The following is a 56,391-nucleotide window of genomic DNA, read 5'->3' as shown; positions in this document are numbered from 1 at the left end:
TTCCGTAGCGGGTATCTTCTTTGGCGCTCGGGTCGTGCATGGTTTTCGCCAGCACGCCTTTCACCGCCTCAATCCCGGTGGCGCCGGCATCGATGCCGATGGTGCCGTTGTCGTGGAATACCCAGTCAAAGATATAGTCGTAGTTGCCGACGGTGCTGATCCAGCGCACCACCAGCTCCCGGCGCTCGGTACTGACGTTGGGCTTGCCCATCTCCAGGTGCTTATATTCCGGCCCGGCGTAGCGCTCGAATATGGCGACGGCGTGCGGGATGGTGGTCGGCGCGCCGGTGTAGTCGGCGATGGTTTCATCCAGCAGCACCGCATTCGACGGCGCGTCTTTGCCGCGTACAATCGGCGAGGTCAGGGTGCCCATGCCGTAATCGCCGGAGTCCAGATAGGCTTTGAAATACCAGCCGACGTCCGGGTCGCCGTAGGGGACGATCATCCCGCCGAGCGAACCTTCATACATCACCTGGCGTTTTTTGCCGTTATCGTTGTAGGTCACCGTCGAGAGGATTGGCCCGACGCGCGAGTTAAGACGCAGATGGAAATCCCAGTTCCGCCAGTGAATGGTATCCCCGGTAATGGTATAGTTTTTGCCTTCCGGTTCAGTAATATCCAGCGGTTTCACCGCCGGGGCGTTGCGGTCGCGGCCATCGTACGGACGCGGTTCCATCGGCACCGGAATCACCGGGCCTTCCTCGATTTTGATGATTTTCTTTGCTTCCAGGTCGACCACCGCCACCAGGTTTTCAATCGGGTGCGCCCAGTAGTTGCCGTCGCCGGTATCCAGATAACTGACGACTTTCAGCAGACGCGCATCCTGCTGCAGGCCATCTTTGCCATCAAAGTAGCCGACGGTGAGCGGGGTGGTGACCACTTTACTGGGATCGGTAATACCGTGCTTTTTCAGCACCTCAGCGAACTCGCTGCTGGCATTGATAATGTTCTGCACGCTGACGAAGTCATCAAGCAGCACCATCCCGTGGGCGCCTTTAATCGGCGTCCATGAGAGGATTTTTTTGTTTTGCAGATCGACGACGGCTTCAATGACATGTTTGCCATCGAGCATCACCACATCGGCGGTGCGGGGGGCATCAACGGGTGTTCCCTGCAGGGCAAAGGCCCATACCGCCGCTTTATCCGGCTCGTGTAAGGAAATCTCAGTAAAGCGGGTATTCGGCTGGAACTCCGGCGCGGTTTTGACAATGGTCACCGCTTCGCTGATTTCCGCCGCCGAGAGCGAGTTTAACGGGTGAGGGCGTTTTTCCACCTGGAAGGTCTGGTCGAGACCGGACTGGAACACGTCGTTGATAAAGGTATCGGAGACCCAGGCTTTACCTTCCTTCATCACCACCGGCACCGGTAGGTCAAGGGATTTACCGTTGACGATCGCCGTTTTGGCGCCGGGCTTCACTTTGACGTAAGCGCCATCTTTTATCAGGGTAAACATTTGCGCATAGTCATCCCACTGCACGTCAGCGCCGAACGCCTCCAGCGTTTTATCCAGCGGTACCATGTGGGCTTCGCTACCGTGAGCGAAGACCGGTGATTGCCAGGCGCAAACCACCGCCACGGCCAGCGCCAGCGCGGTTTTACGAGGAGAAAATTTCAAGCCGTTTGCCATTGTGCCCTCATCTTATTGTTGTGTTGTCTTATGCCGCTGCGAATGTCGGCTTTGTCACCCTTAAGCTACCAGCCCGCGGCGCCGTAGCGTTTGTTTGCTCTTGCCAGGTTATTTGTCAGTTTTGCCAGAGGGACGTAAAAAATGCCTCCGCAGAGGCATTGAACACGTGCGCCGATTTTTTGCCGGGTGGCGGCTGCGCCTTACCCGGCCTACAGGATCCACTCACAGGCTCACACCCCGTAGGCCCGCGCAAGCGCAGCGCCGCCGGGCAAGATGTCAGGCACGGTACCCGTGATGTCGCCGGGTGGCGGCTGCGCCTTACCCGGCCTACAGGATCCACTCACAGGCTCACACCCCGTAGGCCCGCGCAAGCGCAGCGCCGCCGGGCAAGATACCAGGCACGGTAGCCGTGATTTCGCCGGGTGGCGGCTGCGCCTTACCCGGCCTACAGGATCCACTCACAGGCTCACACCCCGTAGGCCCGCGCAAGCGCAGCGCCGCCGGGCAAGATACCAGGCGCGGTACCCGTGATGTTGCCGGGTGGCGGCTGCGCCTTACCCGGCCTACCTGTCCGGGTCTGACTGTCCGTAGGCCCGCGCAAGCGCAGCGCCGCCGGGCAAGATATCAGGCACGGAACCCGTGATGTCGCCGGGTGGCGGCTGCGCCTTACCCGGCCTACAGGATCCACTCACAGGCTCACACCCCGTAGGCCCGCGCCAGCGCAGCGCCGCCGGGCAAGATATCAGGCACGGTAGCCGTAATGTCGCCGGGTGGCGGCTAACGCCTTACCCGGCCTACAGCCCCAAATCACTGCTGGCGCTAGCGCTGGGGCCGCTGAAACTGCCGGTGCTGGCGGCCTCAAAATCGCTGAGACGTTCCCGGCAGGCCGGGGCAGCCCGCATGGATGCGGGCTGAGGGCCGTGTTTTGCATGGACGCTACCTCGGCCCGACCCGAAGCCTGCAGGGATAAGTCGAAGGGACCGCGCAGCGGCGATTTTGCTGGCCGGAGCCCGGGGGTACAGGGGGCGGCGGCGACTGGCCGCCCCCTGTGCGCTCCCTGCGCCACGGAAAACAGAATGAAGAAAAATTAACCGGGAGCGCAATGTGCGCTGAAGCCACAGATAACATAAAGAACCACACTTCAGTACTTCCCCTCACCCTGACCCTCTACCGGAGGGAGAAGGAACTGTCCGGTAGCTGTTTTCGTCCCCTGCGCCTTGAGATAAATCACACAGAACAAACGTTTTCCCGGGGCGAAACCGTTGCAAACCGATTGCAGAAGCAATAGCTCAAGGACCGGCCAACAGCGCGCCAGCGGTCTATTTTCCTCCATTACGCCGGGAAATCCCCCTGCTGGCGCGCCACCAGGGTGAGAATGGAATACAGCGCCACCGCCTGCTGGTGCTGGTTGAAAATCTCCACCGCCCATTCCACCACGCCGGTGGCTTTCTCCTCAGCGCTGCGCTGCCGCTTGACCGTTTTCCGCTTACAGGTCAGACGCACATGGATGGTGTCTCCCGGCTTGACCGGTTCAATAAAGCGCAGGTTTTCCATCCCGTAGTTGGCGATAACTGGCCCGACGCCGGCATCGACGAACAGACCGGCCGCCGCGGAGATCAGGAAATAACCGTGAACCACCCGCTCGCCGAAAATCGACTCGGCGGCGGCGATTTTGTCCATGTGGGCGTAGAAATGGTCGCCGCTCAGGCAGGCGAAGTTAACGATATCCGCTTCGGTCAGTGTCCGGCGCGGGGTCAGCAAACTGTCGCCGGGCTGGATCTCTTCGAAATATTTGCGAAACGGGTGAATGCGATCTTCGCTCACCTGGGCGCCGCGTACCCACTGCTGGCCGATGGTCGCCAGCATCGTTGGGCTGCCCTGGACGGCGGTGCGCTGCATATAGTGTTTCACCGAACGCAGTCCGCCTAGCTCCTCTCCGCCGCCGGCGCGGCCGGGGCCGCCGTGCACCAGCTGCGGCAGCGGCGAACCGTGGCCGGTTGATTCTGCGGAGGATGCTTCGTTCAGGATCTGAATACGGCCATGCGCGCGGGCGGCGCCGAGGATAAACTCCCGCGCCAGTTCGCCGCTGGCGGTAACCAGCGTCCCCGCCAGGCTGCCGCCGCCGGCGCGTGCCAGCGTCAGCGCATGCTGGCGGTCCTGGTAGGGCATCAGGGTCGCCACCGGGCCAAAGGCTTCAATGGCGTGAACCGCCGGGGTTTCATCCGGCTGCGCGCAGTAGAGCAGCGTCGGCGGGAAAAAGGCTCCGGCCGCGCTGAGGTCCGCCTGTCCGCCAAGCAGCGCTTCGCAGCCGGCGGCAATCAGTTTATTGACGCTCTCCTGTACGTCCCGACGCTGCTCGTGATTAACCAGCGCCCCCATCTTAATCCCTTCCTGCGCCGGGTCGCCGACGGTCACTTTATGCAGGCGGGCGATCAGCGCATCGCTAACCGCATTGATCTGCGCCAGCGGGACGATGATGCGGCGGATAGCGGTACATTTTTGTCCGGCTTTCGCCGTCATCTCGCGGACCACTTCCCGGATAAACAGCGCGAACTCCGGTTGCTCCGGCGTGACGTCTTCGCCTAACACACAGCAGTTGAGCGAATCCGCTTCCATGGTAAAGGGAATCGATTTGGCCACCAGGTTGGGGTGCGACCGCAGCTGCTGGCCGGTGGCGGCAGAGCCGGTAAAGGTCACCACGTCCTGGCTATCGAGGTGGTCGAGCAGATCGCCCGCGCCGCCGCAAATCAGGCTGATGGCGCCCTCCGGCACCAGGCCGCTGTCGACAATCGCTTTCACCATTGCCTGGGTGAGCTGGGCGGTAGCGGTTGCCGGTTTAATGATAGCTGGCATACCGGCCAGCCACGTGGGGGCCAGTTTTTCCAGCATTCCCCAGCAGGGAAAGTTGAAGGCGTTGATATGGACGGCGACGCCTGATTTTGAGGTCAGCACGTGACGGGCGGCAAAACCGCCCTGTTTTGAGAGCGGGATCAGCTCGTCTTCCGGCCACAGGATATCGTCCGGCAGTTCGCGACTGCCCAGCCCGGCATAGGTGAAAAGGGTACCGATACCGCCTTCAATATCCACCCAACTGTCGGCGCGGGTGGCGCCGGTTTGCGCCGAGATGGCGTAGAACTGGTCTTTCTGCTCCAACAGATGTTTCGCTAGTGCTTTCAGCATCGCGCTGCGTTCAATAAAGGTCATGGCTTGCAGCGCCTTACCGCCGCGCTCAATCGCGAAGCGGCGCGCCTGCGCCATATCCAGACCTTCACTGGTCACCTCCCACAGCGCCGCGCCGGTGATGGCGTGATGAATAGTACGGGCGCGGCCCCGGCCGGTCTGCCAGGCGCCGGATAAGTAGCTGGCTAACTGCTGCATCGCAAATCTCCAAATGTGTTACGTGTGATATCTATAAATAGTTCTTTTATGAATCATAAAATGCAAGCCCGTATTTAATAAATTATTAATATTGTGATCGCGATGGCCTTAAACCTTATGCTTAACTTACTGTATTTATTGTGGTTTGCAAAAGGTTTTGCGGAGATCATCACAAAAAGAGCAAACAAAATTTGTGGTTTCATTTAACCAATATGTAACCTTCAATAAACAAAGTGATTCATATAAATGTTTTTGTTGTGAATATCGGAATCATAAAGGTGATGACGTGACAGAAGAACAACGCTTTGACCAGCGCATCGCGCAGGAAACGGCCATCGAACCGCAGGACTGGATGCCGGATGCCTACCGTAAGACCTTGATTCGGCAGATAGGCCAGCACGCGCACTCGGAGATCGTCGGCATGCTGCCGGAAGGCAACTGGATCACCCGCGCGCCGACGCTGCGCCGCAAAGCGATCCTGTTGGCTAAGGTACAGGATGAGGCTGGACACGGGCTGTATCTCTATAGCGCCGCGGAAACCCTTGGCTGCGCGCGGGAAGACCTGTATCAGAAGATGCTCGACGGGCAGATGAAATACTCCTCCATTTTTAACTACCCGACGCTGAGCTGGGCGGATATCGGCGTGATCGGCTGGCTGGTGGATGGCGCGGCTATCGTCAACCAGGTGGCGCTGTGCCGGACCTCCTACGGGCCCTATGCCCGGGCGATGGTCAAAATCTGCAAAGAAGAAAGCTTTCACCAGCGCCAGGGATTCGAAGCCTGCATGGCGCTGGCGCAGGGCAATGACGCGCAGCGGCAAATGCTGCAGGACGCCATCAATCGTTTCTGGTGGCCAGCGCTGATGATGTTTGGCCCCAACGACGACAACTCGCCAAACAGCGCCCGCAGCATGGCGTGGAAAATCAAACTGCACTCCAACGACGAGCTGCGTCAACGCTTCGTCGACAACACCGTGCCGCAGGTGGAGATCCTCGGCATGACCGTCCCGGACCCGGATTTGCAGTTTGATGAAGCCAGCGGCCACTACCGCTTCGGCGAAATCGACTGGCAGGAATTTAACGAGGTGATTAGCGGCCGTGGGATTTGCAATCACGAACGCCTGGCCGCCAAGCGTAAGGCCTGGGAAGAGGGCGAATGGGTGCGCGAAGCCGCGCTGGCCCATGCGCAAAAACAGCAGGCCCGCAGCGCGGCATAAGGAGAGACAACATGAGCAAAGTTTACTGGCCGTTATATGAAGTGTTCGTTCGCAGCAAACAGGGGCTTTCCCATCGTCACGTCGGCAGCCTGCATGCCGCCGACGATCAAATGGCGCTGGAAAACGCCCGCGACGCCTACACCCGCCGCAGCGAAGGCTGCTCAATTTGGGTGGTGAAGGCCAGCGAAATCGTTGCTTCGCAGCCGGAAGATCGCGGCGAATTCTTCGACCCGGCGGAAAGCAAAGTCTACCGCCATCCGACTTTCTATACCGTGCCGGACGGCATGGAACATATGTGAGGCGGCGATGAATAACCCGAATCCCGTCGCCACCTACGCCCTGCGTCTTGGCGACAACGGCCTGGTGCTGGCCCAGCGTTTAGGCGCCTGGTGCGGCCATGCCCCGGAGCTGGAGATCGATCTGGCATTGGCCAACATCGGCCTCGACCTGCTTGGCCAGGCGCGCAACTTTTTAAGCTATGCCGCCGAGCTTAACGGCTGCGGCGACGAAGATACCCTGGCCTTCGGCCGCGATGAGCGCCAGTTCAGCAACCTGCTGCTGGTGGAGCAGCCCAACGGCAATTTTGCTGACACCATCGCCCGCCAGTTCTTTATCGACGTCTGGCACGTCGCCCTGTACAGCCGGCTGGTGAACAGCCGCGATGCGCAGCTGGCGGCCATTGCCGCTAAAGGACTGAAAGAGGTGCGCTACCACCAGCGCTTCAGCCGTGGCTGGCTGGAGCGTCTTGGCAACGGTACCGAGGTATCCCAGCGCAAAATGCAGCAGGCGGTCGACAATCTGTGGCGCTTCACCGGCGAACTGTTCCTTGCCGATGACCTGGAGCTCAGCCTGGTCGGGCAGGGCATTGCGGTTGATCCGCGCGAGCTTCAGGCCGAATGGCAAAGCACCGTGCATACCGCGCTGCTTGACTCAGGCTTATCGATCCCGCAGGAAGCGGCCTTCCGCAGCGGCGGCAAACAGGGGCTGCACAGTGAACATCTCGGCCCGCTACTGGCGGAGATGCAATATCTGCAGCGTTCGCATCCCGGCCTGCAGTGGTAAGGGAGGAGAAGATGCAACGTTTAGATGACATCGCTCCCGCCGAGGTGCGTGCTATCTGGGGATTGTTAAGCGCGATCCCGGACCCGGAAGTACCGGTGCTGACCATCACCGATCTCGGCATGGTGCGCAGCGTCGCGCGCCACGGCGACGGCTGGGTGATTGGCTTTACCCCGACTTATTCGGGCTGTCCGGCGACGGAGCATCTGCTGGGGGAGATCCGCGCAGTGATGAGCGAGCATGGTTATCTGCCGGTCCACATCGTCCTGCAGCTGGATCCGCCGTGGACCACCGACTGGATGAGTCAGGATGCCCGCGAGCGCCTGCGCCAGTACGGCATCAGCCCGCCGCAGGGGCACGCCTGCCATGCGGATATGCCCGCCGAGGTGAGTTGTCCACGCTGCGGCAGCACCCATACCTCGCTGCTTAGCGAATTCGGTTCCACGGCCTGCAAAGCGCTCTATCGCTGCGACAGCTGCCGGGAACCTTTTGATTACTTTAAATGTATTTGAGGTTGCCATGACGACGTTCCATTCGCTTAAGGTGGCGAGAGTCGAGCCGGAAACCCGCGATGCGGTGACCATCACTTTTGCGATCCCGCAAGCCCTGCAGGCGGAATACTGTTTTCGCCCGGGCCAGCATCTGACGCTAAAAGCCCGTCTGGGCGGTGAAGAGCTGCGCCGCTGTTACTCCATCTGCCGCAGCCGCACGCCGGGAGAGATCAGCGTCGCGATCAAAGCCATCGACGGCGGACGCTTCTCGCGCTACGCCCAGCACGATATCCAGCAGGGGATGGAGCTGGAGGTGATGGTGCCGCAGGGGCATTTCGGCTATCAGCCGCAGGCCGAGCGGCAGGGCGACTATCTGGCGATTGCCGCCGGCTCCGGGATCACGCCGATGATGGCGATCGTTAGCGCCACCCTGGCCACCGAGCCGTACAGTCGCTTCACGCTGATCTACGGTAACCGCAGCAGCCACAGCATGATGTTCCGCCAGGCGCTGGCCGATTTAAAAGACCGCTATCCGCAGCGCCTGCAGGTGATACATCTGTTCAGCCAGGAGTCGATGGACAGCGATCTGCTGCAGGGGCGCATCGACGGCGACAAACTGCGCCAGCTCGCTGACCATCTGCTGGATTTCAGCCGTTTCGACGAGGCCTTTATCTGCGGTCCGGCGACGATGATGGACGAGGCGGAAGCAACGTTACGTGAACTTGGCGTAGCGGAGAAATCGATTCATCTCGAACGCTTCAATACGCCGGGCGTCAGCGTTAAGCGCGCCGCCGGGGTGCAGGCGGAGGGACGCACGGTCACCATCCGCCAGGACGGGCGCGATCGGCTGATCGCCCTCAGCGCCGAAGACGACAGCATCCTGGATGCCGCATTGCGTCAGGGGGCAGACCTGCCGTTTGCCTGCAAGGGCGGGGTGTGCGCCACCTGTAAATGCAAAGTGCTGCGCGGCGAAGTGGCGATGGCCGCCAACTATAGCCTCGAAGCGGATGAGCTGGCGGCGGGTTATGTGCTGAGCTGCCAGGCGCTGCCCACCAGCGGCGACGTGGTGGTCGACTTTGACGCGCGGGGGATGGCATGAGCGAGCTGCTGATCCACCGCCATGGCCGTGTGCTGCAGCTGACGCTCAACCGTCCGCAGGCCCGCAATGCACTGAACAATGCCTTATTAACCCAGATTGCCGAGGCGCTGGAGGCCGCGGCCGCTGATAACCACGTCAGCGTCTGCGTCATCAGCGGTAACCCGCGCTTCTTTGCCGCCGGGGCCGATCTGAATGAGATGGCGGAGAAAGATCTCCCGGCGACCCTGGACGATATCCGCCCGCGGCTGTGGGCGCGTATCGATGCCTTCCCCAAACCGCTGATCGCCTCGGTCAACGGTTACGCCCTCGGCGCCGGCTGCGAGCTGGCCCTGCTATGCGATCTGATTGTCGCCGGGGACAACGCCCGCTTTGGCCTGCCGGAAATTACCCTCGGCATAATGCCGGGCGCTGGCGGCACCCAGCGGCTGATCCGCAGCGTTGGCAAGGCGCTGGCCAGCCGGATGGTGCTGAGCGGCGAGAGTATTGACGCCCGTCAGGCGCAGCAGGCCGGGCTGGTGAGCGATGTCCATCCGGCGGCGTTAACCGATGAATATGCCCTGCAACTGGCGACCACCATCGCCCGCCATGCGCCGCTGGCGCTGCGGGCGGCGAAACAGTCGCTGCGCCTGTCGCAGGAAGTGAGCCTGCAGGCCGGTCTCCAGCAGGAGCGCCAGCTGTTCAGCCTGCTGAGCGCCACCGAAGACCGCCGCGAAGGCATCGACGCCTTCTTACAAAAACGTAACCCGGACTTTACAGGACGCTAATCGTGGAAGCTTTCATTCTCAGCGCAGTGGAACAGGGCGTCATGACCATCACTCTCAATCGCCCGGACCGCCTCAACAGTTTTAACGATCGGATGCATCAGCAGCTGGCGGAATGTCTGAAGCAGGCCGAGCGCGACGACGGCGTGCGTTGCCTGCTGATCACCGGCGCCGGCCGCGGATTTTGCGCCGGCCAGGATCTGAATGACCGCAACGTCGACCCCAGTGGGCCGCCGCCGGATCTCGGCCTGTCGGTGGAACGCTTTTACAACCCGTTAGTGCGCCGTCTGGCGGCGCTGCCGAAACCGGTTATCTGCGCGGTCAACGGCGTAGCCGCTGGCGCAGGCGCCACCCTGGCGCTGGGCTGCGATATCGTGCTGGCCGCGCGTTCGGCCAAGTTTGTGATGGCGTTCAGCAAGCTCGGGCTGGTGCCGGACTGCGGCGGCAGCTGGTTCCTGCCGCGGGTGGCTGGCCGCGCGCGCGCGATGGGGCTGGCGCTGCTGGGCGACAGCCTCAGCGCGGAACAGGCCGCGCAGTGGGGGATTATCTGGCAACTGGTGGACGATGCCGAACTGGCGGATACCAGTCTGCAGCTGGCGCGCCATCTGGCGGCCCAGCCGACGTTTGGTCTTGGGCTGATTAAAAAGGCGCTGCTGGCGGCGGAAACCAACAGTCTCGACGCGCAGCTGGATCTGGAGCGCGATTATCAGCGCCTCGCCGGGCGCAGCGATGATTACCGCGAAGGGGTCAGCGCGTTTCTGGCCAAACGGCCACCACAGTTCAGCGGGAAATAGATGATGACGACATCCTTAGCCAACGTGGCGGTGATCGGCAGCGGCACCATGGGGGCTGGTATTGCCGAAGTGGCTGCTGCCGCCGGGCACCCGGTACTGATTTACGACATCGATCATCAGGCCATCGTCCGGGCGATCGATGGCATTGCGAGGCGTCTTGCCTCTCGGGTCGAGCGCGGCAAACTGGCCTCAGAGCAGGCCGACGCGCTGCTGGCGCGGCTGCATCCGGCCCACGATTTAGCCGCGCTGGCCGACGCAGATTTAGTGATCGAAGCGGCCTCTGAACGCCTGGAGGTGAAAGCGGCGCTGTTCGCGCAGCTGGCGGCGATCTGCTCGCCGTCAACATTGCTGACCAGCAACACTTCGTCGATTTCGATTACCGCCATCGCCGCCGGGGTCAAAAACCCGGAGCGGGTGGCCGGGCTGCACTTTTTTAATCCGGCGCCGGTGATGCAGCTGGTGGAGGTTGTCAGCGGCCTGGCGACGTCTGCGGAAGTGGTGGAGCAGCTGTGCCAGTGCGTGAGCGGCTGGGGGAAACGGCCGGTTCGCTGCCGCTCGACGCCCGGCTTTATCGTTAACCGCGTGGCGCGTCCGTTCTATGCTGAAGCCTGGCGGGCGCTGGAGGAGCAGGTGGCCGCCCCGGAAGTTATCGATGCCGCTTTGCGTGACGGCGGCGGCTTCCCGATGGGGCCCCTGGCGCTGACGGACCTGATTGGCCAGGACGTCAACTTCGCCGTGACCTGCTCGGTATTTAACGCCTTCTGGCAGGACCGGCGTTACCTGCCATCGCTCCTGCAGCAGGAGCTGGCGCAGGCCGGGCGATTGGGGAAAAAGAGCGGTCACGGCGTCTATCGCTGGCCTGCGGAGACGCAGCCGGAGGTGACGCTGCCGCCGGTCGCCACTGGCGCGCAATCCGTGATGACGGTAAGTGACAGTGTCACCGAGCTGGACGAGCTTTTGTTGCTGGAGACCGAAGGCGAAACCGCCCTGGCGCTGAGCGTTAAGCATCGTCGTCCGGTGGTGGTGTATGACCTGTGCGCCAGCGATACGGTGGTGCTGGCCGCCGCGGCGACCAACGCGCCGGCGGCGACGGACAAAGCGGTGCACTATTTCCAGCAGCAGGGCAAGAAAGTGCTGCGCATCGCCGATTATCCCGGCCTGCTGGTGTGGCGCACGGTGGCGATGCTGGTTAACGAAGCGCTGGACGCACTGCAGAAAGGGGTGGCCAGCGCGCAGGATATCGATACCGCCATGCGTCTTGGCGTCAACTACCCGCAGGGCCCGCTGGCGTGGGGGGAAAGCCTCGGCTGGCGCCGCGTGCTGCGCCTGCTGGAGAACCTGCATCACCATTATGGCGAGGAGCGCTATCGCCCCGGTTCCCTGTTGCGCCAGAAGGCGCTAATGGAGAAGCACCATGAGCAATGATCCGTGGCGCAACGCGCGCGCGATGTACGAAAAAGATACCTGCGCCAGAACGATGGGGATCGAACTTATCGAAATGGACGATGGTTTTGCGCAGATGACCATGACCGTCTCGCCGGACATGCTTAACGGCCATCAAACCTGTCACGGCGGTCAGCTATTTACCCTTGCCGATACCGCTTTCGCCTACGCCTGTAACAGCCAGGGGCTGGCGGCGGTGGCTTCGGCGGCCAGCATTGATTTCCTTCGCCCGGCGTTTGCCGGGGACCGGCTGGTCGCCACCGCCCGAGTCAAACAGCAGGGCAAGCTGACCGGGGTCTACGACATTGAAATTGTTAATCAACAGCAAAAAATTGTGGCCCTGTTTCGCGGCAAATCGCACCGCATCGGCGGCACAATCACAGGAGAAGTCTAATGCGCGAGGCCTTTATTTGTGACGGGATCCGCACGCCGATTGGCCGCTACGGCGGCGCGCTGGCCAGCGTGCGCGCCGACGACCTGGCGGCGATCCCGCTGCGTGAGCTGCTGAGCCGTAACCCCAGGCTTGACCCGACCGCGATCGATGACGTGATTTACGGCTGCGCGAATCAGGCGGGTGAAGATAACCGCAATGTGGCGCATATGGCGACTCTGTTGGCAGGTTTCCCGCATACCGTACCGGGCACCACGATTAACCGTTTATGTGGGTCTGGTCTGGATGCGATCGGCTTTGCCGCCAGAGCGATCAAAGCCGGCGATGCCGATCTGCTGATTGCCGGCGGCGTAGAGTCGATGTCGCGCGCGCCGTTTGTGATGGGGAAGGCCAGCGCGCCGTATCAGCGTCAGGCGGAGCTGTTTGACACCACCATTGGCTGGCGTTTTGTGAACCCGCTCATGGCGCAACACTTCGGAACTGACAGCATGCCGGAAACGGCCGAGAATGTAGCTGAATTGTTAAATATTAGCCGCGCCGATCAGGATGCTTTCGCCTGGCGCAGCCAGCAGCGCACGGCGCAGGCCCAGCGCGATGGCATTCTGGCGCAGGAGATCGTGCCGGTGCAGATTGTCGGACGGAAAGGGGTGGTCAGCGACGTGCGCGAGGACGAGCATCCGCGCCCGGAAACCACGCTTGAGCAGCTGGCGCAACTGAAAGCGCCGTTCCGCCAGGGCGGCGTCATTACCGCGGGCAATGCTTCCGGCGTCAACGATGGCGCCGCGGCGCTGATCGTCGCCAGCGAACAGCAGGCCGCTATCCAGGGGCTCACGCCGCGCGCGCGTATCGTGGCGATGGCGACGGCAGGGGTCGAACCGCGGCTGATGGGGCTGGGGCCGGTACCGGCGGTGCGTAAAGTGCTGGAGCGGGCGGGACTCAATATCCACGATATGGATCTGATTGAGCTGAATGAGGCCTTCGCCGCCCAGGCCCTGGGCGTGCTCAGACAGCTTGGCGTGCCGGACGATGCGGCGCATGTGAATCCCAACGGCGGCGCCATCGCGTTAGGCCATCCGCTGGGCATGAGCGGCGCGCGTCTGGCGCTGAGCGCCAGCCTTGAGCTGCAGCGCCGCGGCGGGCGCTATGCGTTGTGTACGATGTGTATTGGCGTGGGTCAGGGCATCGCCATGATCCTCGAGCGAGTGTGAGCTAATTTACCTGCGAGTACCCTACAATGATAACTACTACAAAATTAGATCCGATTGAAACCGCCTCGCGTGATGAGCTGCAGGCCCTGCAAACCCAACGGCTGAAGTGGACCCTGAATCATGCGTATAACAGTGTGCCGATGTATCGTCGCAAATTCGACGCCGCCGGCGTGCACCCTGACGACTTTCGCGAACTGAGCGACCTGACCAAATTCCCGTGCACCACCAAACAGGATCTGCGCGACAACTATCCCTTCGATACCTTCGCGGTGCCGATGGAGCAGGTGGTGCGCATTCACGCCTCTTCCGGGACCACCGGCAAACCGACGGTGGTGGGCTACACGCAGAACGATATTGATAACTGGGCCAATATCGTCGCCCGTTCGCTGCGCGCCGCCGGCGGCACGGCGAAAGATAAAATTCACGTCGCCTACGGCTATGGCCTGTTCACCGGCGGCCTTGGCGCGCACTACGGCGCGGAACGCTTAGGCGCGACGGTGATCCCGATGTCCGGCGGACAGACCGAAAAACAGGCGCAGCTGATCCGTGATTTCAAGCCGGATATGATCATGGTGACGCCGTCCTACTGTCTGAATCTGATTGAAGAGCTGGAGCGCCAGATGGACGGCGATGCCCGCGGCTGTTCATTACGCGTCGGCGTCTTTGGCGCCGAGCCGTGGACCCTGGCGATGCGCGCGGAGATCGAGCGCCGGCTGGGGATCACCGCCCTGGACATATACGGTCTGTCGGAGGTGATGGGCCCGGGGGTGGCGATGGAGTGTCTGGAGACTGTTGACGGCCCGACCATCTGGGAAGACCACTTCTTCCCGGAAATCGTTAACCCGGACGACGGCACGCCGCTGGCCGATGGCGAACACGGCGAACTGCTGTTCACCACGTTGACCAAAGAGGCGCTGCCGGTGATCCGCTATCGTACCCGCGATCTGACGCGCCTGCTGCCGGGCACCGCCCGCACCATGCGCCGTATGGACCGCATCAGCGGACGCAGCGACGATATGCTGATCATCCGCGGGGTTAACGTCTTCCCGTCGCAGCTGGAAGAGGAGATCCTTAAGTTTGAACATCTGGCGCCGCACTACCAGCTGGAGGTCAATCGCCGCGGCCATCTTGATTCGCTGGCGGTGCGCGTGGAGCTGAAAGAGAGCGGGCTGGCGCTGAGTCACGAGCAGCGCTGCCAGATTTGTCACCAGTTGCGCCACCGCATCAAGTCGATGGTCGGGATCTCCACCGATATCACTATCGTCAACTGCGGCAGCATTCCGCGCTCTGAAGGCAAAGCCTGTCGGGTATTTGATCTGCGTAAAGCGGTGGTCAGCGGTTAAACCTCTCCCCGGTGGCGCTGCGCTGACCGGGGCTACGCGGTTAGCCCGGCTGAGGCCTTTACGCCCTCAGCCGGGGGAATTCCTGTGCTATGATTCATAAAGGAAAAATATAACAACAGCATGAATCAGATGAGTAAACTCGACGCCTTTATTCAACAAGCCGTGACGGCGACGCCGATCAGCGGCACGTCATTGATCGCCTCGCTGTATGGCGACGCCTTATTACAACGCGGTGGGGAAGTGTGGCTGGGCAGCGTCGCGGCGCTGCTGGAAGGATTAGGCTTCGGCGAGCGCTTCGTCCGCACCGCGCTGTTTCGCCTCAATAAAGAAGAGTGGCTTGATGTCGTCCGTATCGGCCGCCGCAGCTTCTATCGTCTGAGTGACAAAGGGCTGCGCCTGACCCGTCGTGCGGAACATAAAATTTATCGGGCGAACGCCCCGGAATGGGATGGTACCTGGCTGCTGTTGCTCTCGGAAGGCCTGGAAAAAAATGTGCTGGCCGACGTCAAAAAGCAGCTGCTGTGGCAGGGATTTGGCGCGCTGGCCCCGAGCCTGTTAGCCTCGCCGTCGCAAAAGCTGGCGGATGTCCAGTCGCTGCTCCACGAAGCAGGCGTCGCCGAAAACGTCATCTGTTTTGAAGCCCACTCGCCGCTGGCGCTCTCCCGGGCGGCGCTGCGCAGCCGGGTAGAGGAGTGCTGGCATCTCACCGAACAAAACGAGATGTATGAATCGTTCATCTCGCTATTCCGGCCGATACTGCCGCTGCTCCGTGACTGCGACCCCGCGGAGTTAACGTCGGAGCGCAGCTTTCAGATCCAGCTCCTGCTGATTCATTTCTATCGCCGGGTGGTGCTCAAAGATCCGCTGCTGCCGGAAGAGCTGCTGCCGGCGCACTGGGCGGGGCAAACCGCCCGCCAGCTGTGTATCAATATTTACCAACGGGTGAGTCCCGGCGCGCTGGCGTTCGTCAGCGAGAAAGGTGAAAGCTCGGTCGGCGAGCTTCCCGCGCCGGGCCCGCTCTATTATCAGCGCTTTGGCGGTTTGCCGGGCGCATAAGGAGGTTGCATGCCGATTTATCAGATTGATGGACTGACCCCGGTGGTGCCGGAGGAGAGTTACGTCCACCCGACCGCGGTGTTGATTGGCGACGTGATCCTCGGCAAAGGGGTCTATGTTGGGCCCAACGCCAGCCTGCGCGGCGATTTTGGCCGCATCGTGGTCAAAGACGGGGCCAATATACAGGACAACTGCGTGATGCACGGCTTCCCAGGCCAGGATACGGTGGTGGAAGAGGAGGGCCATATCGGCCACGGCGCTATTCTGCACGGCTGCGTAATTGGCCGCAATGCGCTGGTGGGGATGAGCGCGGTGATTATCGACGGGGCGACTATCGGCGAAAACAGCATTGTCGGCGCCTCGGCCTTCGTCAAAGCCAACGCCGAGATGCCCGCCAACCATCTGATTATCGGAAGCCCGGCAAAAGCGATTCGCGTCCTGAGCGAACAGGAGCTGGCGTGGAAAAAGCACGGTACCCGTGAATACCAGGTGCTGGTGGAACGCTGTAAGCAGACGCTCCACCAGGTTGAGCCATTACGGGAAGTGGAGGACGGGCGTAAGCGGCTGGAGTTTGATGAAAACCTGCGGCCAAAATCCTCCACCTGAGGGGTAAATATAATGGCAGAGAAATTATCCGCTCACTGTCACTGCGGTGCGGTGGCCTTTACCGTTGAGCTCAGCGACGGCTTCAACACCGTTCGGCGCTGTAACTGTTCATATTGTCGAATGCGTGGGGCGGTCGCGGTCTCTTCGCCGCGTTCAGGAATCGATGTGGTACGCGGCAGGGATAAGCTCACAGAGTATCGCTTTAATACAGGGGAAGCCGTGCACTTTTTCTGCTCGGTATGCGGGATCTACACCTTTCATCAACGGCGTTCAAACCCACAGCAGTATGGGGTGAATGTGGCGTGCATTGACGGCGTTTCACCTTTCGATTTTCCTTGCGTGGAAGTCAACGACGGCGTAAATCATCCAAAAGATGGCGGCGGAGGCGTGGTGGGGTATTTGCGCTACGAGAAAAAGCAAAAATCTCCTCCCGCCGGCAGCGAGAGGAGTTAACTATTAGGCTGCAACCACGCTGTCGATGGCCGCTTTCGCGTCAGACTGCGCTTTGGCCGCGACTTCCGGGCCGTAAGCGATACCTTCGGCGAACACGAAGTTCACGTCGGTGATGCCGATGAAGCCGAGGAAGGTGGACAGGTACGGGGTGACCAGGTCGGTCGGGGTATCTTTATGGATACCGCCGCGGCTGGTCACGACGACCGCGCGTTTACCGGTCACCAGACCTTCCGGCCCTTTTTCGGTGTAGCGGAAGGTCACGCCGGCGCGAGCCACCAGGTCGAAATAGTTTTTCAACTGCGTCGGGATGTTGAAGTTGTACATCGGCGCAGCGATAACAATCACATCGTTGCCTTTCAGTTCAGCGATCAGCTCGTCGGAAAGGGCCAGCGCTTCCTGCTGACGCGGAGTCAGCGGCGCGTCGCTCGGACGCAGGGCGCCAACCAGTTCACCATCCAGAACCGGGATCGGATTAGCGGCCAGGTCACGCACGGTGATCTCGTCGCCCGGGTGTTTTTCCTGCCATTGTTCAACAAAATAGTCGGAAAGCTGACCAGATTGTGAGTACCCTGCCAGAATACTGGATTTCAGAACTAATACTTTGCTCATGGGTGTTTCCTTTTTTAATGTGATTGACGGGTCAGTGCCCTGGTGCTTGATGACACTGTATTCACAATCGCGCCACAGAGATAGCGCAATATATCGAATCCTATGTTCAGATTTTTTGAACAAGGCATGAGTGGCGCAGATGTGGTACTCTAAGGCAATACTTCAAAAGAGATTTTCCCGGCAGAGCTCTGCCCGATAACGCTATGACAGAACAACAAAAAATCACCTTCCCCCAGCTTTATCAACAGCTCGACGGCCTGATGCTGCGCGACAAAACGCGCTTTGCCCGCCGTCTGCACGGCGTGAAGAAGGTTAAAAATCCTGAATCGCAACAGGCCATCCTTCAGGAGATGGCGCAGGAGATAAGCCAGGCAGCCAGTAAAGTCCTGCTGCGCGAAGCGGCGCGTCCGGCCATCACCTATCCGGAAAATCTGCCGGTTAGCCAGAAAAAACAAGAAATTCTCGAGGCGGTACGCGATCACCAGGTGGTGATTGTCGCCGGGGAGACCGGTTCGGGTAAAACCACCCAGCTGCCAAAAATCTGCATGGAGCTGGGCCGCGGGCTGAAAGGGCTAATCGGCCATACCCAGCCGCGCCGTCTGGCCGCGCGAACCGTGGCCAACCGTATCGCCGAGGAGCTGCAAACGGAGCCGGGCGGCTGTATCGGCTATAAGGTCCGCTTTAGCGATCACGTCAGCGACAACACCATGGTCAAGCTGATGACCGACGGTATTCTGCTGGCGGAGATCCAGCAGGATCGCCTGCTGATGCAGTACGACACCATCATTATCGATGAAGCGCACGAGCGCAGCCTGAACATTGACTTCCTGCTCGGCTATCTGAAAGAGCTGCTGCCGCGCCGTCCTGACCTGAAAATCATCATCACCTCGGCGACCATCGACCCGGAACGTTTCTCAAAGCATTTCAATAATGCGCCGATTATCGAAGTCTCCGGGCGGACTTACCCGGTGGAAGTGCGCTATCGGCCGATAGTGGAAGAGGCGGACGATACCGAGCGCGATCAGCTGCAGGCGATCTTTGATGCCGTCGATGAGCTCGGGCGCGAAGGGCCCGGCGATATTCTGATCTTTATGAGCGGCGAGCGGGAGATTCGCGATACCGCCGATGCGCTGAATAAGCTGGATCTGCGCCATACCGAAGTGCTGCCGCTGTACGCTCGCTTGTCCAACAGCGAGCAGAACCGCGTCTTCCAGCCGCACAGTGGACGACGCATCGTGCTGGCGACCAACGTGGCGGAAACCTCGCTGACCGTACCGGGCATTAAGTACGTTATCGATCCCGGTACCGCGCGTATCAGCCGCTACAGCTACCGCACCAAGGTGCAGCGCCTGCCGATCGAGCCAGTTTCCCAGGCGTCCGCCAACCAGCGTAAAGGCCGCTGCGGTCGCGTCTCGGAAGGGATCTGTATTCGTCTTTATTCAGAAGACGATTTCCTGTCGCGACCGGAATTTACCGATCCGGAAATTCTGCGCACCAACCTGGCGTCGGTCATCCTGCAGATGACCGCCCTGGGCTTAGGCGATATCGCCGCCTTCCCGTTCGTTGAAGCGCCGGATAAGCGCAACATTCAGGACGGCGTGCGCCTGCTGGAAGAGCTGGGCGCCATCACCACCGATGAGCAGGCCACCGCCTACAAGCTGACCCCGATGGGCCGTCAGCTTAGCCAGTTGCCGGTAGACCCGCGTCTGGCGCGGATGGTGCTGGAGGCGCAGAAGCACGGCTGCGTGCGAGAAGCGATGATCATCACCTCCGCGCTGTCGATTCAGGATCCGCGCGAGCGGCCGATGGACAAACAGCAGGCCTCTGACGAAAAACACCGCCGCTTTCACGATAAAGAGTCTGACTTCCTTGCCTTTGTGAACCTGTGGAACTATCTCGGCGAACAGCAGAAAGCCCTGTCGTCGAATCAGTTCCGCCGTCAGTGCCGGGTCGATTTTCTGAACTATCTGCGCGTGCGCGAGTGGCAGGATATCTATACCCAGCTGCGCCAGGTGGTGAAGGAGCTTGGCCTGCCGATCAACAGCGAGCCAGCGGAATATCGCGAGATCCATACCGCGCTGCTGACCGGTCTGCTGTCGCACATCGGCATGAAGGATGCCGATAAACAGGAGTTTACCGGGGCGCGCAACGCCCGCTTTTCCATTTTCCCGGGGTCCGGTCTGTTTAAAAAGCCGCCGAAGTGGACGATGGTGGCGGAACTGGTGGAGACCAGCCGGCTGTGGGGCCGCATTGCCGCCCGCATTGAGCCGGAGTGGGTGGAGCCGGTAGCGCAGCACCTGATCAAACGCTCATACAGCGAGCCGCACTGGGAGCGGGCGCAGGGCGCGGTGATGGCGACGGAAAAGGTCACCGTCTACGGCCTGCCGATCGTGGGCGCGCGTAAGGTCAACTACAGCCAGATCGATCCGGCGCTGTGCCGCGAGCTGTTTATCCGCCACGCGCTGGTGGAGGGCGACTGGCAAACGCGCCACGCCTTCTTCCGGGAGAACCTGAAGCTGCGGGCGGAAATCGAAGAGCTGGAGCATAAGTCGCGCCGCCGCGACATTCTGGTGGACGACGAGACCCTGTTCGAATTCTACGACCAGCGCATCAGCCACGACGTCATCTCCGCCCGCCACTTCGACAGCTGGTGGAAGCAGGCCAGCAAAGAGACGCCGGATCTGCTCAACTTTGAGAAGAGCATGCTGATTAAGGAAGGGGCGGAGCAGGTTAGCAAGCTGGACTATCCGAACTTCTGGCATCAGGGCAACCTTAAGCTGCGGCTTAGCTATCAGTTTGAGCCGGGCGCCGACGCCGACGGCGTGACGGTGCATATTCCGCTGCCGCTGCTGAACCAGGTGGAGGAGGCCGGGTTTGAATGGCAGATCCCCGGCCTGCGTCGCGAGCTGATTATCGCGCTGATAAAATCGCTGCCGAAGCCGGTGCGGCGCAATTTTGTCCCGGCTCCCAACTATGCGGAAGCGTTTCTTGGCCGGGCGACGCCGCTTGAGCTGCCGTTGCTCGATTCCCTGGAGCGCGAGCTGCGTAAGATGACCGGCGTGACCATCGACCGCGAAGCCTGGCAGTGGGATCAGGTGCCCGATCACCTGAAAATCACTTTCCGGGTGGTGGATGATAAAAACAAGAAGCTGCAGGAAGGGCGCTCGCTGCAGGCGCTGAAAGAGGCGCTGAAGGGCAAAGTTCAGGAGACGCTGTCGGCGGTCGCTGATGATGGCATCGAGCAGAGCGGGCTGCATATCTGGAGCTTTGGCACCCTGGCGGAAAGCTATGAACAGAAGCGCGGCAACTATAAGGTGAAAGCCTGGCCGGCGCTGGTGGACGAGCGCGACAGCGTGGCCATCAAGCTGTTTGATAATCCACAGGAACAGCAGCAGGCCATGTGGCGCGGTCTGCGTCGCCTGCTGCTGCTTAACATTCCGTCGCCGATTAAGTATCTGCACGAGAAACTGCCGAACAAAGCCAAGCTCGGGCTCTATTTCAACCCGTACGGCAAAGTGCTGGATCTGATTGACGACTGCATCTCCTGCGGCGTTGATAAGCTTATCGACGAGGCGGGCGGTCCGGTATGGACGGAAGAGGGCTTCAACCAGCTGCACGATAAAGTTCGCGCCGAGCTCAACGAGACGGTGGTGGAGATCGCCAAACAGGTCGAGCAGATCCTCACTGCGGTGTTCAATATCAACAAACGGCTGAAAGGCCGGGTGGATATGACCATGGCGCTGGGGCTGTCGGACATCAAAGCGCAGATGGCGGGGCTGGTTTACCGCGGCTTTGTCACCGGCAACGGCTTCCGTCGTCTTGGCGATACGCTGCGCTACCTACAGGCGATTGAAAAGCGCCTGGAGAAGATGGCTATCGATCCGCACCGCGACCGCGCGCAGATGCTGAAAATTGAGAGCGTGCAGCAGGCGTGGCAGCAGTGGCTGAATAAGCTACCGCCGAACCGCCGTGAGGACGACGATGTCCGGGAGATCCGCTGGATGATCGAGGAGCTGCGGGTGAGCTTCTTCGCCCAGCAGCTGGGGACCCCGTACCCCATCTCGGACAAACGTGTCCTGCAGGCGATGGAGCAGGTGACGCCGTAATCCCACCCTTTTCCCTGCCCGGCGGCGCAGTGCTTGCCGGGCAGGGGAAACCCGGGGGCGGTCGCGAAGCCGTACCCGGTTATCTCCCCGCCCTGATGCTTCCCCGCCGAATGAAAAATGAACGGAATCTGAAAATCGACCTGCCGGCTTGGGTCATCGGCCGTCTTCGCGTATTTTTAGCCTTGTTTCGCAGGAAAACCAGAACACGGAGTCTATTTTTACCCTTCTTGATATGGACAAATTCCTCATGCTGGCGCTGGCTATCCTTGTGATGGCCGCGTGTAAACCCTTCGTTGACGCTTCCTCCTGCGATGAAACACAGGGGGCGATCAACGATGCGAACTTTTTTATTTTGACCTCCCTTCCGCCGCTGAACGGCGAAGTGCAGAGCGTGCAAATCGTCGGCAGCCAGAATAACGAATATGGCGCCCTTCGTTTCGCGCGTTGCCGCCAGCTGGCAAGCTATGAGCGGGCAAAAACCCTTAACACCGCACATGGCGCAACGATCGTCAGAGATAATGTTCGCTGGCGAAATGATAAAGGATGGATGCGGGAATATATCCGGCAGACCCGGAGCGCGACGGGAAATATCAGCAAGATGGTGATGCGCGAACAGTTTTATACCGATTCTCTCGGGCGGATTGTGCGCGCCGAAAACGTGTCCGCGACGCAGCAACCGCCCAAAGTCCTGCATACGACCACCTATCAGTATGACGACCGGAACCGCCTGGTCCGTAAAACGGTCAACGGCGGTATGATGGTCATGCTTGCTGTCGATTACCGCTATACGGATGGGCGCCTTAGCCGCATGGCTGACTCGGACTCCACCTCGACGCTGCGTTGGGATGAAAAAGGGCGCTGGATATCCCGGGAAACGACCTCAACGTATAGTGGAGCACGCCAGGCCTGTTGTTTAGGGTGGGATCCCGAGGGGAACTGTACCGCGGAGTATGGCGAGCAGCCTGCTGCAGGGGCAATGAAAGATCAGTCTCTGCACTACCAGTATACCTATTATCCTCGATGATCCTCCGCGGCAGAAAGCCCCGCGGGCCCGGCAGCATAGGTTCATGCAGGCTGGTGCTGCCGGGCAGGAGAGCGGGGTTTCTCCCTCTCTCTGGGGGAGAGGGCCGGGGTGAGGGCATCAGGCCGCCCGGATCTCAGCCATTCACCAGCGCCAGCGTAAAGCCATCCCATCCCTTAATGCCCACCGTCTGCAGCGCGGTGGCGGTGAGCCGCGGGTTATCGCCGATCATCTCGATAAACCGACGCACGCCCTGCACACGCGCGTCATCGCTTTGCCCATTAATCACCTCGCCATCGCGCACCACGTTATCGCCCACGATCAGCGTCCCGGGGCGGGAATAGTGCAGCGCCCACTCCAGATAGTGAGGATTATTAGGTTTATCGGCATCAATAAAGATCAGGTCGAATGGCTGCACATCCTCGAAATTTTCCAGCGTGTTCAGCGCGGGTCCTTCAATAAGCTCAATGCGCTCGTTTAGCCCGGCGAGGCGGATATTCTGGCGCGCCACCCCCGCATGCGTCGGGTCGGCCTCGAGGGTAATCAGCTTTCCGTCGGCGGGCAGCGCACGCGCCATCCAGATGGCGCTATAGGCGCCGAGCGTGCCAATTTCAAGGATCCGCCGCGCCTGGGTCATGCGCACCAACAGCGCCAGAAATTGCCCCTGATTGGCCGCAACATCATGTTCAGGTAGCCCGGCGCGTTTGTTGTTTTCCAGAACCTGTCTCAGCACGTCATCATCAGGAATAAGCGAAGAAATCATGTAATTATCGACAGCAGACCACTGTTGTTGCATAGATTAACTCCCTGGTGGTAGTAGTGGCCGGGTGGCGCAACGCTATCCCGGCCTGAATACTGGCTTCCGCGCTCTGGACGGTGGCGGACCGACGCGAGCAGGCTTTTCACGCGTTCATCCAGCCGCCTCCCAGCGCCCGGTACAGATCGATCTGCGCCAGCAGCAGGTTATTCTTCACCTGGACCACGCTAAGCTGGGTGGAGAACAGCGTTCGCTGGGCGTCAAGCACATCCAGATACGAAGAGTAGCCGTTACGGTAGCGATTCTGCGCAATGCGCAATGTTTCCTCCGCTACCGCCACCTGTCCCTGCAGCTCGGTCAACTGTTCGCCGTAGCGGCTAATGGCGTCAAGGCTGTCATTGACCTCTTTGAACGCGCCGCGCACCGTTTTCTCATAGCTGTACAGCGCCTGGTTGCGCTGGGCCATGGAGACATCCACCTGGGCGTTTAACGCCTGGCGGTTAAGCAGCGGCGCCAGGATGCTACCGCCAATGCTCCACAGTCGCAGCGGATCGTCGAGCAGATCCGGCAGCGTCCGGTCCTGCAGGCTGCCGGTGGCGGTCAGGTTGATAGACGGCAGCAGCTGCGCCTGCGACGAGGCCAGGGTGGCATCGGCGGCTACCAGCTGACGCTGGGCCTGTACGATATCCGGGCGGCGGTTGAGTAGGGTGGACGGCAACTGCGAGGGCAGACGCAGCGGGGTGAGCCCGGCGAATTCGCCACGTTTGACCGCGCCGGGGTTATCCCCCAGCAGCACGCTGAGGGCGTTTTCCTGCTGCGCAATCTGGTGCTGCAGCGGCGGGATCTGCGCCCGCGTTGAGCGCAGCTCCGAATCCGCCTGCATCAGCTCAAGGCGCGAGGTATACCCGGTTTCAAACTGACGTTTGGCCAGCCGCCAGGCGTCTTCCCGTGATTGGAGCGTCTGCTGCGTGACCCGCAGCTGCTCATCCAGCGACAGCAGCGTCACGTAGCCCACGGCCACCGAGGCGGCGACGCTCAAATTGGCCGCGGTGGCAGCGGCTTTCTGCGCCTCGAGGCTGGCCCCGGCGGCGCTGGCCGCGCTGCGGTTCGCGCCCCAGATATCGACATCATAGCTGGCGGTCAGGCCGCCTTTGTACAGCGTGCTGTGGATCGGCAGGCCGGTGGCGGCGGACTGCGCGCGGGCGCGGGTGCCGGTCAGGCTGGCATCCAGCGAGGGAAAAAGGCTGCTGTCGGCGGCATACGCCCGCGCCTGATACTCATTGACCCGCTCGCGGGCGATCAGCACATCGCTGTTATAGCGCAGCGCCCGGTCGACATACTGATTCAGCGCACTGTCATGAAAATTGCGCCACCATACGCCTTCCACCGGGCTGGCAGGGCCAACGTCGGCCCGCCAGGCGGCAGGGATGGTCAGGGTCGGCTGCGCGCGCTGGACATCGGCGGACTGACAGCCGACCAGCGCCAGGACGATGACAAGGGTGACCGGGCGGATCATGGCTGCTTCTCCGCGCGGGTATCAATGGTCACCTGCACCGACATGCCGGGGCGCAGGCGCTCGCTGTTGCGCTGCCCCTCGTTAACCGTGATGCGCACCGGGATGCGCTGGGCGATCTTGACGAAGTTGCCGGTAGCGTTGTCCGGCGAAATAGCGCTGAACTCCACCCCGGTCGCCGGGGAGATACTCTGCACCTTGCCGTGGAAGGTCTCGCCGTTGAGCGCGTCAACGGTGAAGGTAACCGGCTGGCCGATACGCACATCGGCCAGCTGGGTCTCTTTCAGGTTGGCGATCACCCAGTGCTGCGGCGGGACCAGCGAAGTCAGATGGGTTCCGGCGCTGACGTAAGCGCCAAGACGCACCGAAATCTGCCCCAGCTGGCCGCCGGTGGGGGCGATGATCTGCGTATTCTGCAGGTCAATCTGCGCCAGTTCGAGGGCGGCTTTGGCGCTGGCCACGTCGGCCTCCAGCGAATCGCGATTGACGATGGTCGATTCGAGATCCTGGCGCGACATCTCCAGCGCCGCTTTCGCCTGTTCAATATCCGCTGCCCCCTGGGCGGCGCTGGCGCGGGCGGAATCACGCTCGCGGATCGACAGCGAGCCATCGGCGGTCAGTTCCTGCACCCTTTTTAAATCGGCCTGGATTTTCAGATTCTGCGCGCGGGCGTTTTGCAGCGCGGCTTCGTTTTTGGCGATCGTCGCCTCGGCGCTTTTGCGCTGCTGCAGGTTGTTGCGCAGCGCCGCCTCCTTCATCGCCAGGGTGGCCTGGGCCTGGTGCACCCGCTGCTTATAGATGCGATCGTCTATCTGGAACAGTACCTCGCCCGGCTGAACGATGGCGAAATCCTTGACGTTGACGGCAGTGATGTAGCCGTTGACCTGTGGGCTGATAAAGGTGGTCTGCCCGCGCACGTAGGCGTTGTCGGTAAACTGGCTATGCCGGGTGAACGGCGGTAGCTGCCAGGCATAGAGGATCACCAGTACGCCGACGAGGCCTATCGCCGCGGCGGTAAAAATGGAGACCACGCGAATGTTGTTTCGGGTATTGGCCTGTTGTTTGGCCGCATCCTGCTGACTCATAACGACTCCAGAGATGAAATGATGATAATTATTTGCTGCCAGTGGCGCGTTTTAATGCGATACGGGCGGTTAGTCGTAAGCGAATTAAGCGCCAGAAAACCCACACTAACGTCCCGGCGGAGATCGCCGCCGTCAGCAGATAGGTATCATTCCAGGCGAGAATATTGGCCTGCAGCGTCGCGGCGTTTTGCAGGAGCGTCGTGGCCTGGACGTTAAGCAGCGTGCTGTCGCCGATCTGGCTCTGGTACATCTGGCTGTACTGCTGCAGACGCTCGACGATCAGCGGGTTGAGGGTGGTGATCTGATCCGCCAGCTGACTGGAGTGAAATTTCTCCCGCCAGGTCTGGAAAGTACCGAGGATCGCCGATCCCAGCAGGCCGCCGATGTTCTGGCTCATGCCGAACAGCACCGAGAAGCTGACCAGGTTGCGCGGATCGGCGAACACCCCGCCAATACCGGCGAGCATCGCCGGCGCCAGAAAGAAGGCGCTGCCGAAGCCAAGCAAAAACTGGCTGAACATCAGTTGTTCCGGGCGGGTGAGGGCGTTGGACTGACTGTCGAGCAGCGAGGCCACCATGATCAGCGCCAGGGCGGTGGCGGTCGGCCAGTAGAGCTTCTGCGGGTTAAGCGTCAGGCAGCTGGCAATGATCCCGCACAGAATGCCGGCGAAAATTGACCACGCAAGGTTGGTCATCTGTTCGTTTTGCAGGCCAACGTACTGCAGCCAGCCGATCACCCCGGTATTCTGCTCCGCCAGCACGATGCGGATCAGCAGCATAATCAGACCGAGGCGCAGGATACTGCCGCTGGAGAGCCATTTGGTATTGAGCAGGGGATTGCTGCGGTTATGCTCGAAGGCGATAGCAGCGACGATCAGCACCACCGCCGCCGCCAGCGACCAGCCGATCCACGGCGCTTCGAACCACCACTCGAGCCGCCCCAGCGACAGCACCGCGCACACCAGCGCCATGCCGGGGGCCAGCAGGAAGAAGGTGATAAAATCCTTCTTCTCGAACACCTTTTTACGATCGCTCGGCGGCAGCTTCAGCGCGATGACGCAGGCCAGCGACACCAGCGCCAGCCCCAGTTCAAAGAAGTAGAGCCCGCGCCATTCGTCGGTCTGCAGCAGCTCGGTGGAAAAGAGGCGCGCCAGCGGAATGGCCAGCGACGAGCCAGTGATACCGATGGTCAGCCCTTTAAGGCGGTGGCGTGCGGGCCAGGCTTGCACCTGATAGTAGATCCCCAGCGAGCTGAGCGCCGCGGCCACCATGCCGTGGGCGGCGCGGACCATCATCGCCGAGCTGAGATCGTTGACGAACAGGTGGAAGAAGGTGACCAGCACATAGAGCACCAGAAAGCCTTCGGTAAAGGCGCGCAGCCCGAACTGTTGACGAAATTTCACCAGCAGCAGGTTGATGGAGACGTTGGTCATGACATACACCGCCGGCAGCCAGGCGATCTCCGTCGACCAGGCGGCGAAGGTGCCCTGCAGCAGCTGCAGATTGGCGGTGACTACCGCGTTGCCCAGCGCGCCGGTGAGGCACACCAGCAGCCCGACCACCCCGTAGGCCAGGCGCTTCGCCGGGCTGTGCAGCGGCGTCGATGGCGAGCCGAGCAGGGCCGGTTTTTCATGCGGCGCCCAGTCATGGGGGGCGTAAGGGTTACTCTGACGACGGGGCATTATTTCTTCTCCACTTCGCGCAACAGCTTTTCCAGCACCCGCTGAGTTTGTTCCCGCTCCTGCGGAGTAATCGCCGTCAGGATCTCTTCACGCAGATCGTCCGCCACCGTTTTGACCTGCTCGAAGAGGGCCTGCCCCTGGTCGGTGACCACCAGCAGCCGCTTGCGTTTATCGCGGTCGGTGGTGACGCGCTCCACCAGGCCGAGGGTCACCAGGCGGTTGATCAGCGGCACAATGGTCGCGCTCTCCACTCCCAGCTCCTGCGCCAGTTCGCTTTGCGACAGCGGCTGGTGATGGCGGGCGATAGCGGCGACCGCTACCCAGCTGGCCTGGCTGAGGCCGAGGTTTTTCAGCCGACGATTAACCGCCAGCCGCCAGTGATGGGCGGTCAGATATAAAAGATGGGAGAAGTTTAGCTGTCGATGGTCCATAGGTCGTCTGCCAAAATCGTTAGAGCTCTAACGAGTTTATGCCTGACGACCGACGAAATTCAAGGGAAAGGATAAATAAGGGTTAACGGTGTGTGCGTTTATTGTAGCGAACAGGAGGATACCCCCTCAGGCCATTTACTCATGGAGGATGCTCTTATTCTGCGCCATCACCCAGGTGATAAAAGCGCGCAGGGGCGCGGGAATATGTTTGCGACTCGGATAGTAGACGCAGAAATGATCCGCCGGGTAGCGGTAGCTGGGCAATAAGCGGATCAGGCTGCCGGCGTTCAGTTGCGCGGAGACCAGCGACTGATAGACAAAGGCGATCCCCAGTCCGCTCTCCGCCGCCTGGATCATCGCCGTATCGGAATCGACGACCAGATCGCCTTTGACTGCGACTTCGCCTGGCTCGCCGTCGGGGCTGATAAACTCCCACCGGTACTTTTCGCCGCTGGGAAAACATCGGTTGATACAGCGAAAATTGATCAGCGACTGCGGGGTGTCGGGCGCTCCGGCCTGGCGGAGATAGTCCGGGCTGGCTACCGGGATCAGCGACAGTTTCTCGCCAAAGGGGATGGCAATCATATCTTTGGGCACATCCCGGGAATAACGAATGCCAGCGTCAAAACCGGACTCGATAATATTCACTTTCCGATCGGTGGTAAACAGCTCCAGCGTCACGTCAGGATAGGCGGTTTTAAAAGCAATAAAATAGCGCTGAAAGAAAAGGTCGAGAACAATGCGCGGTAAATTGACTTTCACCACCCCTTCCGGGGTCAGACGGTGATAATTCAGACTGTCGACTACCCGGCGATAATCATTAACCACCGGCGTCATATTATTAAGAAATTCCTCACCCACGGCGGTTAAAGACAAACTGCGCGTCGAGCGATTGAGCAGGCGCACGCCTAATTTTTCTTCCAGATGATTAATAGCGCTGGTGAGGGCCGGCGGTGAAAGATTTAATGCTCTGGCAGCTTGTCGAAAACTACCATGTTTCACTATGAGTATTAATATTTCAATTTGTTGCAAATCAGGCAACGTTTTCATTGTTAATTTCCAGCTAACACCGCGTTCGGAATAGATTAATTGTTATCAATGTAAAAGGGAAGTATATATTTAATAACATTCAGCACGTAAGGAAAATAAGGTGAAAACACGTTATCTCGGAAAAGAGAAGTTCCAGGTTTCCGCATTGGGTCTCGGGTGTATGGGAATGAGTTTTGCCTATGGCGGCGCTGAGGAGTCGCAGGCGATAAATACCATCCATGCCGCAGTGGACATGGGCGTGACCTTCCTCGATTCCGCCGAAGTGTATGGGCCATTTGACAATGAAGTCCTTGTCGGGAAAGCGATTAAAGGCATCCGCGATAAGGTGCAGATTGCCACCAAATTTGGCTTTCGTATTCTGCCGACCGGCCAGGGGCTGGAGCGGATGGCCGGCGTCGACAGCCGTCCGGAACATATTCGTGAGGCGGTGGAAGGGTCGCTGAAGCGGCTGAATATCGAGACCATCGATCTGCTCTATCAGCACCGCGTCGATCCCGCGGTGCCGGTGGAAGAGGTGGTGGGCACCATGGCCGACCTGGTTAAAGAGGGTAAAATTCGCCACATCGGGCTGTCGGAAGTGTCAGCCCAGACGCTGCGCCGGGCCTGCAAGGTGCATCCGATTACCGCGGTGCAGACGGAATACTCGCTGTGGACCCGTGAGCCGGAGGGCGGCATCCTCAAGGCCTGCCGCGAGCTGGGGGTGGGCTTTGTCCCTTACAGCCCGCTGGGGCGCGGCTTCCTGACAGGCAAAATCACCGACCCCAGCCTCTTCGCTGCCGATGATTTTCGTCGCAATCTGCCGCGCTTCCAGGCCGAAACCATGCGCAAAAACCAGCAGTTGCTCGACCATCTGCAGCAGGTCGCCGGCCGCTACGATGCCACCCTGGCGCAGATGGCTCTCGCCTGGGTGATGAGCAAAGGCGAAGATATCGTGCCGATCCCCGGGGCACGAAAAATCAATCACCTGCGCGATAATGCCGCTGCGGCCGATATTATGCTCTCGCCTGAAGATATTCTCACCATCGATCATATTTTCGCTGCCGAAAACGTCGCCGGCTTACGCTATAACCAGGGCGACTTTAATTTAATCGATAAATAATCTCCTGAATACGTTCCTCCCGCCGTTCTGGCGGGAGATAAGGTAACTTATGACTATTGCTGTTTCCCGTCCGGCGGGATTGCCTGCGGCGGTGTATGCGCTTTCCGTGGGTTCATTTGGTATTGGCACCACCGAATTTGTGATTATGGGTTTATTACTCGATGTGGCCCATGATTTTCATATATCCATTACCCTTGCCGCCTGGTCTATTACCGCTTATGCCTGTGGGGTGGTGATTGGCGCGCCGCTGCTTACGCCGCTATTAAGCCGTTATCGCAAAAAACCGGCGCTGTTATTTTTGATGATCTTATTTTCCATTGGAAATTTAGGCTGCGCGATCGCCGGTAATATGACCATGCTAATTATTGCCAGGGTAATAACCGCTTTCGCTCACGCTTCGTTTTTCGGAATAAGCTCAGTCTATGCCGCGGAGCTGGCGCCGGTAGATAAACGAGCTTCGGCGGTCTCCGCCGTGTTTCTCGGCGCCACCCTGGCCAATATTCTGGGCGTGCCGCTCGGCGCCTGGGTGGGGCAGTACCTTGGCTGGCGCTATACCTTCTATATGGTCACGCTGATCGGCGTTCTCTCCGCCCTGGCAGTCATTGCCCTGGTGCCTGGCCGTCAGGCGCAACCGTCGGCCCAGAGCCGGATCCGTGATGAGCTAAAGGTGCTCCGCCATCCCGCGGTGCTGCGCAGCCTGCTGATCACTGCCCTCGGGTTCTCCGGCGTCTTCGCCGCCTTCACCTACATCGCGCCGATGCTGAAAACCGTCACCGGGATGAGCGAACACCTTATTCCGCCGGTGCTGATGCTGTTCGGCGTTGGGATGGTCGCCGGGAATCATCTTGGCGGCCGACTGACCGACGGCGGCGTCCGCCGGGCGCTGCTGCTGACTCTCGCTTTGCTGAGCGTCGTCCTGTGCCTTTTCCCGTTGGCTATTCAGACGCTGCCTGGTGCCTGCGCGGCGGTGTTTTTGCTGGGGGCGGCGATGTTCTCCACCATTCCGCCGCTGCAGATGCAGGCGCTGGACAGCAGTGAGAGCGGTAAAAGCATGGTCTCCTCGTGCAATATCGCCGCCTTTAACCTCGGCAATGCCGGCGGCGCCTGGTTTGGCGGGCTGCTGCTCGCCTCTGGCGTCTCTCTATCTCACATTCCTCTGGCCGGTGCTTGCCTGACCGCCAGCGGATTGGTTATCGCTAGTGTGACGTTGTCACCTTTAAAAGGAAGTCAAGCATGAAGTATCGGTATTTAGGTTCCACCGGGCTGTCGGTTTCGGAGCTCTGTTTCGGCGCCATGACGTTTGGCGAGAAAGGGGCCTTTCTCGGCGCGCCGGGGCGCAACTGGTCGGAATTCGGCGTGGTGCCTGAGCAGACGGCCTACGATCTGGTGTACAAAGCGCTGGACGCCGGGATTAACTTTTTTGATACCGCGGACTGTTATAAGAACGGCCAGGGCGAAGAGCTGCTCGGCAACGCGCTGAAGGGAAAACGCCAGCAGGTGATTATCGGCACGAAAGGGCGCTGGCAAACCGACCCCAACCCGAATGCGCTGGGGGCGTCGCGCTACCATATCATCAATGCCGTCGAGGCCAGCCTGCAGCGGCTGAAGACCGATTATATCGATATCTATCACCTTCACGGGTTCGATCCGCGCACCGCACTGGAGGATACCCTGCGCACGCTGGATACCCTGATCCGCGCCGGGAAAATTCGCTATATCGGGGTCTCCAACTACGCGGCCTGGCAGCTGGCGAAGGCGCTGGGGATCTCGGAGCGCCTTGGGCTGGAGAAATTCTGCGTCTATCAGGGCTATTACAATATCGCCGCGCGTGAACTGGAGCATGAGATTATCCCGCTCAGCGTCGATCAGAACGTCGGCATCACCGTCTGGAGCCCGCTGGCCGGGGGCTTTCTCACCGGCAAATACCCGCGCAATCAGGCGTTTCCCGAAGGTAGTCGCCTGGCGAACGCCACGCCGTTCGAATCCGCGCCGATCGCCAACCGCGAGCAGGCCTGGCAGACCCTGGAGGTGATGCACGAGATTGCCCGCCAGCGCAACGCCAGCGTCGCGCAGGTGGCGCTCAACTGGCTGCGTACCCGTCCGGGGATCGCTTCGCTGGTGATCGGCGCGACCAAACTGGCCCAACTGGAAGATAACCTGGCGGCGCTGAACTGGACGCTGAGCGACGAGGAGACGGCGATCCTCAACAGCGTGAGCGAGAAAGAGAAACCATACCCCTACTGGCATATCTGCAATGTCGCCGGCGATCGTCGTCTGGCCGATGATATCTATCCCTAATCACCCTGCACCCAGGCAACACGCGTATGCCCCACATGGGGCATACAGAGAGGCTCGATCGTGATAAAAAGTACTCATTGTTGGCGCCGGCCCGGTAGGGTTAATCATTGGCTGCTATCTGAATAAGTATGGAATTGATTTTGATATCATTGATAAAAATACCCACAGCACCACCTGGTCCAAAGCGCTGAGCGTCAGTCCGGCGACCATTAAAGCCTTCCACGGCTTAGGCCTTGCCGGGGAACTGATCGCCCAGGGAAAACAGGTGCAGTCAGTCTACGCTTACTATAAAAACCGCAAATTTCTGCATATTGATAACCGCCGACTCGCCACCTGCTATCCCTTCCATGTCAGTATCCCGCAGCCGCGGACGGAGAAGATCCTCGAAACGGCATTAGCCGCCGCCGGGCGGCAGGTGAGACGCGGGCACCAGCTGGTCTCCTGGCGCCGGGAGGGGGAGCGCTATCACGTCTCCCTGCTCGACGATGCCCGTCGGGCCTGTTTCGCCGCTTATGACTATATTATCGGCGCCGACGGCGCGGCCAGCACCGTCCGGGAGCTGGCCGGGATCGGCTTTAGCGGTCATGACTATCCGCTGCATTTTGTGATGGCGGATGTGCAGTTCGACCCCGCGGCGGCGCTCCCGGGGACCTCCTACCATATTGATGAGCAAGGCTTTCTAATTTTCCTGCCCATGCCGGACAATCAGGTCAGGATTGTGATTAAAAAAGCCGGGCGCTTGCCGTCGCCGCGTCCGGTGCCTGACCTGCAGGAGATTAACGCCGCGCTGGCGCGCTACTGCCCTCAGGTGCCGCCGGCGCAGAGGCTCACCTGGTCCTCCAGCGCCAATTTCTATAACCGCATCGCCGATGACAATCTGCAGCACCATATTATGCTGGCGGGAGATGCCTTCCACCTGTTCAGTCCCATTGGCGGGCAGGGGATGAACACCGGCGTCCAGGATGCGGTGAACCTCGCTTGGAAGCTGGCTTTCTGTCTGCACGGCGTGGCCACTGACCGACTGCCGGCGTCCTATCGCACCCAGCGCTTCGCCGCGGTGAGCGGTGTGCTGCGCTCCACCGACCATGATACTGGCCTGATCGCCGGTCTGGTGCCGAGAAATCATATCGATGGGGTCTACTTTCCGGAGTTTTGCAACCGTCACTACTATCGTCACCAGCTGCCGCTGCAGTACGCCGGTTTCACCGCGACGCAGGCGCAGGAGACGGACGGCCTGGCAGGGCACCATGTTCCCTGGTACGTTTTTGCCTCCCCGCAGGCGACGTTTCGCAACAGCTATGACGCCTTCGCCAGCGGTAAGGTGGTGATCTTTTCCGCCCGCGCCGCCTGTCCTCCTTTGTCCCGCCTGAAGCAGGCCGGCTGGTTTATGTTCTGCTCCCTCGAACCGGCGGACAAGGCGTTTCTTGAGGCGCTACAGATCGGTCCCGATGACTACGCGGTGGTTAATCCCGATGGCTATGTGGGCTTTACCGGCAGCGAAGCCGGGACGCGGCAGTATCTTTCCTCGCTCTACGTAATGGAATAATCATGAACAAAGTCTATATCGTCGCGGCCTGCCGTACGCCGGTGGGGCGCTTTCTTGGCGCCCTGAAAACGGTCTCCGCGGTGGAGCTGGCAGCGCTCACCGTCAGGCACAACCTGCAGCAGGCCGGCATTGACCCGGCGTGGATCGATGAGGTGATCTGCGGCTGCGTCCTCGCCGCCGGGCAGGGAATGGGACCGGCGCGTCAGGTTGCGCTGCGGGCAGGGATCCCGGTGCAAACGCCGGCTTACACCCTGAATATGATCTGCGGTAGCGGCATGAAAAGCATGACCGAAGGGGCGATCCATATCCAGAGCGGTTATGCCGACCTGGTGGTCGCCGGCGGAATGGAAAATATGAGTCAGGCGCCGTTTTTGCTGCAGGGAGAGATAAGGGGCGGGATGAAATTCGGCGCATTCAGCAGTGAGGATGTGATCCAGCACGACGGGTTAACCGATCCGCTGCTGCAGATCCCGATGGGGGAAACGGCAGAGGCCATCGCCGCGCAGGAGCAGATCTCGCGCGCGGCGCAGGACCGGTATGCGCTGGAGAGCCATCAAAAAGCCTCCGTCGCCAGCCGTGCCGGCTATTTTGCCGATGAGATTGTGCCGGTGACGGTAAGCGCGAAGCGGGGCGTCAGCACGGTCCGCGAGGATGAGCCGATCCGCCATGATCTTAGCGCCGGGCAGTTGGCGGCGCTGAAACCTGCTTTTCGCGCTGACGGCAGCGTCACGGCGGGCAACGCCTCCGGGCTGAACGATGGCGCCGCGTCGGTGATCCTCGCTTCGGCGCGCGCCGTTGCCCGCTATGGCCTGCAGCCGCTGGCGGAGATCGTCTCCTTTGGCGAAGGCGGCGTCGATCCGTCCTTGATGGGGCTCGGCCCACTGCCGGCGATAGCGTGCGCCCTGCGCCGCGGTGGTTTTCAGCTCAGCGATATGGCCCGGCTGGAGATTAACGAAGCCTTTGCCGCGCAGGTATTGGGGGTGGTCAGGGGACTGGCCAGAGAGCATCAGATGACGGAGGAGGAGATTGCTTCCCGCCTGAACGTCCACGGCGGCGCGATCGCCCTCGGTCACCCGCTGGGCAGTTCCGGGACGCGGATCGTGGTCAGTCTGGTGCACGCGCTGCGCCGGGAGAATCAACCGACCGGCCTGGCGTCGCTGTGCATCGGCGGCGGGATGGGGATTGCGTTACTGGTGAAAACGATCTGAGGAGACAAGCGCCATGGAAAAATTAATTGTGGTGGGTGAGAAATTTACCGATTTTGCCCGGCGGCATGAGAATGTGCTGACGGTTAATGAGTTTGAGCGGTTTGTCTGGAGCGGCGAGCTGGCCGGCGTCGATAAAATCATTATCGGTCAGGGGGTACAGCTCGACGACATCTCCCGCACCATCTGCATTATTCGTCAGCACTATCCGGACAAAATCCGCCAGATCGTCAATCTGCAGGATCTCTATTATCAAAACAACCGCGATCATCAGCGGTTGGTACATAAACGTAAAAAAGCGAATATCCTCATCACCTCGCCGGAACAACGCGATGAGGATAGCTATTGCGCGCGCCTGATCCTGCAGGATGCCTCGGAGTTACTCTGCGACCACCAGACCGGGCAACATATTCAGGGGATGGTGCTGATCGAGGCGGCGCGGCAGACCATCATCGCCACCTCGGAAAAATTCCTGCTGGCGGAGGCCGGCGTGGCAATGGCGGAGAAGTACTTTACCCTGAGCTCGCTGCAGGTGGCCTTTTCCTGCTTTGTTTTTCCGCTGCCGGTGACCATCGTCCTCAATGTGGTGTCACGCAAAAGTTCAGCCCATGGCCGCTTCACCTGCGAATGCTCGGTGGGGTTTGACCAGACCGGCACCCGCAAAGCGGAAGTTGGCTTTAGCTTCAGCGTCTATGACCTTAACTACATCACTCGCAAAGAGTGCGAGCAGGCGGCGCAGTGCCATCAACATTATCTGGTCAGTATTGAGCAGGGGGACGGGGATGAGCATCGCCTTTTTTGATGTGGATGAAACGCTGATTACCGGCAAAAGTATGTTCCTGTTTCTGCACCGCTATGCCGAGGAATATCCGCTGCAGTGCGGTTTGACGGCCGCGGCGATTGTCCGCCAGCTTCAGGCGCTTAGCGAAGCGGGTCAACCGCGGGAAGCGATCAACCGCTACTATTACTCGCTGTTTCGCCACGAGTCGCGCCCCCGGGTGCGGGCGGTCGCCGAGCGTCTGTATCGCGAAGGCGGATATGGTTTTCACCACGAGGTGGTGGCGCGCCTCAGGCAGCATCAGGCGCGGGGGGATGACGTGGTGTTTGTCTCCGGGTCGATGACCGACATTCTCTGGCCGGCGATGGCGGCGCTGGGGGTGGAACATGCCCTGTGCTCGGAGCCGGTGGTGGTGGATGACCGCTATACCGGCGAGCTCTGGCGGACCGCCATCGGCGAACACAAGGCGACGCATGCCCAGTGCTATGCGCAGAAACAGGGCCAGCCGCTGGCGGCGTGCTACGCCTTTGGCGATCATATCTCGGATCTGCCGCTGCTCACCGTGGTTGGTCACCCCTGCGCGGTGAATCCCTGTCCGGGTCTGCTGGCGGAGGCGCAGAGTCGGGGATGGCCAGTGCTGTGGTCCACCGTCGGCTGACGGCGCGACGGCAAAAAAAAGGGGCGGCGCAATGCCACCCCTGGTGCACTTTCTGACGGGGATCAGCCCGGGTAGATGCCGCGGTCTTTACGCGCCATCAGGATGCGCTCGCAGGCTACGATATAGGCGGCGGTACGCAGCGTACATTCTTTCTCGGCCGCTTTATCGCAGACGTGAATGATGGCGTCGGTCATGATGCGGTCCATCTTGGCGTTGATCTCCTCTTCGCTCCAGAAGAAGCTGGCCATGTCCTGCACCCACTCAAAGTAGCTGACGGTCACCCCGCCGGCGTTACAGATAACGTCCGGCACCACGATCACCCCGCGCTCGGCCAGCACATCGTCCGCTTCCGGATAGGTTGGGCCGTTAGCCCCTTCCAGCACCAGTTTGCAGGTCAGCTTCTCTGCGCGCTCGCGGGTGATTTGCCCTTCCAGCGCCGCCGGGATCAGGATGTCCATTGGGGTGGTCCAGAAAGCCTCTTTATCGATCTCCTGGGCGCCCGGGAAACCCGCGATCTGCTTTTTCTCCGCCTGCCAGGCGGTAAGGGCGGCCATATCAATCCCGCCTTCGTTGTACAGGGTGGCGGTGTGATCCTGAATAACCACGATACGGGCGCCGACGCCGGCGAACAGGCGCGCCGCTTCGCTACCGACGTTACCAAAGCCCTGCAGCGCCACTTTAGCGCCTTCAATTTCGATGCCGGCGCGACGGGCCACTTCCCGGCCGGTGACGAACACGCCGCGTCCGGTGGCTTTTTCACGACCGAGGGAGCCGCCGAGGTGGATCGGTTTGCCGGTGACCACGCCGGTGATGGTGGTGCCATGGTTCATGGAGTAGGTGTCCATCATCCACGCCATCACTTTGCCGTTGGTGCCAACGTCCGGCGCCGGAATATCTTTCTGCGGCCCGATGATAATGCCGATTTCGCTGGTGTAGCGGCGAGTCAGGCGTTCCAGTTCACCTTCCGACAGCGAGAAGGGGTCGACGCGGATGCCGCCTTTGGCTCCGCCGTAAGGAATATTGACCGCGGCGCACTTAATGGTCATCCAGGCAGAAAGTGCCATGACTTCGTTAAGATCGACATCCGGATGGTAGCGAACACCACCTTTACCCGGTCCACGCGAAAGATTGTGCTGAACGCGATAGCCCTCGAAGTGGCGAATGGTGCCGTCGTCCATCTGCACAGGGATGTCGACGATCAGCGCACGCTTCGGATGGCGCAGGGTTTCCACCCAGTAGGCAAGATCGCCGAGATAAGGCGCGACACGGTCGATCTGGCGCAGGTAGGTGGTCCATGGAGATGTACTACTTTCAGATGCGTAAGATAACTTTTCCATAAGAGTCCTGTTTCTCAGTGTTATTTATGTCGTGTAAAACCGTGGAATAGCTACAGCAGTAAACTCTGTGCAATGAATGGTATCACCAATTTTATAAAGCGGTATTTGACGGCAATTCCGATTTTTAAATTTTTGTTAGATTTTTTATTTTTTAAGTGAATAACTACGCACGAGAACCACCCGCAAGCTGTGCATTTTAATTCACTTTTTATTCACTTAAGTGAATAGGAAAATATTTTTTCTATGTTTTTCATTATCTTGATGATCTTCAAAAAGTGAATAAATTGCGTTTCCCCGTATTGACAATCTTATTGTCCACAGGCCAGCATTAGCCCACACAACAACATGGCATTAACCATGAATTAACAATTACCCACATAAAGAATAGGGCTTAGCATTTCTGTGGTGAATATTTTTACCATCGCAGCGGGCGCGCTCGTGCCCAAAATAAGCCGAGGGTCAGGGTTAATGTCGATTGTCCAACGCGACGGGAGCGTTTTCCGTCGCCTTACGTTCCGGAGATAAATTATGTCAGGCAGCATGACTCGCGAAGATTTTGACGCTTACCTGGTTCCCTGTTTTGCCCCCGCGCCGTTTATTCCGGTGAGGGCGGCGGGCTCCCGCGTCTGGGACCAGCAGGGGAAAGAGTATATTGATATGGCGGGCGGCATCGCAGTGAACGCCCTGGGCCATGCTCACCCGGCGCTGGCGGAGGCCCTGCAGGGGCAACTGGCGAAACTGTGGCATATCGGCAATGGCTATACCAACGAACCGGTGCTGCAGCTGGCGAAAACCCTCGTGCAGTCCACCTTTGCCGACAAGGTGTTCTTCTGCAACTCCGGCGCCGAAGCGAACGAGGCGGCCCTTAAGCTGGCGCGGAAATATGCCCACGATAAGTTCGGCGGTGAAAAAAGCGAAATCATCGCCTTCAACCACGCCTTCCACGGTCGCACGCTGTTCACCGTCTCCGTCGGCGGCCAGCCGAAATATTCCAGCGATTATGCGCCGCTGCCGCAGGGCATTACCCATCTGCCCTATAACGATATCGAGGCGGTGACTGCGGCGATCTCCTCGCGCACTTGCGCGGTGATTGTCGAGCCGATTATCGGCGAAGGCGGGGTGATCCCGGCGGACCCGGCGTTCCTCCAGGCGCTGCGCGCCCTTTGCGATCGCCATCATGCCACCCTGATATTTGATGAGGTGCAGACCGGCGCCGGGCGTACCGGCCATCTCTACGCCTACCAGCATTACAACGTCGTCCCGGACATCCTCACCAGCGCCAAAGGGCTGGGGGGCGGCTTCCCGATCGGCGCGATGCTGGCGAAAGAGGCCTGGGCGCAGGTCTTCCAGCCAGGCACCCATGGCACCACCTTCGGCGGTAACCCGCTGGCGGCGACCGTCGCCAACGCCGTGCTGGCCCATCTGGATGCGCCGCTGCTGGCGGGCGTCGGCGAGCGCCATGCGCTGATCGTCGACCAGCTGAATGCCCTCTCTGCCCGTTACGATGCGTTTAGCGCCGTGCGCGGCGCCGGTCTGCTGATCGGCGCCGAGCTGGCGGGACCGCTGCGCGGGAAGGCCAAAACCCTGACCAACCTGGCGGCGGAAGAGGGTGTGATCGCCCTGATTGCCGGTCCGGACGTGCTGCGCTTCGCGCCGGCGCTCAATATCCCGCTGGCAGATATTGCGGAAGCCTTCGTGCGCCTCGATCGCGCCGTTGCCCGCTTAACCCGCTAACCGGGAGGACGGCCTGTGATGCTATTTCGTCCCGTACGGGAAAACGATCTTGACGACATCGTCCGCCTTGCCGCGCGGGCGGGGGTCGGCATGACCTCCTTACCCCATGATGCCGGGCGCCTGGCCGCCCGGATCCGCCGCAGCATTGACACTTTCGCCGGCGCGCTGCCGCGTGGCCAGCAAGGCTTTCTGTTTGTGCTGGAAGACACCGCGCTGTCGCGGGTGGTGGGGGTCAGCGCCATTGAGGTAGCGGTAGGCCTGGACGAGCCGTTTTACAATTTTCGCATTCAGAAAACGGTCCGCGCCTCGAAAGCGCTGGGGGTCTACAAGCCCCAGGAGCTGCTCAATCTGAGCTATGACCACACCGGCCACAGCGAGCTGTGTACGCTGTTTCTCGACCCCGAGTATCAGCGCAACCGCAACGGTCTGCTGCTCTCCAAAGCGCGGTTTTTGTTTATCGCCGCCTTCCGCGAGTGGTTTTCGCCGCACCTGTTTGCCGAACTGCGCGGCTGCAGCGATGAGCAAGGGCAGTCGCCGTTCTGGGATGCGCTAGGCCATCACTTCTTCGAGATCCCGTTCGCCGATGCCGACCGGCTGACCGGCACCGGCATGAAAACCTTTATTGCCGAGCTGATGCCGGCGTACCCGATCTATATCTCGCTGCTGCCGGAGAATGCCCGTCAGGTCATCGGTCAGGTGCACCCCAACACCGCCCCCGCGCGGGCGATCCTCGAGAAAGAGGGGTTCAGCTGGCGCGGCTCGGTGGATATTTTCGATGCCGGTCCGGTGCTGGAGGCGGAGACCGATCAGATCCGCGCCGTGCGCGACTGCCAGTGCCTGCCGGCTCAGCAGTTGGCGGGCACGCTGTCGGCGCCGACGCTCGTCGCCAACGGTCAGTTCGACAATTTTCGGGCGCTGCTGGTGGCCCACGAAGAGCAGATCTCACTGGACGCCGCCGCGCTGGATGCGCTGCAGGTCACTGAGACCGACCGCGTTTATACGGTAACCCTGAACCCAGAGGAAAACAGATCATGGCGGTAAAAGCACAGTTCATAGCCGGGCAGTGGCAGCCGGGCAGCGGCGCAACGATGAGTAAACTGGCCCCGGAGGATCAGTCTCTGCTGTGGCAGGCGGCCAGCGCGGGGGCCGACGACGTCCAGGCGGCCTGCGCCGCGGCGCGCGCCGCGTTTTATCCCTGGTCGCACCGCCCGCTGGCCGAGCGTATTGACGTCGTACAGCGTTTCGCCGCGCTGCTGGAGACGCATAAAGAGGCGCTGGCGACCCTGATTTCCCGGGAGACCAGCAAGCCGCTGTGGGAGACCCGCACCGAAGTGCAGGCGATGATCGGCAAAGCCGCCATCTCCATCGAGGCCTATCACCAGCGGACGGGCTTTCACGAGTCGACGATGCCGGACGGTAAAGCGCTGCTGCGCCACAAGCCGCACGGCGTGATGGCGGTCTTCGGCCCTTACAACTTCCCGGGCCACCTGCCCAACGGGCATATCATTCCGGCGCTGATCGCCGGGAATACTATCGTATTTAAACCCAGCGAGCTGACGCCGGCCACTGCGGAACTGACGGTCCAGCTGTGGCAGCAGGCGGGCGTCCCCGACGGGGTGATTAACCTGCTGCAGGGCGGGAAAGCCACCGGCCAGGCGCTGCTGGAAAACCGCGATATCGACGGCGTGCTGTTCACCGGCAGCGCAGCGGCGGGTTTCCACTTTCATCGCTACTTCGGCGGCCAGCCGGAGAAGATGCTGGCCCTCGAAATGGGCGGCAACAACGCGCTGATCGTGGCTGATGTGGCCGATGTTGATGCGGCGCTACATGTGATTATCCAGTCGGCGTTTATCTCCGCCGGACAGCGCTGCACCTGCGCGCGCCGGCTGATTGTTCAGCGCGGCGAGCAGGGGGATGCGCTGCTGCGGCGGCTGGTGGAGGCCAGCGCGCAGATCCGCGCCGGGAAATGGGATGACCAGCCGGCGCCGTTTATGGGTGGGGTGATTTCCCTTGAGGCGGCGCAGAACATGCTGGCGGCGCAGCAGAAACTGGAGGCGCTTGGCGGCAAGGTGCTGCTGCGCCTGCGCCAGCCCGACCCGCACTCCACGGTGCTGACCCCGGGGATCGTCGACGTCACCGGTATCGAGGTGCCGGATGAAGAGTACTTTGGCCCGCTGCTGACGGTTATCCGTTACGACGACTTCCCGGAGGCGATTCGCCTCGCCAACCAGACCCGCTATGGCCTGGCCGTGGGGCTGATCTCCAGCGATGCGGCACAGTTTGACCAGCTGGCGGACGAGGCGCGCGCCGGGATCGTCAACTGGAACAAGCCGCTGACCGGCGCTTCCAGTAAAGCGCCGTTTGGCGGGGTGGGCGCCTCCGGTAACCACCGCGCGGCAGCGTGGTACGCCGCCGATTACTGTGCCTGGCCGATGGCCTCTCTGGTCAGCGACACGCTGACGCTTCCGGCGAACGTATCGCCGGGCCTGCCATTCTGATAACGGATCCTGTGAGGACATATGTCTGGTTTTGAAGCTAACTTTGATGGCCTGGTCGGCCCGACGCACCACTATGCCGGACTCTCCGTCGGCAATGAAGCCTCGCAAAATAACCGCGATGGTCTCTCTAACCCTAAAAAGGCGGCGCTGCAGGGGCTGTATAAAATGAAAGCCCTTGCCGATCGCGGATTCGTGCAGGGGATTCTGCCGCCGCAGCCGCGGCCGAACCTGCGTCTGCTGCGCGACCTGGGATTCGAGGGCAGCGATGAGCAGGTCATCCGCCAGGCGGCCCAGGCGGCGCCGCAGCTGCTCTCCGCCTTCAGCTCCGCCTCGTCGATGTGGACTGCTAACGCGGCGACCGTTTCGCCGTCGGCGGATAGCGCCGATGGCAAAGTTCATTTCACCGTCGCCAACCTGAACAATAAGCTGCACCGCATGCAGGAGGCGCCCACCACCTCGGCGATCCTGCGCGCCACCTTCGCCGATCCGCGCTACTTCGCCCACCACGCGGCGCTGCCGCAGCATGGCGACCTCGGCGACGAAGGTGCGGCCAACCATAACCGCTTCTGTCGGGAGTATGACCGGCAGGGGGTGCAGCTGTTTGTCTACGGTCGACGCGCCAGCGGCGGGATCGCCCCGGTGAAGTATCCGGCGCGGCAGACCCTCGAGGCCAGCGAAGCAGTGGCTCGCCTGCATCAGCTGGATCCGCGCTACACGGTGTTTGCCCAGCAGGCGCCGCAGGCTATCGATCGCGGCGTGTTTCATAACGACGTTATCGCGGTCAGCAATCGCCATGTGCTGTTCCACCATCAGCAGGCGTTTGTCGATCAGTCGACAGTATTGGCGACGCTGCGGGCAAAAAGCGACAGTCTCGATATTCCGTTTACCAGCGTGGAAGTGCCGGACGAGCGGGTGTCGCTCGATGACGCGGTGGCCTCCTATCTGTTCAACAGCCAGCTGCTGAGCAAACCCGACGGCAAGATGCTGATTGTGGTGCCAGAGGAGTGCCGCCAGCGGGAAAACGTCTGGCGTTACCTGAGCGATCTCGCGGCCGACAGCGCGTCGCCGATCGATGAAGTGGCGGTTTTTGACCTGCGGGAAAGCATGCGCAACGGCGGCGGCCCGGCCTGCCTGCGGCTGCGGGTGGTGCTCAACGAGTCTGAACGTAAGGCGGTCAACGCCCACAGCCTGATGAACGACGAACGTTACCAGCAGCTGACGGCGTGGGTGGAAAAACATTACCGTGACCGGCTGCACGCCCGCGATCTGGCAGACCCGCAGCTGCTGCGCGAGGTTTATCAGGCGCTGGATGAGCTGACGCAGATCCTGCGTCTGGGCGCTGTCTATGATTTTCAGCGTTAAGGAGCGGCAGATGGAGCATCTGGTTAACGATTTACTGCACTGCCGCCTGCAGGCGTGGACCTTTCCGGCGGACATCGAGGCCCGCTGGCTGGGCGAGGGCATCCTGCAGTTGCTGCCGGCCACGCCGTGGCGTCAGGCGACGATCCTCTCCGCTGGCGTCCATGGCAATGAGACCGCGCCGACCGAGCTGCTGCTGCAGCTGACTCACGATCTGAGCCAGGGGCGGCAGCCGCTCACCCAGGCGCTGCTGATCGTTTTTGGTAACCTGCCGGCGATCCGCGCCGCGCGTCGCTATCTGCACAACGACCTCAATCGCCTGTTCGGCGGCCGCCATCTGGCGGTCACCCCGGGCAATGAGTCGCGGCGGGCTTTTGCTCTCGAGCAGGCGGTGCAGGCCTTCTATCGCGCCGCCGATGCGGCGGGGCCGGTCAGCCGTAGTCATCTCGATATGCATACCGCCATTCGCGGGTCGCTGTATCGCCAGTTTGCGCTGCTCCCGGCCCACGAGGAGGATTTTTCGCCCGGCTTCTATCAGCTGCTGCAGGCCAGCGGGATGGACGCCATCGTGCGCCATACCGAAGCGGGCGGGACCTTCACCCACTTCACCTGCGAAAAGTTCGCCGCGCAAAGCGCCACCCTTGAGCTGGGAAAAGTGATGCCGTTCGGCGCTAACGATCTTAGCCTGTTCGCCGCCGCCGACGCGGCGATCCGGGCCTGGATTTCTGACGCGCCGCTGCCGGCGCGCGATAAAGCGCCGGTGGATTACTTCCTGGTCGAGGAGAGCATCATCAAGCGCGAAGGGGAATTTACGCTCAATCTGGCGGCCAACGTCGAGAACTTCACCGCGCTCCCGGCAGGGTATGAGATCGCCCGCCAGGCAGAGAAACGGTGGGTGGTGCAGGCCCGTGCCCCCTATATCCTCTTTCCCAATGCCGGGGTCGCTACCGGCCAGCGCGCCGGGCTGCTGCTCCGCGCCGCGGCGCTTCACCTCCCGCAACCAGCCTGAGGAAACACCATGACTGAACATCAACATCAGGCGCCATCTGCCGCCGGAGGTGAAGGCGCGTCACAGCTTAAGCGCGGGCTTGGCGCCCGCCATATCCAGATGATTGCCCTCGGCGGCGCCATCGGCACCGGGCTGTTTATGGGGGCGGGGCGCAACATCGCCGTCGCCGGCACCTCGATCCTGGTTATCTATGTGCTGGTCGGGTTCTTTACCTATATGGTGATGCGGGCGATGGGGAGCTGCTGCTCACTCGCCATGACTACCGCTCGTTTGCCGACTTTGTCGGCGAGTATCTCGGACCGCAGGCCAGCTTTTATCTCGGCTGGACCTACTGGCTGAGCTGGGTGGTGACCTGTATCGCCGACGTGGTGGTGTGCGGGAGCTATATGCAGAACTGGTTCCCCGAGCTGTCGGCGTGGATGCCGGCCCTCAGCATGCTGGCTATCCTGTTCCTGCTCAACCTGCTGTCGGTGAAGATGTTTGGCGAGGCGGAGTTCTGGTTCGCCCTGATCAAGGTGATCACCATTATCGCCCTGATCGTCACCGGCGGCTGGATGATTGCCACCGGCTGGACCTCTCCGGACGGCGTGACGGCTTCCCTGAGCCATCTCACCGACCCGACGGCCTTTATGCCTCACGGTATCACCGGCTTTTTCGCCGGCTTCCAGATAGCGATCTTCTCCTTTACCGGTATCGAACTGCTGGGGACGATGACGGCGGAGACCCGCGATCCGCAGCGCATTTTGCCCAAGGCGATCAATGCGCTGCCGCTGCGGATTATCATCTTCTATCTGCTGTCGATGGTGGTGATCATCGCTGTCGCCTCCTGGCCGGGGGTGTCGGCGGAGACCAGCCCCTTCGTAACGCTGTTTGCCAAAGCCGGGCTGCCCGCGGCGGCGGCGGTGATTAACTTCGTGGCGCTGACCTCGGCGATGTCCTCGGCCAACAGCGGGGTCTTCTCCAGCACCCGCATGCTGTACGGCCTGTCGGTGGAGAAGCATGCGCACTGGCAGTTCCGCATTCTGTCGCGCAGCACCCGCATTCCGGTGCGCAGCCTGCTGTTCTCCTGCTTCTGCATGCTGATCGGTACGCTGCTGCTGTTCCTGGTGCCGAATGTGATGACCCTGTTCACCATCGTCTCGACCCTGGCGGCGATTATGGTGGTGTTCAGCTGGGGGATGATCCTCGCGGCCTATCTGGTTTATCGCCGTCAGCGTCCGGATCTGCATGCCGGGTCGATCTTTAAGATGCCCTTTGGCGTGGTGATGAGCTGGGTGAGCCTGCTGTTCTTCGCCTTCGCCATCTTCATCATGATCTTTGACCCGGACACGCTGCTGGCGCTGCTGGCTTCTCCGCTGTGGTTTATCGCGCTGTGGGCCTTCTGGAAGCTGAAGCAGCGGCGCGAAGGGCAGTTTCAGCTGGACAATCAGAGCGCCTGACACCCGCCGGCCCTGGCGGCCGGCTAAGAGGTGTGGCCAGGGCGTCTTAGCCGTTGTTCCCGTTCGTCTGCCCGGTGGCGGCTGGCGCCTTACCGGGCCCGGAAGGTGCGGTTTCCCCCGCGGCGTGATCCCCCTGTAGGCCCGCGCAAGCGCAGCGCCGCCGGGCAGGATGGTCGGCGCCGAGATAGCCCGGACCGGCTGCGGTCAGGCGCTTTCCGCCCGGGAGCGCGCCGCGCCAGGGACGGATTTCATCCGGCTGGCGCAGAATATCGCCAGCAGCGAAATCGCCACCGTCACGCCCAGGTAGACGGCCACCGGTCGCCAGTCACCATCGTATTTCGCCAGCAGACCGGTGGCGATAAGCGGCGCGGTGCCCCCGGCGAGCGCGGCGCCCAGCTGGTAGCCGAGGGTGATCCCGGTATAGCGCACATTGGCGCTGAAAATCTCTGAGCACAGGGTGCCCAGCACCGCGGTCACCGGCGCCCACAGGATGCCGAAGGCAACGATCGTCGCCAGCATAATGCCCCAGCTGGTGCCGGTGTCGAGCAGCAGGAACCACGGGACGATAAACAGCCCCAGCAGCACCACGCTCAGGGTGTACATTTTTTGCCGACCCACCTTGTCGGACAGTAGCCCCATCAGCGGGATCATCACGGTGGCCACCAGCGCGCCCAGGGTGACGGATTCCAGCGCCTGCGACTTCTGATAGCTCAGGGTGGTGGTGGCGTAGCTGACCACAAAGGTGGAGAAGATATAGAAGGGGGCGGTCTCCACCACTTTCAGACCCGCGGCGATCAGCACTTCCCGCCAGTGGTGTTTGAGCGTCTCGCGCAGCGGAGCCTTCGCCACCTGGCCAGACTGTTTCACCTGCTTAAAGGCGGGCGTTTCGTCGATGTCTTTGCGGATCCACAGGCCGAGGAAAACGAGGACGGAGCTGAGCAGGAACGGAATTCGCCAGCCCCAGGCGAGAAACTGCGCCTCATCGAACAGGGTCATCAGCGAGACGATGAAGGTTGCCATCAGCATGCCGATGGTCACGCCGGCCTGGGGAATACTGCCGAAAAAGCCTTTCCGCTTTTCCGGGGCGTATTCGTAGGCCAGCAGCAGCGCGCCGCCCCATTCGCCGCCGATACCCATGCCCTGAATAATGCGCAGGGTAATCAGCAGGGCCGGCGCCCACAGGCCCACCATCTCGTAGGTGGGCAGCAGGCCAATGGCCACCGTGGCGCTGCCCATCAGCGACAGGGTGAGCACCAGCGTCTTCTTGCGACCGATGCGATCGCCGATATGGGCGAAAATGACTCCGCCGATGGGGCGGATAAAAAAGGTGAGCGAAAAGGAGAGCCAGGAGAGGATCAGACCAATGACCGGGTCGACCATCGGAAAGAAGATTTTGTTAAACACCAGCGCGGCGGCGGTGCCATAGAGAAAATAATCGAACCATTCGATGGCGCTGCCGGTCAGGCTCGCGATCAGTACCTTCTTGTTTTTCTGCAGAATGGATGCAGTGTTGCTTGCTGGATTGCTCATTACGAAACGTTCTCCCGCCACGGTAAAAGGTCAGGTGTCACTCTGTGCGTGCAGGGTGCAACCTGATGTGAAAAAGGTTGTGTAATTGTTAAGCAACTTAGAGTTGATGGTTACAATTGGCAAGTTATCCCTCGGCAATGCGGGCAAGAAAACGCGCTTTTATCTGGTGTAACCGCGAGGTAAATTTTTATTTTCCACCTGTTTTTGCTGTTTTTTGTTATTTTCATGGTCAGTTATTCAGGTGCAACCTGCGTGTTTTTAGATGTTTCTTGTTATTTCAAAATAGTTACAAATCAGCGTCGCTTTGCGCCCCGGCAGGCGGCGTTTATGATGGCCAGACTATTCTCTCTGCGCGGCTGAGAGGTGATTAAGGAGATCAGAATGGCAGAACACTTTCCCCCGCTGTCGGCGACGACGCTGGCGGCGGCAAACCTGACCGGCGGCTGGCTGGCGCAAAACGATCTGGCGACGCTGACCGCGCCGCCGGCGGTGGATGTGGTGGTGCTGGCTGGCAACGCCGTGATCCCTACCATCGACGCCGCCTGCCGACTGGCGGTGGAGCAGGAGGTTCCGCTGCTGATCAGCGGCGGCGTAGGGCACTCTACCGGTTTTCTGTATGAGGCGGTGCGCGAAGATCCGCGCTACCGTTCGCTCGCGGTGGAGGGGCGTCCGGAAGCGCATATTCTGGCGGATATTGCGCATGACTTCTGGCACATTCCTCGCCCGCGGCTGGTGGTGGAGGATCGGTCGACCAACTGCGGCGAAAACGCGCGCTTTACTCGCACAATGCTGGAGAGTCGGGGGATCCCCCATCGTCGCGGGATCGTCATTCAGGACCCCACCATGCAGCGGCGGACGATGGCCACCTTCGCCCGCGTCTGGCAGGGGGCGACGACGCCGCCGCAGTGGCTGAGCTTTCCCGGCTGCACGCCGGTGCTGCAACAGACCGACGGCCAGTTGGGGTTCGTGGGCGGCGGGGCGGGGCTGTGGCCGGTGACCCGCTACCTGGCGCTGCTGCTCGGCGAACTGCCGCGTCTGCAGGATTCCCCTGAAGGGTACGGTCCACGGGGGAAAGACTTTATCAGCCACGTGACTTTCCCGCCGGAGATCCTCGACGCCTGGCGACAGCTGCGGGAGGATGACCGGCTCGCCGGGGCGCTGCAGGCCCGCATCCTCGGCTGATAAATGCCCGTTTGCGGCAGATTTATCGCAAACGGGCAATTTGTGTTATTGAAATGTAACCTCAACCGGGTATTTTTGGCCCGGTTTTATGAATCAGCTCACAAAACTGCGCCAATGTGCTGCGAAGCCACGGCTTATCCGCCCGATATTTAACAAAAAAATCACTTGTTAAATACAAATGCACCACAGGAGCAGCCATGACAGCACCCGTTCAACACCAGATGTATATTGATGGCCAGTTCGTTTCCGGTCACGGCGACGGCTGGATCGACGTGCTTAACCCGGCGACCGAAGCGCTGCTGTCGCGGATCCCGGACGGGACCGCGGAAGAGGCGCGGCTGGCGATTGACGCGGCGGAGCGCGCCCAGCCGGCCTGGGAGGCGCTGCCGGCCATTGAGCGCGCGGGCTGGCTGCGCAAAATTGCCGCCGGCATCCGTCAGCGTGCCGATGACATCGCCGGGCTGATCGTCGCTGAAGGCGGCAAGATCCAGCAGCTGGCGGCGGTGGAGGTGGCGTTCACCGCCGACTATCTCGACTACATGGCCGAATGGGCGCGGCGTTATGAAGGGGAGATCGTGCAGAGCGACCGTCCCGGGGAAAATATCCTTGTCTTCAAACGCGCGCTGGGGGTGACCACCGGGATCCTGCCGTGGAACTTCCCGTTTTTTCTTATCGCCCGCAAGCTGGCGCCGGCGCTGATCACCGGAAATACCATCGTCATTAAGCCCAGCGAATTCACGCCCAATAACGCTATTGCTTTCGCCGAGATCGTCCACCAGGTTGGGCTGCCGAAAGGGGTCTTTAACCTGGTGCTCGGCCGTGGGGAAACCGTCGGCCAGGAGCTGGCCGGCAATCCGAAGGTGGCGATGGTCAGCATGACCGGCAGCGTGGCGGCGGGGGAGAAAATCATGGCCGCCGCGGCGAAAAATATCACCAAAGTGTGCCTTGAGCTTGGCGGCAAAGCGCCGGCCATCGTCATGGACGATGCGGATGTGGAGCTGGCGGTGAAGGCGGTGGTGGACTCGCGGGTGATCAACACCGGGCAGGTGTGCAACTGCGTCGAGCGGGTCTATGTTCAGCAGGGGATTTACGACCGCTTCGTCAACCGCCTCGGCGAGGCGATGAAGGCCGTGCAGTTTGGCGACCCGGCGGCGCGGGATGACATCGCGATGGGGCCGCTGATCAACGCTGCCGCGCGGGATCAGGTGGCGCGCAAAGTGGCGAAGGCGGTGGCGCAGGGGGCGCGGGTAGCGCTGGGCGGTCAGCCGCTGGAGGGGAAAGGCTATTTTTATCCGCCGACCCTGCTGCTGGATGTGCGTCAGGAGATGGATATTATCCATGAGGAAACCTTCGGTCCGGTGCTGCCGGTGGTGGCGTTTTCAACTCTCGATGAAGCGCTGGCGATGGCCAATGACAGCGATTATGGCCTCACCTCCTCAATCTACACTCGCGATCTCAACGTGGCGATGAAGGCGATTAAGGGGCTGAAGTTCGGCGAAACCTATATCAACCGCGAGAACTTTGAGGCGATGCAGGGATTCCACGCCGGCTGGCGTAAATCAGGGATCGGCGGCGCAGATGGCCGCCATGGCCTGAATGAGTACCTGCAGACCCAGGTGGTCTATCTGCAGGCCTGAGACGCTCAATGCAGAATCGGCGGGCAGCGCAGGCTGTCCGCCGTTCACTTAGCGGGCAAATTTCTCCAGCACGCGGATCAGCTGGGTGACAAAACCGTATTCGTTGTCGTACCAGGCGACGGTTTTCACCAGCTGTACGCCGCCGGCCTCCACAATCTCCAGCTGGGTGGCATCGTAGATTGAACCGAAATGGCTGCCGATGATATCGGAAGAGACAATCTCTTCTTCGGTATAGCCAAAGGATTCATTGCCATCGGCAGCCTGCTTCATCGCTTGATTGACCTCATCCGCAGTTACCTTTTTCTCCAGCACCGACACCAGCTCTGTCACTGAGCCGGTTTTGGTCGGTACGCGCTGGGCATGGCCTTTCAGCTTGCCGCTCAGGGCGGGGATCACCAGGCCGATAGCTTTGGCCGCGCCGGTGGTGTGCGGGATGACGTTTTCCGCCGCCGCCCTGGAGGCGCGCAGATCTTTACCGCGCGGCCCGTCCACCAGCGACTGGGTGCCGGTATAGGCGTGGATGGTGGTCATGGTGCCTACGGTGATGCCAAAGGCGTCCTGCAGCACTTTGGCCATTGGCGCCAGGCAGTTGGTGGTGCAGGAGGCGACGGAGATGATGGTGTCATCCGCCGTCAGGGTGTCATCGTTGACGTTATAGACGATGGTTTTCATCTCGCCGGCGGGGGCCGAAATCAGTACCTTGCGTGCACCGGCCTGAAGATGGGCCTGCGATTTCTCTGCCGAGGTGTAGAACCCAGTACACTCCACAATCACTTCCGCGCCCGCCGCCTGCCACGGAATATGCTGCGCCTCTTTTTCGGCATACACGGTGATGGTCTTGCCGTTGACGATCAGCGCATCTTCCGTGAAGTCGACGCTCCACGGGAAGGGGCCGTAGTTTGAATCATGCTTTAACAGGTAGGCCAGCACTTTTGGCGAGGTGAGGTCGTTGATGGCCACCACCTCGAGGCTGCTGTCGACTTCTAATAAACGGCGTAACACCAGACGTCCGATACGACCAAAACCATTAATCCCAAGTTTACTCATGGATATTCTCCGGTTGGTAAAACGACTCGATGTGATAAAACTTCTCCAGGCTTAGTCCTGACTGGCAGCCAGGTCAACTGACAATCTGTGCGGTTCGCTGTCAGGCCCACAGCATGAGGCAAAAAAGTGGATGTTTTGGCGGACTTTTTTATCCGTGACGGCAGGAAATAATTTTTGTTACCGGAGATGAGGGCGCTGCCTGCTGGCGAAGCGGTGAAAAGCGTCTATGCTTAACTATTGAATAGCTTAGTAAAATGTTGACATTAGATGAAGGGAGAACTTATGGGATTCTGGAGAATCGTTTTTACTATCATTCTGCCGCCGCTGGGGGTTCTGCTGGGGAAAGGTTTCGGCTGGGCGTTTATTCTCAACATCATTTTGACCCTACTGGGCTATATTCCAGGCCTGATCCACGCCTTTTGGGTCCAGACACGCGATTAAGGGCTGGCCCCGCAAACCAGACTTCCCCCCGGGACCCGCTCAGGGGGGAATCAGGCTCTCTTTATACAGCAGCCGGTTATCCTTCGACCAGTAGTGGCGAGTCTCCTCGTCCAGGTCGACGCTCCACTTAAACACCCCGGCGCTGGCGAGATCCTTACAGTATTGTTCAAAGTTGATGGCGCCGGCAAAATGGCGGATGACCGCAGCCGAGGTCAGCTGCTGGTTGGGGGCGCTGCGCACGCGCAGCAGGCTGCGGGCGCTTTTTATCGTGATCACCTTGTCGTTTGCCATCACGAAATTCATATTGCCGGTGGAGACAAAGTAGATGTAACACGAGACCTGGTGCCGACGTAGTTCATTGGCGAAGGTGGCAAAATCGGCATCTGCACGCACTTGCTCAAAAAAATAACCCAGCCTGGCCAGCAGTTCCATTTCTATCCTTATTGTATTGCTGTGTGCGGCTTTGGCCGGTAGCGGCAGAAACCATTCACGAAGTTACTTATTCGTATTTTAATAATATAGCCGCGTTATATTAATGGTTATTTGATAACTGGAACACCGTTTCAAGTGTTACAATCTATTGCAATCGTTTGCCTGCACGGCCCATCTGATGGTGAGGACATGGCGAGACGGGGAAATCCATGCCGGCGATGAAGGTCGCCGGCGGGAAAACGGGATTACTTCTGGATCAGATAGCGAATGGTCGGGCCATCCTGCTGAATATCCAGCACCGTATAGCCATGGTTCCTGGCATCGAGCGGAATGTTATTGATCGACTGCGGACAGTCGCTTATCACTTCGAGGATCTCGCCTTTTTGCAGGGAGGGCATCGCCTCCAGGGTGGCGACCGCCGGATAAGGGCAGGGCTCGCCGACCATGTCCAGGCGATAATCAGGGATGATGTTTTTCATGCACTCTCCTTCACGGTCCGGACCGCTGCCGACTGGCGGCGGAAAAAATGTCTCTCCCAGGCGATCACCAGCAGCAGGGCGATCAGCAGCAGCAGATAGGTCGCCAGCAGTCCGCCGAAGGGACCAAAAGCGTTCAGCAGGTTGACCTTTTGCCAGTGGGTGGCGAGCGGGGCGGCGATATCGTCCCAGCACCAGGCGAGCAGCGTGGAGCCAATGACGTTGCCCAGCCCCACCCACCAGTAGTGAACCTGGCCTTCCACCGCCCGGTACATCCAGCCGGTCTCACAGCCGCCGGCCAGCACGATGCCAAAGCCGAACAGTAGCCCGCCGATCGCCGCATTGGGACCGGCCCACATGATTTTCGGCGCCATCCCCAGTTGCACATAGCTGAAGATGCCGATGGCGCTCGCCGCCATGCCGAAGATTATCGCCTTCGCCATCACCGTCCGGCCGGTGATCCACATATCGCGAAAGGCGGAGGTAAAGCAGATCTGCGCTCGCTCGATAAGCAGACCGAAGCCGATGCCGAACAGCATCGCAAGGCCGAGCGCAGGGTGGTCTGCGGCGGTGAGCAGGCCCCAGCCGATCATGGCGAAAAAGACCGCCATGCCCAGGCGGAAACGGCGGCGTGCCTGCAGCGGTTTTTGGGTTAACGGCGAAGCGGCGGATACCTTTTGCATTTTTACCGGGATGCGAAATAGAGGCAGCAGGGTGAAGCGAGCGCCAAACCAGGAGCCGATGGCGGTGGCGATGGCAAACAGCCAGGCGTGCAGGGAGAACTGCGGAATGCCGGTGAAAAACGCCGCCAGGTTGCAGCCCATCGCCAGCCGCGCGCCGAACCCGGCGATGATGCCCCCGGCCACGGCCTGCACTATGCGGATCCGGCTGCGTGGCAAGCGCAGTTTGACGTTATTGGCCCACAATGCCGCGGCCAGGCAGCCGCCGAACATGCCGATGATCATCCTGCCGTCGATGCGGGTCAGCGGCGTCCCGTCGAGATGGATCAGCTGATAATAGCCCCACTGTTCGCTGTGGACCCCCAGCAGCTGCAGCAGCTGGCCACCCCAGCGGGTAAATTCGCCGGTCACCGCCCAGAAGGTGCCGGTGATGCCAAAATAGTAGGTTGAGAGAATGCCCGCGGCGATGACCGCCGGGACGGGAGACCAGAACCGGATAAGCCAGGCCTGTTTGAAGGATTGCCATGTCATAAAAATGCCTCTGAACTCAGAAGGTATTAACGGTCGATGACCGACCGAAGGGGGCACATAGTATCCGCCTTAGCGCCTGCTTTCTCTGTTTTGGATCAAGACCCTACGCCTGCGCCAGCACCACAAGCAGCGCCAGCAGCGCGGGCAGCGCCTGAATATAGAGAATTTTGCGGCTGGCGGTCAGCGCGCCGAATATCCCGGCGGCCAGCACGCAGGCGAGGAAAAAGATCACCACCTGCACGCCCGATGCCCCCAGCCACAGCCCCCACGCCAGGCCGGCGGCCAGGAAACCGTTATACAACCCCTGGTTGGCCGCCAGCACCCGGCTTTCCCGGGCGAAATCGGCGCTGAGGTTAAAGGCCCGGCGCCCGGCGGGCGCTTCCCAGAAAAACATCTCCAGCACCAGGATGGCGAGATGAATGATAGCGACCAGCGCAACGAGGAGAGTGGCTAACACAGCAGTCCTTAATCAATAAGATGAATGTGTCAGCAGTATAGCCGCTGGCGCTCACCAGGCGAGAGGGCGACTGCTATAGTGCTTATAGCATCATGTTTGCCTGCCGCGAAAAGCGTCGGTGTATCTGATTGCCCTTTGGTTTAGCTTCGCGGTGATAGTATGCCGGGTTCTTTTTTTACAGGTGTGGCGTAGATTACTGAATGTTAAATAAATTATGGATTTTGTTATCCGGGCTATTGTTGGTTGCCATGCCGTCGGCGCAGGCCGGGGAATTCAATCTTTATTCGATGAATACTGGTTCCTATGTTTATCACATGACCGGTAACCACGGACAATATAACGAGCATTTCAACAACAACTTTTTCTCGGTGGAGCGCAAGTTTTCAGCGGATTCAAAATACAGCGCGCTGGTCGGCACCATGAAAAACAGCTTCGACGATCGCTGTCTGACCCTCGGCGTGCGCCGCGACTGGCTGAAAAACGACACCGGCTGGCTGCTGAAAGGGGTGTATGCCTATACCGGGGAATTTTTCTTTGACGCTTTCAGCCACTGCGGCGACTCAGGCACCTACCGCACCGCCAAAAAAATCACCGGCGTCGGTTTTTCGCCCTATATTTATCATGGTCTGCAATACAACTTTACCGATTATTTCGGCGTCGAGGGCGGGATTATTCTCCCGGCGATCTTCGTGATGAGTATTCAGTGGAGCTTTCGCTAAGCGCCTGGATCAGCCTGAAAAAGAAGAGGCCACGCTGGGTGGCCTGCTCATGGTGCCCTGACGGCAGGGATTAATGGAAACCGAGACGGATCAGATCTAACGGGCAGAAGCGTCCCTCGCAGCCGTCGATTTCCACGCAGTCCGCCCGACGCAGCTGCTCGGCGGTTTTCCCCTCGCCATGGATCGCTTTAATCACGCCCGTCGTACCGTTACCAGCGATCATGACCATACTGCCGGTAGCAATAGCGTTACGATTACGGTCATAGGTTTTCATGGTCTCCTCCTCAATAAACCAGGGTAAGCAATGATTAAGCGGCCAAATTAATACCGCTTCCCGCCTAAAAAAGTTTTGAGGAATATCAAAATTATTTTAATAGTGACGATAAAAACACAGCGAGAAGGCCAGATCGTCGCGCGACGCGCTTGGTCAGCACGCCGGGTATGACTCAGGCATGCTGCCCGAAATATGTCCGTCAGATGACGGTTTTGCGGCAGGATTATTAACCTTGCCAGTACGCGAAAAATAGCGAAATATGGCGCTATCTGGGCATCAACGGTGCCAGTGCCTGTCCTGAGGGAGCCATGAGTCAAGACGTCACCGCGAAGATGTTAAAGCCCGATTTTGATATGGAAGTGTCCGGCCTGGTGTATGGCTATCTGTTTCACGAAGATCACCCCCCACAGCCTATTGCCTCTGGTGAGGTATGTGCCAGCTATCAGGCGCTGGCTGACGATAAGGCCTTTATCTGGCTGCATCTTAATCTCAATCACGCCACCGCCGAAAAATGGCTAATCAGTCACTTTCCCGTGGCGGACTTTTTCTTTGAGGAGATCCGCAGCGGCTCGCATACCACCCGTATTGAACGGCAAGGGGAGAATCTGTTCGCCGTGCTTAACGACGTGCTGTTTCGTCCGCAAGACACCAGCGCGGAAACCGCCACGCTGTGGCTCTACTGTAGCCCGAAGCTGGTGGTGACAGCGCGTTTCAAACCATTGCGGTTTATCGAATGGATGCTGCCGCGTCTGCATACGCTTAAGGTGCATACCTCCGCTGAACTGCTGGCCTTTTTGCTGGAGGAGCAGGAGGAGGTGCTGGAGCAGGTGGTGCGCCAGGCCAGCCG

52 protein-coding genes and 2 pseudogenes (2 of these 54 cut by a window edge) are annotated in these 56,391 nt (G+C 60.4%); 35 read left to right on the top strand and 19 right to left on the bottom strand.

The genetic code is table 11. From position 1 onward, the window contains the following. Positions 1-1,627 carry the 5' portion of a primary-amine oxidase gene (tynA, locus tag MKS11_RS17815; protein ID WP_087771372.1) on the bottom strand. Its footprint begins 641 nt before the window's first position, so only the first 1,627 of its 2,268 coding nucleotides appear in the window; the start codon lies at positions 1,625-1,627; its stop codon lies off the left edge, out of view. Positions 1,628-2,269: 642 nt separating this feature from the next. Between tynA and MKS11_RS17810 the strand changes: the two genes are divergently transcribed. Next, positions 2,270-2,542 (top strand): hypothetical protein, encoded by a 273-nt coding sequence (locus MKS11_RS17810; RefSeq protein ID WP_153650031.1) that lies wholly within the window; start codon positions 2,270-2,272, stop codon positions 2,540-2,542. Between the two features lie 417 nt (positions 2,543-2,959). Here MKS11_RS17810 and paaZ read toward each other — a convergent pair whose 3' ends face one another. Continuing rightward, complete coding sequence (paaZ, locus tag MKS11_RS17805) at positions 2,960-5,005, bottom strand: phenylacetic acid degradation bifunctional protein PaaZ (RefSeq protein WP_087770994.1); 2,046 nt, start codon at positions 5,003-5,005, stop codon at positions 2,960-2,962. A gap of 286 nt (positions 5,006-5,291) precedes the next feature. Between paaZ and paaA the strand changes: the two genes are divergently transcribed. The 14 genes from paaA (at position 5,292) to MKS11_RS17735 (ending at position 16,925) form a co-directional block, all read left to right on the top strand. Then, positions 5,292-6,221, top strand: coding sequence for a 1,2-phenylacetyl-CoA epoxidase subunit PaaA (gene paaA, locus MKS11_RS17800; RefSeq protein ID WP_004176377.1), 930 nt, complete (start codon positions 5,292-5,294; stop codon positions 6,219-6,221). Positions 6,222-6,232: 11 nt separating this feature from the next. Then, positions 6,233-6,520, top strand: coding sequence for a 1,2-phenylacetyl-CoA epoxidase subunit PaaB (gene paaB, locus MKS11_RS17795; RefSeq protein WP_002902768.1), 288 nt, complete (start codon positions 6,233-6,235; stop codon positions 6,518-6,520). A gap of 7 nt (positions 6,521-6,527) precedes the next feature. Then, positions 6,528-7,283, top strand: a complete 756-nt coding sequence (paaC, locus tag MKS11_RS17790) for a 1,2-phenylacetyl-CoA epoxidase subunit PaaC (RefSeq protein WP_004204036.1) — start codon at positions 6,528-6,530, stop codon at positions 7,281-7,283. 11 nt (positions 7,284-7,294) lie between these two features. Beyond that, the gene (gene paaD / locus MKS11_RS17785) at positions 7,295-7,792 is read left to right on the top strand and encodes a 1,2-phenylacetyl-CoA epoxidase subunit PaaD (protein WP_004204037.1); all 498 of its coding nucleotides are present in this window, start codon (positions 7,295-7,297) and stop codon (positions 7,790-7,792) included. Positions 7,793-7,799: 7 nt separating this feature from the next. Beyond that, positions 7,800-8,870: a 1,2-phenylacetyl-CoA epoxidase subunit PaaE gene (paaE, locus tag MKS11_RS17780; RefSeq protein ID WP_065904094.1), complete on the top strand. Its 1,071-nt coding sequence runs from the start codon at positions 7,800-7,802 to the stop codon at positions 8,868-8,870. Next, positions 8,867-9,634, top strand: coding sequence for a 2,3-dehydroadipyl-CoA hydratase PaaF (gene paaF, locus MKS11_RS17775; protein WP_284109636.1), 768 nt, complete (start codon positions 8,867-8,869; stop codon positions 9,632-9,634). The genes paaE and paaF overlap by 4 nt, the downstream gene beginning before the upstream one ends. Before the next feature lie 2 nt (positions 9,635-9,636). Then, positions 9,637-10,425 carry a 2-(1,2-epoxy-1,2-dihydrophenyl)acetyl-CoA isomerase PaaG gene (paaG, locus tag MKS11_RS17770; protein ID WP_004204040.1) on the top strand — a complete coding sequence of 263 codons (789 nt, stop codon included), beginning with the start codon at positions 9,637-9,639 and terminating at the stop codon, positions 10,423-10,425. Then, entirely contained in the window at positions 10,426-11,850 is a 1,425-nt protein-coding gene (locus MKS11_RS17765; protein WP_165474141.1) for a 3-hydroxyacyl-CoA dehydrogenase, read from the top strand. Continuing rightward, positions 11,840-12,262, top strand: a complete 423-nt coding sequence (paaI, locus tag MKS11_RS17760) for a hydroxyphenylacetyl-CoA thioesterase PaaI (protein ID WP_087770993.1) — start codon at positions 11,840-11,842, stop codon at positions 12,260-12,262. Before MKS11_RS17765 ends, paaI begins: the two co-directional genes overlap by 11 nt. Then, positions 12,262-13,467: a 3-oxoadipyl-CoA thiolase gene (gene pcaF / locus MKS11_RS17755; RefSeq protein WP_087770992.1), complete on the top strand. Its 1,206-nt coding sequence runs from the start codon at positions 12,262-12,264 to the stop codon at positions 13,465-13,467. The genes paaI and pcaF overlap by 1 nt, the downstream gene beginning before the upstream one ends. A 26-nt stretch (positions 13,468-13,493) precedes the next feature. Then, entirely contained in the window at positions 13,494-14,810 is a 1,317-nt protein-coding gene (paaK, locus tag MKS11_RS17750) for a phenylacetate--CoA ligase PaaK (protein WP_087770991.1), read from the top strand. 129 nt (positions 14,811-14,939) lie between these two features. Then, on the top strand, positions 14,940-15,866 hold the full coding sequence (gene paaX, locus MKS11_RS17745; RefSeq protein WP_165474140.1) for a phenylacetic acid degradation operon negative regulatory protein PaaX: 927 nt from the start codon (positions 14,940-14,942) through the stop codon (positions 15,864-15,866). Between the two features lie 9 nt (positions 15,867-15,875). Next, the gene (gene paaY / locus MKS11_RS17740; protein ID WP_004204049.1) at positions 15,876-16,472 is read left to right on the top strand and encodes a phenylacetic acid degradation protein PaaY; all 597 of its coding nucleotides are present in this window, start codon (positions 15,876-15,878) and stop codon (positions 16,470-16,472) included. Between the two features lie 9 nt (positions 16,473-16,481). Continuing rightward, positions 16,482-16,925: a GFA family protein gene (locus MKS11_RS17735; RefSeq protein ID WP_025999094.1), complete on the top strand. Its 444-nt coding sequence runs from the start codon at positions 16,482-16,484 to the stop codon at positions 16,923-16,925. Positions 16,926-16,928: 3 nt separating this feature from the next. Here MKS11_RS17735 and azoR read toward each other — a convergent pair whose 3' ends face one another. Continuing rightward, positions 16,929-17,534, bottom strand: a complete 606-nt coding sequence (azoR, locus tag MKS11_RS17730; RefSeq protein ID WP_002902889.1) for an FMN-dependent NADH-azoreductase — start codon at positions 17,532-17,534, stop codon at positions 16,929-16,931. Positions 17,535-17,737: 203 nt separating this feature from the next. Here azoR and hrpA point away from each other — a divergent pair, with 203 nt between their 5' ends. After that, positions 17,738-21,640 (top strand): ATP-dependent RNA helicase HrpA, encoded by a 3,903-nt coding sequence (gene hrpA / locus MKS11_RS17725; protein WP_032455938.1) that lies wholly within the window; start codon positions 17,738-17,740, stop codon positions 21,638-21,640. Between the two features lie 247 nt (positions 21,641-21,887). Continuing rightward, on the top strand, positions 21,888-22,664 hold the full coding sequence (locus MKS11_RS17720) for a hypothetical protein (protein ID WP_227523457.1): 777 nt from the start codon (positions 21,888-21,890) through the stop codon (positions 22,662-22,664). 133 nt (positions 22,665-22,797) lie between these two features. On the opposite strand, the gene MKS11_RS17715 is transcribed toward MKS11_RS17720, so the two are convergent. The 6 genes from MKS11_RS17715 to MKS11_RS17690 all read right to left on the bottom strand — a co-directional run bounded on the left by MKS11_RS17715 (position 22,798) and on the right by MKS11_RS17690 (position 29,178). Then, positions 22,798-23,457 (bottom strand): O-methyltransferase, encoded by a 660-nt coding sequence (locus tag MKS11_RS17715; RefSeq protein ID WP_004204056.1) that lies wholly within the window; start codon positions 23,455-23,457, stop codon positions 22,798-22,800. A 106-nt stretch (positions 23,458-23,563) separates the two neighbouring features. After that, positions 23,564-24,934: an efflux transporter outer membrane subunit gene (locus MKS11_RS17710; protein ID WP_284109635.1), complete on the bottom strand. Its 1,371-nt coding sequence runs from the start codon at positions 24,932-24,934 to the stop codon at positions 23,564-23,566. Continuing rightward, positions 24,931-26,016, bottom strand: a complete 1,086-nt coding sequence (locus tag MKS11_RS17705; RefSeq protein WP_004204059.1) for an HlyD family secretion protein — start codon at positions 26,014-26,016, stop codon at positions 24,931-24,933. Before MKS11_RS17705 ends, MKS11_RS17710 begins: the two co-directional genes overlap by 4 nt. Positions 26,017-26,044: 28 nt before the next feature. Then, the gene (locus tag MKS11_RS17700; protein ID WP_017898724.1) at positions 26,045-27,697 is read right to left on the bottom strand and encodes an MFS transporter; all 1,653 of its coding nucleotides are present in this window, start codon (positions 27,695-27,697) and stop codon (positions 26,045-26,047) included. Next, positions 27,697-28,128 (bottom strand): MarR family winged helix-turn-helix transcriptional regulator, encoded by a 432-nt coding sequence (locus tag MKS11_RS17695; RefSeq protein ID WP_004204063.1) that lies wholly within the window; start codon positions 28,126-28,128, stop codon positions 27,697-27,699. Before MKS11_RS17695 ends, MKS11_RS17700 begins: the two co-directional genes overlap by 1 nt. A 135-nt stretch (positions 28,129-28,263) precedes the next feature. Then, complete coding sequence (locus MKS11_RS17690) at positions 28,264-29,178, bottom strand: LysR family transcriptional regulator (protein ID WP_017898723.1); 915 nt, start codon at positions 29,176-29,178, stop codon at positions 28,264-28,266. A 100-nt stretch (positions 29,179-29,278) separates the two neighbouring features. Between MKS11_RS17690 and MKS11_RS17685 the strand changes: the two genes are divergently transcribed. The 7 genes from MKS11_RS17685 (at position 29,279) to MKS11_RS17655 (ending at position 36,762) form a co-directional block, all read left to right on the top strand. After that, positions 29,279-30,277, top strand: coding sequence for an aldo/keto reductase (locus MKS11_RS17685; RefSeq protein ID WP_017898722.1), 999 nt, complete (start codon positions 29,279-29,281; stop codon positions 30,275-30,277). A 49-nt stretch (positions 30,278-30,326) separates the two neighbouring features. Further along, positions 30,327-31,514, top strand: coding sequence for an MFS transporter (locus tag MKS11_RS17680; protein ID WP_017898721.1), 1,188 nt, complete (start codon positions 30,327-30,329; stop codon positions 31,512-31,514). Beyond that, positions 31,511-32,575, top strand: coding sequence for an aldo/keto reductase (locus MKS11_RS17675; RefSeq protein ID WP_206339659.1), 1,065 nt, complete (start codon positions 31,511-31,513; stop codon positions 32,573-32,575). The genes MKS11_RS17680 and MKS11_RS17675 overlap by 4 nt, the downstream gene beginning before the upstream one ends. A gap of 76 nt (positions 32,576-32,651) precedes the next feature. Continuing rightward, entirely contained in the window at positions 32,652-34,121 is a 1,470-nt protein-coding gene (locus tag MKS11_RS17670; RefSeq protein WP_087770989.1) for an NAD(P)/FAD-dependent oxidoreductase, read from the top strand. 2 nt (positions 34,122-34,123) lie between these two features. Next, a complete protein-coding gene (locus tag MKS11_RS17665) occupies positions 34,124-35,329 on the top strand; it encodes an acetyl-CoA C-acyltransferase (RefSeq protein ID WP_053810447.1) in 1,206 nt (401 codons plus the stop codon). Between the two features lie 13 nt (positions 35,330-35,342). Further along, entirely contained in the window at positions 35,343-36,128 is a 786-nt protein-coding gene (locus MKS11_RS17660; protein ID WP_023318124.1) for an AfsA-related hotdog domain-containing protein, read from the top strand. Next, on the top strand, positions 36,109-36,762 hold the full coding sequence (locus MKS11_RS17655) for an HAD family phosphatase (RefSeq protein WP_087770988.1): 654 nt from the start codon (positions 36,109-36,111) through the stop codon (positions 36,760-36,762). Before MKS11_RS17660 ends, MKS11_RS17655 begins: the two co-directional genes overlap by 20 nt. A 62-nt stretch (positions 36,763-36,824) precedes the next feature. Here MKS11_RS17655 and MKS11_RS17650 read toward each other — a convergent pair whose 3' ends face one another. Both MKS11_RS17650 and MKS11_RS17645 read right to left on the bottom strand, forming a co-directional pair. Further along, positions 36,825-38,099 carry a Glu/Leu/Phe/Val dehydrogenase gene (locus MKS11_RS17650; protein WP_004204074.1) on the bottom strand — a complete coding sequence of 425 codons (1,275 nt, stop codon included), beginning with the start codon at positions 38,097-38,099 and terminating at the stop codon, positions 36,825-36,827. A 212-nt stretch (positions 38,100-38,311) separates the two neighbouring features. Beyond that, positions 38,312-38,458, bottom strand: a pseudogene (locus tag MKS11_RS17645) (hypothetical protein). A 169-nt stretch (positions 38,459-38,627) separates the two neighbouring features. Here MKS11_RS17645 and MKS11_RS17640 point away from each other — a divergent pair. The 6 genes and pseudogenes from MKS11_RS17640 (at position 38,628) to MKS11_RS17615 (ending at position 46,138) form a co-directional block, all read left to right on the top strand. After that, on the top strand, positions 38,628-39,833 hold the full coding sequence (locus tag MKS11_RS17640; RefSeq protein ID WP_004204075.1) for a bifunctional succinylornithine transaminase/acetylornithine transaminase: 1,206 nt from the start codon (positions 38,628-38,630) through the stop codon (positions 39,831-39,833). 18 nt (positions 39,834-39,851) lie between these two features. Next, a complete protein-coding gene (astA, locus tag MKS11_RS17635) occupies positions 39,852-40,874 on the top strand; it encodes an arginine N-succinyltransferase (protein WP_074404059.1) in 1,023 nt (340 codons plus the stop codon). Next, positions 40,865-42,331, top strand: a complete 1,467-nt coding sequence (gene astD / locus MKS11_RS17630) for a succinylglutamate-semialdehyde dehydrogenase (RefSeq protein ID WP_049004372.1) — start codon at positions 40,865-40,867, stop codon at positions 42,329-42,331. Before astA ends, astD begins: the two co-directional genes overlap by 10 nt. Before the next feature lie 21 nt (positions 42,332-42,352). Beyond that, positions 42,353-43,693 (top strand): N-succinylarginine dihydrolase, encoded by a 1,341-nt coding sequence (gene astB / locus MKS11_RS17625; protein ID WP_004204080.1) that lies wholly within the window; start codon positions 42,353-42,355, stop codon positions 43,691-43,693. A 10-nt stretch (positions 43,694-43,703) separates the two neighbouring features. Next, positions 43,704-44,699, top strand: coding sequence for a succinylglutamate desuccinylase (gene astE, locus MKS11_RS17620; RefSeq protein ID WP_004204082.1), 996 nt, complete (start codon positions 43,704-43,706; stop codon positions 44,697-44,699). A 9-nt stretch (positions 44,700-44,708) separates the two neighbouring features. Next, positions 44,709-46,138, top strand: a pseudogene (locus MKS11_RS17615) (amino acid permease). A gap of 204 nt (positions 46,139-46,342) precedes the next feature. Here the strand turns inward: MKS11_RS17615 and MKS11_RS17610 are convergent. Next, on the bottom strand, positions 46,343-47,668 hold the full coding sequence (locus tag MKS11_RS17610) for an MFS transporter (protein WP_004204084.1): 1,326 nt from the start codon (positions 47,666-47,668) through the stop codon (positions 46,343-46,345). Between the two features lie 381 nt (positions 47,669-48,049). Between MKS11_RS17610 and MKS11_RS17605 the strand changes: the two genes are divergently transcribed. After that, complete coding sequence (locus MKS11_RS17605) at positions 48,050-48,850, top strand: YdcF family protein (RefSeq protein ID WP_004204086.1); 801 nt, start codon at positions 48,050-48,052, stop codon at positions 48,848-48,850. Between the two features lie 61 nt (positions 48,851-48,911). On the opposite strand, the gene MKS11_RS17600 is transcribed toward MKS11_RS17605, so the two are convergent. Then, entirely contained in the window at positions 48,912-49,049 is a 138-nt protein-coding gene (locus MKS11_RS17600) for a hypothetical protein (RefSeq protein ID WP_032425978.1), read from the bottom strand. Here MKS11_RS17600 and aldA point away from each other — a divergent pair. Continuing rightward, positions 49,048-50,487: an aldehyde dehydrogenase gene (gene aldA / locus MKS11_RS17595; RefSeq protein ID WP_004204088.1), complete on the top strand. Its 1,440-nt coding sequence runs from the start codon at positions 49,048-49,050 to the stop codon at positions 50,485-50,487. The two genes, MKS11_RS17600 and aldA, sit on opposite strands and share 2 nt — an antisense overlap. 48 nt (positions 50,488-50,535) lie before the next feature. Here the strand turns inward: aldA and gap are convergent, their stop codons facing one another. Continuing rightward, on the bottom strand, positions 50,536-51,534 hold the full coding sequence (gene gap, locus MKS11_RS17590; RefSeq protein ID WP_004204090.1) for a type I glyceraldehyde-3-phosphate dehydrogenase: 999 nt from the start codon (positions 51,532-51,534) through the stop codon (positions 50,536-50,538). A gap of 282 nt (positions 51,535-51,816) precedes the next feature. Here gap and MKS11_RS17585 point away from each other — a divergent pair, with 282 nt between their 5' ends. Further along, on the top strand, positions 51,817-51,975 hold the full coding sequence (locus MKS11_RS17585) for a YqaE/Pmp3 family membrane protein (protein ID WP_002903230.1): 159 nt from the start codon (positions 51,817-51,819) through the stop codon (positions 51,973-51,975). Between the two features lie 39 nt (positions 51,976-52,014). On the opposite strand, the gene MKS11_RS17580 is transcribed toward MKS11_RS17585, so the two are convergent. The 4 genes from MKS11_RS17580 to MKS11_RS17565 form a co-directional block, all read right to left on the bottom strand. Continuing rightward, a complete protein-coding gene (locus MKS11_RS17580) occupies positions 52,015-52,407 on the bottom strand; it encodes a DUF1398 domain-containing protein (RefSeq protein ID WP_004204091.1) in 393 nt (130 codons plus the stop codon). Positions 52,408-52,652: 245 nt separating this feature from the next. Beyond that, positions 52,653-52,886, bottom strand: coding sequence for a sulfurtransferase-like selenium metabolism protein YedF (gene yedF, locus MKS11_RS17575; RefSeq protein WP_004204092.1), 234 nt, complete (start codon positions 52,884-52,886; stop codon positions 52,653-52,655). Continuing rightward, positions 52,883-54,094 carry a selenium metabolism membrane protein YedE/FdhT gene (gene yedE, locus MKS11_RS17570; RefSeq protein ID WP_064150134.1) on the bottom strand — a complete coding sequence of 404 codons (1,212 nt, stop codon included), beginning with the start codon at positions 54,092-54,094 and terminating at the stop codon, positions 52,883-52,885. The genes yedF and yedE overlap by 4 nt, the downstream gene beginning before the upstream one ends. Before the next feature lie 103 nt (positions 54,095-54,197). Continuing rightward, positions 54,198-54,551 (bottom strand): DUF1304 domain-containing protein, encoded by a 354-nt coding sequence (locus tag MKS11_RS17565; protein ID WP_064150132.1) that lies wholly within the window; start codon positions 54,549-54,551, stop codon positions 54,198-54,200. 239 nt (positions 54,552-54,790) lie between these two features. On the opposite strand from MKS11_RS17565, the gene MKS11_RS17560 reads away from it, so the two are divergent. Continuing rightward, positions 54,791-55,270: a hypothetical protein gene (locus MKS11_RS17560; protein ID WP_164877798.1), complete on the top strand. Its 480-nt coding sequence runs from the start codon at positions 54,791-54,793 to the stop codon at positions 55,268-55,270. Between the two features lie 70 nt (positions 55,271-55,340). Here MKS11_RS17560 and ydfZ read toward each other — a convergent pair whose 3' ends face one another. Then, positions 55,341-55,544 carry a putative selenium delivery protein YdfZ gene (ydfZ, locus tag MKS11_RS17555; protein WP_004151566.1) on the bottom strand — a complete coding sequence of 68 codons (204 nt, stop codon included), beginning with the start codon at positions 55,542-55,544 and terminating at the stop codon, positions 55,341-55,343. Positions 55,545-55,852: 308 nt separating this feature from the next. On the opposite strand from ydfZ, the gene MKS11_RS17550 reads away from it, so the two are divergent. Continuing rightward, positions 55,853-56,391: the 5' portion of a CorA family divalent cation transporter gene (locus MKS11_RS17550; RefSeq protein WP_048294707.1), read on the top strand. It continues 490 nt past the right edge of the window; 539 of the gene's 1,029 nt are visible here — the first part of the coding sequence; it begins with the start codon at positions 55,853-55,855; its stop codon lies beyond the right edge, outside the window.

Origin of the sequence: Klebsiella sp. K5-45 (assembly GCF_030128605.1) — a bacterium.
GTDB lineage: Bacteria > Pseudomonadota > Gammaproteobacteria > Enterobacterales > Enterobacteriaceae > Klebsiella > Klebsiella quasipneumoniae.
The sequence above is the reverse complement of the archived record's forward strand: the minus strand, read 5'-3'. Positions and strand labels throughout refer to the sequence as shown.

What these genes read in the sequence shown, in the direction of transcription:
- aldA (WP_004204088.1), top strand. Translation starts at nt 49,048, where the DNA reads ATGACAGCACCCGTTCAACACCAGATGTATATTGATGGCCAGTTCGTT.
- MKS11_RS17610 (WP_004204084.1), bottom strand. Translation starts at nt 47,668, where the DNA reads ATGAGCAATCCAGCAAGCAACACTGCATCCATTCTGCAGAAAAACAAG.
- paaE (WP_065904094.1), top strand. Translation starts at nt 7,800, where the DNA reads ATGACGACGTTCCATTCGCTTAAGGTGGCGAGAGTCGAGCCGGAAACC.
- MKS11_RS17640 (WP_004204075.1), top strand. Translation starts at nt 38,628, where the DNA reads ATGTCAGGCAGCATGACTCGCGAAGATTTTGACGCTTACCTGGTTCCC.
- MKS11_RS17585 (WP_002903230.1), top strand. Translation starts at nt 51,817, where the DNA reads ATGGGATTCTGGAGAATCGTTTTTACTATCATTCTGCCGCCGCTGGGG.
- MKS11_RS17705 (WP_004204059.1), bottom strand. Translation starts at nt 26,016, where the DNA reads ATGAGTCAGCAGGATGCGGCCAAACAACAGGCCAATACCCGAAACAAC.
- paaZ (WP_087770994.1), bottom strand. Translation starts at nt 5,005, where the DNA reads ATGCAGCAGTTAGCCAGCTACTTATCCGGCGCCTGGCAGACCGGCCGG.
- paaC (WP_004204036.1), top strand. Translation starts at nt 6,528, where the DNA reads ATGAATAACCCGAATCCCGTCGCCACCTACGCCCTGCGTCTTGGCGAC.
- MKS11_RS17700 (WP_017898724.1), bottom strand. Translation starts at nt 27,697, where the DNA reads ATGCCCCGTCGTCAGAGTAACCCTTACGCCCCCCATGACTGGGCGCCG.
- MKS11_RS17695 (WP_004204063.1), bottom strand. Translation starts at nt 28,128, where the DNA reads ATGGACCATCGACAGCTAAACTTCTCCCATCTTTTATATCTGACCGCC.
- yedE (WP_064150134.1), bottom strand. Translation starts at nt 54,094, where the DNA reads ATGACATGGCAATCCTTCAAACAGGCCTGGCTTATCCGGTTCTGGTCT.
- paaF (WP_284109636.1), top strand. Translation starts at nt 8,867, where the DNA reads ATGAGCGAGCTGCTGATCCACCGCCATGGCCGTGTGCTGCAGCTGACG.
- paaB (WP_002902768.1), top strand. Translation starts at nt 6,233, where the DNA reads ATGAGCAAAGTTTACTGGCCGTTATATGAAGTGTTCGTTCGCAGCAAA.
- paaY (WP_004204049.1), top strand. Translation starts at nt 15,876, where the DNA reads ATGCCGATTTATCAGATTGATGGACTGACCCCGGTGGTGCCGGAGGAG.
- MKS11_RS17655 (WP_087770988.1), top strand. Translation starts at nt 36,109, where the DNA reads ATGAGCATCGCCTTTTTTGATGTGGATGAAACGCTGATTACCGGCAAA.
- astE (WP_004204082.1), top strand. Translation starts at nt 43,704, where the DNA reads ATGGAGCATCTGGTTAACGATTTACTGCACTGCCGCCTGCAGGCGTGG.
- gap (WP_004204090.1), bottom strand. Translation starts at nt 51,534, where the DNA reads ATGAGTAAACTTGGGATTAATGGTTTTGGTCGTATCGGACGTCTGGTG.
- MKS11_RS17765 (WP_165474141.1), top strand. Translation starts at nt 10,426, where the DNA reads ATGATGACGACATCCTTAGCCAACGTGGCGGTGATCGGCAGCGGCACC.
- MKS11_RS17690 (WP_017898723.1), bottom strand. Translation starts at nt 29,178, where the DNA reads ATGAAAACGTTGCCTGATTTGCAACAAATTGAAATATTAATACTCATA.
- MKS11_RS17580 (WP_004204091.1), bottom strand. Translation starts at nt 52,407, where the DNA reads ATGGAACTGCTGGCCAGGCTGGGTTATTTTTTTGAGCAAGTGCGTGCA.
- MKS11_RS17715 (WP_004204056.1), bottom strand. Translation starts at nt 23,457, where the DNA reads ATGCAACAACAGTGGTCTGCTGTCGATAATTACATGATTTCTTCGCTT.
- ydfZ (WP_004151566.1), bottom strand. Translation starts at nt 55,544, where the DNA reads ATGAAAACCTATGACCGTAATCGTAACGCTATTGCTACCGGCAGTATG.
- MKS11_RS17720 (WP_227523457.1), top strand. Translation starts at nt 21,888, where the DNA reads ATGCTGGCGCTGGCTATCCTTGTGATGGCCGCGTGTAAACCCTTCGTT.
- paaD (WP_004204037.1), top strand. Translation starts at nt 7,295, where the DNA reads ATGCAACGTTTAGATGACATCGCTCCCGCCGAGGTGCGTGCTATCTGG.
- pcaF (WP_087770992.1), top strand. Translation starts at nt 12,262, where the DNA reads ATGCGCGAGGCCTTTATTTGTGACGGGATCCGCACGCCGATTGGCCGC.
- MKS11_RS17680 (WP_017898721.1), top strand. Translation starts at nt 30,327, where the DNA reads ATGACTATTGCTGTTTCCCGTCCGGCGGGATTGCCTGCGGCGGTGTAT.
- MKS11_RS17665 (WP_053810447.1), top strand. Translation starts at nt 34,124, where the DNA reads ATGAACAAAGTCTATATCGTCGCGGCCTGCCGTACGCCGGTGGGGCGC.
- astA (WP_074404059.1), top strand. Translation starts at nt 39,852, where the DNA reads ATGCTATTTCGTCCCGTACGGGAAAACGATCTTGACGACATCGTCCGC.
- MKS11_RS17675 (WP_206339659.1), top strand. Translation starts at nt 31,511, where the DNA reads ATGAAGTATCGGTATTTAGGTTCCACCGGGCTGTCGGTTTCGGAGCTC.
- yedF (WP_004204092.1), bottom strand. Translation starts at nt 52,886, where the DNA reads ATGAAAAACATCATCCCTGATTATCGCCTGGACATGGTCGGCGAGCCC.
- MKS11_RS17810 (WP_153650031.1), top strand. Translation starts at nt 2,270, where the DNA reads ATGTCGCCGGGTGGCGGCTGCGCCTTACCCGGCCTACAGGATCCACTC.
- azoR (WP_002902889.1), bottom strand. Translation starts at nt 17,534, where the DNA reads ATGAGCAAAGTATTAGTTCTGAAATCCAGTATTCTGGCAGGGTACTCA.
- MKS11_RS17710 (WP_284109635.1), bottom strand. Translation starts at nt 24,934, where the DNA reads ATGATCCGCCCGGTCACCCTTGTCATCGTCCTGGCGCTGGTCGGCTGT.
- paaI (WP_087770993.1), top strand. Translation starts at nt 11,840, where the DNA reads ATGAGCAATGATCCGTGGCGCAACGCGCGCGCGATGTACGAAAAAGAT.
- paaK (WP_087770991.1), top strand. Translation starts at nt 13,494, where the DNA reads ATGATAACTACTACAAAATTAGATCCGATTGAAACCGCCTCGCGTGAT.
- MKS11_RS17605 (WP_004204086.1), top strand. Translation starts at nt 48,050, where the DNA reads ATGGCAGAACACTTTCCCCCGCTGTCGGCGACGACGCTGGCGGCGGCA.
- astD (WP_049004372.1), top strand. Translation starts at nt 40,865, where the DNA reads ATGGCGGTAAAAGCACAGTTCATAGCCGGGCAGTGGCAGCCGGGCAGC.
- paaX (WP_165474140.1), top strand. Translation starts at nt 14,940, where the DNA reads ATGAGTAAACTCGACGCCTTTATTCAACAAGCCGTGACGGCGACGCCG.
- MKS11_RS17600 (WP_032425978.1), bottom strand. Translation starts at nt 49,049, where the DNA reads ATGGCTGCTCCTGTGGTGCATTTGTATTTAACAAGTGATTTTTTTGTT.
- MKS11_RS17660 (WP_023318124.1), top strand. Translation starts at nt 35,343, where the DNA reads ATGGAAAAATTAATTGTGGTGGGTGAGAAATTTACCGATTTTGCCCGG.
- hrpA (WP_032455938.1), top strand. Translation starts at nt 17,738, where the DNA reads ATGACAGAACAACAAAAAATCACCTTCCCCCAGCTTTATCAACAGCTC.
- MKS11_RS17650 (WP_004204074.1), bottom strand. Translation starts at nt 38,099, where the DNA reads ATGGAAAAGTTATCTTACGCATCTGAAAGTAGTACATCTCCATGGACC.
- astB (WP_004204080.1), top strand. Translation starts at nt 42,353, where the DNA reads ATGTCTGGTTTTGAAGCTAACTTTGATGGCCTGGTCGGCCCGACGCAC.